Below are 57,373 nucleotides of genomic sequence, written 5' to 3'. Positions count from 1 at the left end.
GCAAAATCAATCGTCAATAAGCATTTTAAGAAAATTCGAAGTGCCGTAAAGCAAAACAGATTTTTAAACATTAAAGCTTTGTACCGCAATCTTTTTACGTTAAAGGAACCTTTCTCGTGGCCTGAAGGATGGGAAGAAATTTGTGATGAAACACTAAAAAACTTGAAGGCTAATATTATTTCGTATGAGGATGCGACTCCATATTTGTATTTACAAGATCAATTGGAAGGGCGAAAATCGAATACGCTTATTCGTCATTTGTTTATTGATGAGGCACAGGATTATTCACCATTTCAATTTGAATTTTTAAAACAGCTATTCCCGCATTGTAAGATGACGATTTTAGGAGATGTGAATCAAGCAATATATGCACATACGATAGATGCACCGTCTTTATTAAATATGGAACCTGAAGGAACGGAGAAAATAGTCTTAAGACGGAGCTATAGGTCAACAAAGCAAATCGTCGACTTTACGAAAGGTTTAATCGCAGGCGGAGACATGATTGAACCATTTAATCGTGATGGGGAAAAACCCGTTTTAATTGAAGTGGATGACAACGACGCACTTCATGAAAAAATTGAAGAATGTGTAGGTCGTTTAAAAGAAGAAGGCCATGAGACAATTGCCATCATCTGTAAAACGATGAAGGAAAGCCAGGCAGCGTACAATGTGTTGAAAACATCATTACCCGCCGTTCGCTTAATGGATTTAAACGCAAATTCTTATGAAAAAGGAATCGTCATCCTGCCAGCCTACTTAGCAAAAGGGATTGAATTTGACGCGGTCATCATCTATAACGCATCAAATGAACAATATGGACGAGAGTACGAGCGGAAGCTTTTTTACACAGCTTGTACAAGGGCCATGCATGAACTGCATCTTTTCTCTAAGGGGAAGAGAACATTTTTTATGGACGAAGTGAGTGAGGATACGTATAAGAGGGGCTAGATCTACTATCTGGTAGAACATAATACTTGTGAGAAAAGGGAAGTTTGAAGGCTGCTAGAATTTCAAATTAGAGTCAACCCTCTTGGATAATAAAAAGCTGAGATCGAACATGGTTTCAGCTTTTTGTTTTGATGTAAAAGGTATTCTAAATATCTTTATAGAATAGGATATAAAGTTTATGGGGTCGAGGGGATATGGGTGAAGAAAATAATTATGATATTGTCCGTTCTAATCGTATTGGTTATTGGTTTTTTATGGAAATTTCATTATATTAGCCGTGATGGGGAGTTTTCAAAAATGAGCCATGGTAACGTAGCAATAGAATCTTTTGATGACGGAAAGGCAGTTTATATTGGTTATAATTTTAGGTGGGAAGGAACGGGGAACCCCACAATTGAAAGGGTGGAATTAATTAAGAAAGATGGGAATATTGTAACGAAAGTTGATGATGACTTTCGAATAGAACCATTCATAGCAACAGGAAAGGCAACGACAATTGGTAGTATGTCTGAAGAATCGGTATTAGAGGACGAGTTAGATAAAGATTTAATTCCTATCAAGGGATTTAAAGTCGACAAAGATTTTCAATTAGTATTACGTGTTAAGTTCAATGGTGCTAATATTGATAATGATATTGAGGGACTGAGGATTACTTACAAAAAATATGGAGTAACGCAATTTCAAAACATCCCATTCGAACATATTTTGATTCATGATGACGAGAATGACTAATGGAGATAATAGCATATAGAAGCTGGAAAAGTATAATAGGCGGTTCACTTTTGGTAGATAACACAGAATTTGTTAAATAAAAAAGATAGCTATTTTTCGAACAAAAAAAATCAGCACAAAAAGGAGCTTGGTATGTGCTGAACCCTAAAAGTTAGACCAAAATATTTATGCAGCTAGTTGACTGGTATGAAGACGGTATTCCACCGGGCTCATGCCAGTCAATTTTGCTTTTATCCGTTCATTGTTATAGTAAAAAATATAATCAGATACTGCTTGTTTAAGCTCTTCAAATGACTTATAAACTCTACCGTAATACATTTCCTGTTTCATTATCCCGAAGAAATTTTCCATTGGTGAATTATCCAGACAGTCTCCCTTTCGGGACATGCTTTGAAATATACCGTTATCTTTTAGTTTCCTTACATATCTTTTCATTTGATAACCCCAGCCTTGATCAGAGTGTATAGTCGTTCGATAGGGGCAATCTTTTGTTATTTCAATTGCTTCGTCTAAAGCATCCATAATTGCTTGAGCGTTTGGCCGTTCTGAGAACCGAAAGGATAGAATTTCACTATTAAACATATCTAAAAATGGATCTAAATAAGCCTTCTTAATGATTATCTTCCCATCAGAATCGGTCGTATAGTATTTGAATTCAGATGTATCAGTCGTTAATTTTTGATGTGGAATACTTGTATGGAATCTACGGTTTACAAGGTTTTTCGAAATCTTGCCTATAGTTCCTTTATAAGTGCTGTATTTACGAGATTTACGTGTGAATGATGTACAAGTAATACCAAGTTTATTGGTAATCCGTAGGATTTTTTTGTGATTTACGATATAACCTCTCTTACGCAATTCCATATCAATTCGACGATATCCGTAATTTCCATTATGTTTGTCTACAATATCTTGGATGATCTTTTCAATCTCTTCATCTGGATTGGATTCATTAAATCGTTTTTGCCAATACATATAGGTTGCTTTTGGAAAACCTGTGGCTTCAAGGATAACAGCTAATTTGAATTGTTTTCTGAGTTCGTGAATGACCCTGGATTCTGTTTTAGCAGTCGGCTCGGAATATTTACCCCTGAAGCACGGAGCTTTTTTAAATAGGCATTCTCCGCACGTAGTAACTCTATTTCTTTTAAAAGTTGTTGTTCTTTCGTCAATTTCTTCTCATTTTTATTCCTCTTTGATTCGTTGGACAATGATGGACGCCCCTTTGATTTAGAGAGTCCTTCAATACCTTCATTTTGCCATTTCCTCAACCAATTAAGAATCATAGGTGGTTCAGTAATGCCAAATTTTCTAGCAACTTCTTCAAGGGAATCTCCTGTTTTTACCTTATAGTTTAAGACATCTAATTTAAATTGAACAGGATAATTCGTAATTGCTTTTTTAGAAGCCAAACCCTGTTTGCCAAATTGTTGGAACGCACTGACCCATTTTCTTATATTGGTTTTACTTTGAATTCCAAATCTAATAGCCAAGGAAGCATATCCACCTTCACCTGCTAAATAAGCGTCAACTACATTTTGCTTAAATCCTTCATCATATTTGACCACAAAAAACACCCCAAGAGTTAGAATTGTTTGTCTAACTTTTGGGGTGCACATCAGTATAAAAGCTCCTTTTGCTATAGTTTGTAATAATCTCTTGAACAATTAAAGCAGACGTTTGCTTACTATTGCACACTTAGCAATTTGATTAATGCTACGATTTTTTCATCGTCACCTGGGTCAACGTACACTAGCTTTGTATTTGTAATAATATCTATGTAGAAATTTTCACCAGCAGGGTAATGACCATCCCAACGTAAAGGAACGTTGTATACATTGATCGTGCCATCCCCATTGCCACTGTAAGTTACTGATCCATCTACTAAGCGAGAACCTGCTAACTGGATAACATCTTCTGGATAGCTAGCACTGGTGTCGTCATCAGGATTGAGTGGTGTGCCAGCTGGAATATGTCGAGCATACAATCCATCTATTTGTTGGTTCGCTCCAAGTTGCAACCAAACTCGAGCATATTCAATTTGTTCACTAGAATAATGAGATAGTGTATCATTGTCTTCTTTAAAGCCTGTATTTAAGTCACTTTTATCAGAAACAACTGAATTGGCTGCCGTATCTTTTGATATCCCATCGGAACTATTTGAAGCTTGTTCGTTATCATTATTTTCACCGCTATTATCGGATTTTGCTGTACCGTCGGTGGAAGAATTATCTGTACTTTGAGATGTGTTATCAAGCTTTGACTGATTTTGGGTTGATGTATCATTAACAGATGAATTGCTACAAGCAGACATCCCGACTAATAAAACAGCTAATAAAGATGCCACGATAAAAACTTTACTCTTCTTCACATTTACAACTCCAATCTCTTTTTAAAACGCACACTTAAATCATTCTAACATAACCAAGAATAACCATTTATATCAATAAAAATTAGCATACCAAATCAATTGCGATTCGGTATGCTAAAATGGTTGTTATTTTAATTTTCTACAGTAGGTATTCAAGCTTTTTTGTTCACGTTACATTTAAACCCAATTTTCAATAATCCTTAACTTTCAGCACCCTCATGGCATTCAAAACGGCTAACAGGGTAACGCCTACATCTGAGAAAACAGCTTCCCACATTGTGGCGATTCCGAAGGCACCGAGTATAAGAAAAATGGCTTTGACCCCTAGGGCGAAAAGGATGTTTTGCCAAACGATCCGGCGTGTCCTTTTGGCGATTTTGATAGCAGTAGGAATTTTTGAAGGTTCATCGGTCATGATGACGATATCTGCCGCTTCAATCGCGGCATCAGATCCTAAACCGCCCATTGCCATTCCCACATCTGCCCGCGCAAGAACAGGGGTATCATTGATTCCATCACCGACAAAGATGATTTTTTCATTGGCAGCTTTTCGGTTATCCAGTTTTTCAATTTCTTCCACTTTATGATGCGGTAAAAGTTCGGCATGCACTTCGTCGATACCTAGTTTTTTTCCAACCGCATCTCCAACTGTTTTTGCATCTCCAGTGAGCATGATGGTTTTTTTGATTCCGAGTTCCTTTAGAGAGCGAATCGCTTGAGCAGAATCTTCTTTTATTTGGTCGGAAATGACGATGTATCCTGCATATTGGTTATCAACTGCTACGTGAACAAGGGTACCAAGTACATCTGGTTTTTCAAACGTTATTTCTTCTTTTTTCATTAATTTTGCGTTTCCAGCTATGACTTTATTGCCGTTTACTGTAACTTGAATCCCGTAACCAGAAATCTCATTGTAATTTACAATAGCTTCTTCATTAATTTCTTTTCCGTATGCCTTTTTAATGGAAAGGGCAATCGGGTGATTGGAATGTACTTCAGCAAAGGCAGCATATTCCAATAATTCATCTGCAGTCATATTTTTCGGATGAATGCTTGTAACTTCAAACACACCTTTTGTTAACGTCCCAGTTTTATCAAAAACAATATATTTTACATCATTTAATGCTTCTAAATAGTTGCTTCCTTTGACAAGAATCCCTGATTTTGAAGCGGCCCCAATTCCGCCGAAAAAGCCGAGCGGGATGGAAATCACAAGGGCACAAGGGCAAGATATGACTAAAAAGACGAGCGCACGATAAATCCAATCTGAAAAAGTAGCGTCGGTAATGATTAGAGGCGGCAAAACAGCTAACAATACCGCAACAATAACGACAACAGGTGTATAGTAACGAGCGAATTTTGTAATAAAATTTTCTGTTGGTGCTTTGCGGCTGCTTGCATTCTGGACTAAATCAAGAATTTTTGAAACGGTTGATTCGCCAAATTCTTTTTTCACTTCCACTGTAAGAACGCCGTTTTTATTAATAAACCCACTTAATACATCACTACCAGCCTCGACTTCACGAGGTACGGATTCACCTGTCAAAGCGGACGTGTCGACCATGGAGATTCCTTCAATAATTTTGCCATCTAAAGGCACCTTTTCGCCGGGCTTTACAATGATGAAATCTCCAATTTTTACTTCTTCAGGGGAAACCGTGATAATATTTCCGTCTTTTTTAAGATTGGCTGAATCAGGACGAATATCCATAAGCGCGCCGATTGATTTACGCGAGCGGTTCACAGCAATCGTTTGGAATAGCTCTCCCACTTGGTAAAACAGCATAACGGCTACGCCTTCCGGATATTGTTTGATTGCAAACGCACCAATCGTCGCGATCGCCATTAAGAAATTTTCATCAAATACTTGCCCGCGGACAATATTTCTTGCTGCACGTAGCACAATATCTCCGCCGATAATTAAATAAGCAATGATAAAAATCGCAAGTTCCGGAACTCCAGAAAAAGGTATAAAAATCCCGATGGCTGCTAATAGGGCACCTATAATTAAGCGAAATACCATAACTTTTGTATTTTTGCTGCCATGGTCGTGATCATGATCATGGTCGTTTCCTTTTTCTAAAGGTGTAATAGAAGGTTCGAGTATTTTTACTTTCTTTTTTACTGCAGAAATAATATCTGTTTCTTCATCTTGAATCGCTTCTAACGTAAGAGTTTTACTAACAAAATTAACGGAGCAATCCGTTATTCCGTCCATTCCTTTTACACTATTCTCAATCTTCATAGCACAATTTGCACAATCTAATCCTTCAAGGAGGATTTCTTGTTTTATTTTTCTCCTCTGCCTCTCCATATGCCTCTCTCCTAAAATTTCTCTATATTTATCCTTCCTTTACATGCTCAAGTGCTTGATCAAAAATCTGAATCACGTGATCATCCGCAAGCGAATAATAAACAACTTTTCCTTCTTTACGATTCTTTACTAACTTAGCTTGCTTCAATACGCGTAATTGATGAGAAATAGAGGATTGTGTCATATTCAGTAAATACGCGATATCACATACGCACATTTCCGTTTGAAATAATGAATGGAGAATTCTTATTCTTGTACGATCACCCAACACTTTAAAAAGCTCCGCTACCTCAATCAAACTGTTATCCTTCGGAATCGTAGCTTGCACCATTTGAACAACGTCCTCATGAATGACTGTTTGACTGCAAGTTTCGGGAATTGTTAATTCTTTTTGCATAAAAACACCTCTTTTAATAGATGAACATATGAGCAATTATTCATATGTTTATTATATGTTTCTGTCGTTTGAATTGTCAATTAATAAAGAAAATGGGGCGGATTGTTAAAGAAATAGGATGTTTTCCTGATTTGTGTGGTATGGTATTGAATCGCTATAAAAATGTATTGTTACCCAGGTTTCTGTCTTGATTGAGAGTCGAATAAAGACAGAACTCCAGCCATTATGCAGATTTAAGTCTTGATTGGAGGCGAATAAGGACAGAACTCAAGTATTATGAAGATTTGAGTCTCGATTGGAAGTGAATCGGGACAGAACTCAAGCACTATGCGGATTTGAGTCTCGATTAGAAGCAAATCGGGACAGAACTACAGAGTTATGAAGATTTGAGTCTCAATTGGAAGCGAATCGGGACAGAACTCAAGTATTATGAAGATTTGAGTCTCAATTGGAAGCGAATCGGGACAGAACTCAAGCGTTATGAAAATTTGAGTCTCAATTGGAAGTGAATAAGGACAAAACTCAAGCATTATAAAAATTTCCGTCTCAATAGTCCCTTGCCAATAAAAAAGGATTAAGCACCTGTGCTTAATCCTACGTAATCTTTAACGGCTCTTCAATCGGGTTAATCACTTTGTCCTCTGTTACGTGGACTTGGTGTGTTTTACCGTCATGAATGAATTTAAAGAGTCCATTATTAAAGTCTGTTCCGATTTCTTTGTAAAAGATTCCTTCATGGCTAATATTCTTTTGGCAGGTGAAGCAAAGGCGATATCCGTCATCTTCCTTTATTAGATAGGCACGGACACCGGTCTCGTAGGCGATATCTTCTCCGCCTTTAACGGTCCGATCTAACGCTACGATATGAATATCAATAAAAGATGATATTTCTCTCAAAAGTGCGTTAACGAAGGATCCTTTCGTAATCTCTTCCCAACGGTTTTGGGCAGTTTGTCCGATTACGACTTGTGTAATGTTATATTTATGTGCAATTCCCGCGATGATTTTAGCGACTGGGCGTTTTTCATTGTCTATCATTAAAAAGTCTTCAGCTTCACATTCTTCAGCTAGTTCTTTCCAACGTTCAATATAGCTTGATTTCTCCGCATCAAATTTATCATACGGAAGCGGGTCCACGGTCAAAATATATAATGGACAATTCAACATGCTTGCCATTTTATGACCACGTCTAATCAGGCGCTCGCCATTTGGACCGTAATATACACAAACGAGAATACTCTCATCCATACGACCCTTCACTTTCTTCATGAAAAAATTCACCTCTTAAAATGGTTCATTCGAATACATAAAGACATCAAATTATGCAAAAAATCTTTAAAACTAAATCATTATATATAAAAATGGTGCAAAATACAATAGAGGATAAAAGGATTACGAAAAGTTATGAAAAATAGCCACTTTTAATAAGAAAATCTTATGCACTGGAACTTCATTTGTGTAGAAAGACTGTCATTATTGTATAATATTAAGGAAAAATAAAAAGTACCGGGCTTAATCTTTATCTCTTTGTATTGGCATTACGTCAAACTTAAATCCATTCAACACAATGTTGGTTTCCCCAATTGAGTCCTCTTTTATTAATGTGTTATGGTCTCTTATTATCCCGTTTGTTGACATAGGAGTCAACCCCTATAAGATATAGCCATATGGAAACCGATATTTATTGTGACCCGATGACTAAGGGAGGTTTTATATTGATATCGATACAACTGGCAATCATGATACCCTTTATAGCGGCCCTCATGATTCCATTTCTGCATAAAAAATTACCCCGTATCCATGTTGGTTGGTTCGTACTCATTATCCCAACCGTTCTATTTATAGCTCTTACACGTTTTATTCCTTCTATAGCTGAAGGGAAGACATACTTAAATACCGTTCAATGGATTCCTTCCTACGGCATTAACTTCACGACATACGTTGACGGAATTAGTATTATTTTTGGACTCTTGATCACAGGTATCGGAAGTCTAGTCATCCTTTATTCCATTTATTATTTATCCGCAAAAGAATCTCTGCACCATTTTTATAGTTATTTACTTTTATTTATGGGTTCTATGCTCGGGGTTGTATTTTCTGACAATTTAATGGTTTTATATGTATTTTGGGAATTAACTAGCATCTCGTCTTTTTTATTGATTGCCTTCTGGTACCACAGAAAAAAATCGCGCTACGGTGCACAAAAAGCATTGCTCATTACTTTTGGCGGCGGAATTGCGATGCTGACGAGCTTTATTATGATTTATCTTATGACTGATACGATGAGTGTGCGTGAGATACTTTCCGTTATTGATCCAAATCATACGCTTTTTATTCCTGCATTGGTCCTGCTGCTTATTGGTGCTTTCACGAAATCTGCTCAATTTCCTTTCCATATATGGCTTCCAGATGCGATGGAAGCGCCGACTCCTGTCAGTGCATACCTCCATTCTGCCACAATGGTAAAAGCGGGTATTTATCTAGTTGCTCGCTTTACGCCCGTTTTTGGCAGCAACGAAATATGGTTTTGGCTCGTTAGCTGCATAGGGCTAATCACATTGTTTTGGGGATCGTTCAATGCCATCCGTCAAATCGATTTAAAAGCTTTGCTCGCTTATTCCACGATCAGTCAGTTAGGACTAATTATGAGTCTGTTTGGAATTGGGTCAATCGCACACCAATTAGGGGCAGGCGAGAATGCCATTCTTTACACGCAAGCCTCATTTGCAGCTCTTTTCCACCTTGTAAATCACTCGACGTTTAAAGGAGCTCTTTTCATGGTCGTAGGAATTGTTGACCATGGGGTCGGTACAAGGGATATTCGTCGATTAGGCGGCTTAATGTCTTTCATGCCTATTTCGTTTACGATTGCACTGATTGGAAGCTTTTCGATGGCGGGCTTACCTCCGTTCAATGGCTTTTTAAGTAAGGAAATGTTTTTTGAAGCGGTAGTCAATGTAAGTCAGTCCAATCTTTTTACTTTACACACTTTCGGATTGTTATTTCCCATTATTGCGTGGATCGCAAGTGTTTTAACATTCGTTTATTGTATGATTATCGTTTTTAAAACATTCTTAGGGCCTCATCAGCCGGAAAAATTGGAGCATGAAGCCCATGAAGCGAAAATCGGGATGTTGATTCCACCAATCATCTTAGCCGTTTTAATCATCGGCATTTTTATATTTCCGAATCTATTAGGTGATTATTTATTGCGTCCTGGTTTAGCTAGCATTTTCCCTTCTTTAGGAGGAATGTACAAACCGATTTCAATATGGCATGGATTTACTCCGGCATTATGGATGACAATTGGGGTAATCGTTGTGGGTATTCTTATATTTAGAATCCAAAGCCGCAGAAAGAGTCTTTATTTTCCGCCAGGCAAATGGACATTTGATCAATTATATAATTCTACCTTGGAACAAATTGAACTGCGTGGCTTTAAAATAACTGAGTTGTATATGACAGGTTCACTGCGTGATTATTTGGTTTATATTTTTCTATTCTTTGGAATAGCTGTTGGAGGAGTCTTTTTATTAACAGATGCTTTTCATCTCGATTTATCTAGTAATGCACCTATAAGTCTTTATGAATTGCTGATTGTATTTACGATGATGGTTGCAGGAATTGCGATTATTTTTGCAAAGTCTCGAATTACGTCCATCCTTTTAAATGGGGTTCTCGGCTATTCAATTGCTTTGCTCTTTGTTTTATTCCGGGCACCGGATTTAGCTCTTACTCAGCTCGTTGTAGAAACGGTGACGACAGCCTTATTCCTGCTTTGCTTTTATTTCTTGCCAAAGAGAGAGAAAGAAAATTCAATGCAAAAAACAAAACGTGTCAATATAGTGGTTTCTATTTTAGTCGGCGTTATCTTTGTATCAGTTGCTCTTTCCGCTCAAAGTGGTAAGCTATTTGAATCTATTTCGGCGTATTTTGAAAATGCGTACGAGCTCGCTGGTGCCAATAATATCGTGAATGCAATACTTGGCGATTTCCGTGCATTTGATACGATGCTCGAAGTCATTGTTCTCTTTATTGGGGGAATCGGGGTATACACATTGATCAAGCTCAGGGCAAAAAAGGAGGACGAAAACGTTGAAAATCAATGATGTAATTTTACAAACGGTGACGAAAATCGTTGTATTCATTATTTTAACGATGGCCATTTACTTATTTATATCTGGCCATAATAGTCCGGGTGGCGGTTTTATCGGAGGGCTTATTCTTGCCTCCGCGTTCGTCTTGCTTTGCCTTGCTTTTGATATTGAAACGATTACGAATAGAATCCCTTTGGATTTTAAAAAGGTTGCTGCATTAGGAGGATTTATCGTTGTAGCGACGGGACTAGGTTCGTTATTTTTTCGTGCCTCATTCTTAAGTCAGACACATTCCTACGTGAACTTGCCAGTGGTTGGAAAAACAGCGCTTGCGACCGTCACGTTATTTGAGGCAGGAGTGGCATTGGCCGTAGTAGGAGTGGTCGTAACGATTATTTTGAGTATTAGTGAGGATGTGTAAGAAGTATGGAAACAGTAATCATCATATTGGCGGGAGTGTTGGTGACGGTTGCCACCTATTTAATTTTATCAAAAGGGATTTTACGCGTTATTTTGGGGACTGCGATATTATCCCACGCTGCCCATTTGTTATTGATGACGATGGGTGGATTGAAAAGAGGCGGCGTGCCTGTAATTGGAGAAGGGAATGGAACCTACACTGATGCACTCCCGCAAGCCTTAATTTTAACATCAATAGTAATCAGTTTTGCCGTAACTGCATTCCTTCTCGTACTTGCGTATCGAACATATCAAGAAACACAGGTGGCAAGAGGGCTGAAAGATGAATAATATCCTTGTTATGCCGATGGTAATCCCGCTTATAACGGGTATTATTCTCATTTTTCTTAGACCATTCATTCGCCTACAAAGATGGATCAGTTTTACGGCAATGATGGTTGTCGCAGGTTTAAGTATTTATATGTTAGAGATGATTCAAACAAATGGGATCATACGGCTTGACTTTGGAAATTGGAAGCCGCCGTTCGGCATCCTTTTTGTAGGTGATTCATTTGCGATGCTTCTTGTTATGACGTCAAGCATCGTAGCGGGGATTTGTTTGATTTACGCTTTTTATACGATTGGGCAGGACCGGGAAAAAATGTTTTTTTATCCTTTCGTGTTATTTATGGTCGCTGGTGTCAATGGCTCCTTTTTAACAGGCGATCTTTTTAACTTATATGTTTGTTTTGAAGTGATGCTATTAGCTTCATATGTGTTGATTACACTTGGAGGAACAAAGCCTCAATTTAAGGAATCGATAAAATACGTCGTCATTAATGTAATTTCTTCCTGGTTGTTTTTAGTTGCGATAGGTTATTTATATGGAGCGGTTGGGACGTTAAATATGGCTCATCTTTCTGCTCGAATTGCTGAGGCAGGACAAACTCCTTTATTAACCGTCATCAGCATCTTGTTTTTGCTCGTGTTTGGTTTAAAAGCTGGGCTCCTGCTTTACGTGTGGCTTCCAGGTTCATATAGTGCGCCACCAACAGCAGTGGCGGCATTATTTGGAGCATTGCTGACGAAAGTAGGGATTTATGCACTTTTTCGCATATTCACATTACTTTTCTATCATGAACCTTCAATCACCCATACATTAATTGGGGTGATGGCAGGAATTACATTGATTGGTGGGAGCCTTGGGGCAGTCGCCTACAAAGATATCCGCCAAATTGTTTCTTATAATGTCGTCATCGCGGTAGGATTCATCATGGTGGGGCTTGCAGTGGCCACACCTGCTGCAATAGAAGGCTCGATTTATTATTTAATCCACGACATGATTGTAAAAGCACTCTTATTTTTACTAGCGGGTACAATGGTCGCTCTTACAGGAACCGCAAAGATTGATAGGATGAGCGGTCTTATTCGAAATTATCCCCTATTAGGCTGGATGTTCTTTATTGTAATGTTAGCGCTAGCTGGTATTCCGCCACTAAGCGGCTTTATCGGTAAAATTTTAGTGGGACAAGGGGCAGTAGAGGGCGGAAATTATGTCCTGCTCGCACTTGCTTTAATATCGAGTGTTTTCGTTTTATATTCCTTATTGCGAATTTTTAAGAACTGTTTTTGGGGAGAAACGATTATTAGTGAAGAAGAACAATTGCCGCTGAAAAAAAGTTTGCTCATTTCGTGCGTCATTCTTACAGCTGTTTCAATCGGATTGGGTCTAGGAGCAGAAGTATTATCCGAGTATGTGAAGGACGCGGCAAATACGTTAATGAATCCAGGCATTTATGTAGAAGCTGTTTTAGGTGAATAAGAGAAAGTAGAGGTGATGGCGAGTGCCAGCTCAGTTCGTCTTGAATTTATTTATAGCTTTTCTCTGGATGGTATTGAATGACGAAGATGTTATGCGATTTTCCACCTTTTTTGAAGGGTTTCTCGTTGGCATTTTTATTATTTTTCTTATGCAGCGATTTTTCGGAAAGCAATTTTACCTCCATCGTTTTTATTATGTACTAAAGCTGATCCTCATTTTTGTATACGAACTGTTAATGTCTGCTTATGTAGTGCTGAAACATATTTTAAGCAAGGACATTGATATAAAACCTGGCATTTTCACGTATGAAACTTCTTTGAAGAGCGACTGGGAAGTAACGACGCTTGCGATGCTTCTGACTCTCACGCCGGGATCGGTCGTCATGGAAGTTTCGCCGGAAGGAAATGTATTCTACATCCATGCACTCGATATCGAACGATATAAGGGCGATCTCATTCGCTCCTTAGGAAGATTTGAAAAAGCGATTATGGAGGTAACACGATGATTGTAATCATGCTGAAGATTTCAGTTACACTATTTGCTTTGGCGATCCTTATATCACTGTATCGCATCATTCGTGGTCCATCCATTCCTGACCGTGTGATCGCGATGGATATGATTGGAGTCAATCTTATATCAGCCATCGCAGCGATTTCCATTTTGTTAAAAACGAAAGCCTACTTAGAAGTCATCCTCATTTTGGGCATATTGGCGTTTATCAGTACGATTGCCCTCTCAAAATTTATAGAGAGAGGTGTCATCATTGAGCGTAAACGAGATCGGTGAATTTATCGGCGCATTTCTCATCTTAATCGGCAGCATCTTTAGTGTAATCAGTGCGATCGGCATTATTCGCTTTCCAGACGTGTATACGCGAGCGCATGCCGCGACAAAAAGCTCGACTCTCGCCGTATTAATGGCCCTGCTAGGAGCTTTTATCTATATTTGGTTTAGCGATGCATATATAAGTGTTCGGGTTATCTCGGGAATCCTATTCGTTTTTATTACAGCTCCCGTGTCTGGACATCTTATTATCCGAGCTGCTTATCGTTCAAAAGTGAAGCTCTCGGATTCAACGATTGAAGATGAGTTAAAACCGGTGTTGGAGAAAGAAGATTAGACAATCTTTGGTAAGGAAGTTGACTTTAATAATATCCGCCGCCACATAAAGCAGCAACAATAATGAAGAAGATAAACAAGACGACGACTAAAGCAAAGCCTGCTCCATATTCATATCGACGACCGCTCATCGATTTAGTACCTCCCTTTCTCGGCTTACTAAATATTATGCAGCGAAAAGTTAGTGAAATGAACATGAGCTCTATGTTAATAGTCTTTTTAAGTCGTCATCTGTACAAACAGGCAACAGAACAGAAACATTTTCATCGCTTTTCAGATGCTTGAAGTAGCATTTTCGAGAGCTTCCTTATTGTGATTTTTTCCGTTTCATTATTAGGCTCCAAACTAATTGGATTAAAACAATTACCACTACTCCAATAAGAGTATCTCTCATTCTGTCTATAGCATAATGCTTTGATTTGTGTTCAAATACAAAGACAAATAATATTGTAATGGCTGTATGATGAATGGCAATCCTATCAAATTTTAACCACTTTGTAATAAAACAGCCTAATAATATTATCAGTCCTAAGTTAAAACCGGTAATTTTTACATGGCTAGTAATAAGTACAGTAACGAAAATACCAATTACGGTTCCAACGATTCGTTTTATTGATATGCGGACCGATTTATTAAATGTTGATTGGATACAAAGTATTACCGATAATGGAGCAAGGTATGGATGATGAGAACCAAAGAGTTGTGCTATTTCCCACGATATAGTTGATCCTAATGCTATTTTCCATATTAGTAAAGATCTATTTTTATTCGAATGACTAGTATTTATTGTTTTCATATCCACCTCAGAACAAATTTACTTTAACCATAATTTGTGTCGAATGTAGTATTTTACTCATAAAAAAGATTACAGATTCAATGAAAAATAATTCACATTTCGAAAAAAGTGCAATAACCTCATTAATTTTAAACGCATGGATCGTCACAATCCATGCGTTTTTGTTTTATATTATTTTTTCGCAGTCTCGTAATGATTTTTTATAAGAGAGAGAAAATAAATGAACTTAGAAAACAACATTAAAGAGCGCCGGGCTAAAGCGCTCTTAGTGAGGTGAGTAGTATATGTTTCGGATGGATAGTTTTGGTAATCGCGTAGCTCTAATAGTTGTGTGACACAAATGCTGTACCAACAATGATTAACAATATGAACAACACAACGATTAAAGCGAAATTGAATCCCATACCGTGTCCCATACCATAGCCACCGTAACCGCAGCCTCTCATAATATCACATCCTTTTTTATTGAATGCCATTCGAAAGGTTAGGTTAGTTTAATTTATGTGAGTTGTAATGAAATGAGTGATTTATAAGCGGACAAGGCGAAAAATGGTTGTTTATTAGATGAATCTATCTGGAGTGAAGAATTAGAAAACAAATATTGCTAATGTCACATTCTGAAAAAAAATATATTAACCTTATTTAATAGTATTAATTCTAAGCGCATTGATTGCTATAATCCATGCGTTTTTTGTATCTCATATTTTCGGAATAAATTTTTATATTGAAAAAAATAAATTATTGTATCATTTACAATAGTATGCGTCATACACTATAATGAAAACAGGAGATGATCAAATGACAGAAATTAACGAACATATTGAAAAATTAATGTTGGAATTGCGGCGCGGGACGATTACGATTGGTGTTCTCAGTCAGTTATCAGAGCCTCAATATGGTTATTCCCTCGTGAAGATGCTCGGAGATAATGGCATCCAAGTCGAGCCAGGAACCCTTTATCCGCTTCTAAGGAGATTAGAAAAGCAGGGTTTATTGGAGAGTGAGTGGGATACGGATGAGGCCAGGCCAAGGAAATATTATTTGTTAAGTGAAACTGGAAAAGAGGTGTTTAAGCTTTTGTGTGTTGAATGGGATGGCATGGTAAAAAGTTTAAATCACTTAATTAATCAAAAAGGAGATGATTAGAATGGAGTTGATGGAAAGATATATTTATGATGTTACCCGGAGATTACCACAATCACAGAGGGCAGATGTCGAGAAGGAACTACGCGGATTGATTGCTGATATGCTTGATGAACGTATTGGTGACAGTGAGGTAACGGAATCGCATATTGAAGAAGTTTTATTGGAATTGGGAGACCCTAGGAAATTGGCGCGACAATACGGAGGCAAAAATAAGTATGTCATCGGACCTGTATTTTTTGACGCATATATTACGGTGTTGAAAATATCTTTAATCTCCATTCTTTTAACCATGAGTGTTGTGTTTGTCATTAAAGTGTATATGGATCCGGTTCATGTAATCGATCATTTTGTCAGTTTTATCGTGTCAATAATAGTTACCGGCATCCCACAAGGAGTTGGCTGGGTTACACTAGTGTTTGGTTTGTTGGAGTATTTTGGAGGGATCAATGAACAAAAATTAAGTGTTAAAAAAGCATGGAAATTAGCTGACCTTCCACCTCTTCCGGATACAAAAAGACAGATCAAACGTTTTGAACCGATTGCTGGTATCGTGTTTTTAGTTTTGCTATTCATGATGTTTTCAAGTAAATATTTTGGAATCTTTGTTTTTAAAAATGGTGAGTTATCTACAGTGATTCCATTTTTAAACAAAGAAACGATTTTAACAACTATGCCGGCGATCATTCTCATATTGGGATTGGGGATTTTAAAAGAAGCGTTAAAGCTCATATATGAGCGTTGGACGAAAAAATTCGCGTTATATACGATTGTCATTAATGCCATTTCGTTGGCGGTATTAATATTGATTATGACCATGTCGTCATTCTGGAACCCGAATTTCATGCTGGAGCTATCCCAAGTACATGATATTCAAATTGGCAGTAAAGCATATGAAACCATCGAAACCATTTGGAATATGTCTACACGGTGGATGTTGATTCTTTTTACCATAGGATTGGTTTGGGATATCATTAGTGTGGTCTATAAGATGCGAAAAGTATCATAAGTATTAAATAATATTAGAAAACAGGAGAGTAGAGAGACCTTTTTGATAATGGATTTGCGGACTGCAAATGCTTATCAAAAAGGTCTCTTCTTATATTTGCGATAACGCAGAAAAATTCCAAGTAGTGGAAGTGAAGAAGAAATTTGGAAGAGTATTATGTTGGAAATTTCCGACAAATTAGATAAAATGTAAAAAGATGGATATGGTCCAGCCGGTTTAAAAGAAAATGATATCTGTATTTCCATCTAAATCGAATCATTACCATTACATTGAGTGGAAATAACCAAACAATGGGCTACTTGAAAGGAGGTGAAAAAGAGATGAAAAGAAATTTCATTGTTCTTTTGGCGTCGACATTTATTATGTTGATTAATACGCCTTCTATCCAAGCAAGCGAGAAAAATAATCAACACTTTAATAGAGAATATCAAGAAAAAGTGAAGAATCAGCCCAGTGATCCTGGTGAATCAGTCGATTCCCAGCTGCAAGAAAGGATAATTGAACATCAGCAAATAGAAGAAAAACCTGTTGAAGCAAAGGCTGAAAAACAACTCGTGGAAAAACAAGCTCCGGGTGGGTCGCGTTCTAAAAGCTCATCACTCCTTGACCTTCAATTAGCGGGATCGCCTAAGCCTCTAACAGGCGATGTAAAATTATCGCTTTTAGGCTACAGCAAAGAAAAGGACGAGGGAGCATCCCGCCTGCTGGATATTGAAATTGACGATTCTCCTTTGCTGGGCACTATTAAAGTTAGTGTATTGGAAAACGAAAAGAAAACAACAGACACTGGCGATCAAACTAAGAGGAACTTGGTTGCAGTAGAACTGGACAATCAGCTTTTAGGAAAAGCAAACATAGATGTGCTAGAAAGTCAGGGTGAGAATACAGATACATATCACTCTTTAAAAAGCGTCTTGGCGACGGTTAATGTGGACAACCCTCTTATTGGAAACGTGAAGGCAGCAGTCGCGACGCATGATGCCTACGAAACGGAGGATCTCAGTTATCGTAAGGGCGGGCTCGTATCTATTGAAGTAAAAGAAACTTTAGTTGGAAATGTCAATGTGGATGTCTTGAAAAGTGATGGAAAAAAGACGGATATTATTGATGTAGTGACAAAAGATACGCCTATTCTTGATAATACCGATATTCACGTGGGGATAGACAAGCCGTCTTCTACTGATAAAGATCCGAAGATTCCTGAACAGTCTACTAAAAAGCCACAAGAACCGATTGTCACGGAAAGACTGGAAGAAGCGCCAGAGAACGTAGTCGTACCAAAAATTCAAGTAGAAACGCCGAGGCACCAGGTTGATACTGAGCAACCGGTGGAATCCGAAGACTCGGATGAATTTCCATCGTTGGAATTCATCAATATAAAAGAGGCTGAACAGGATGGAAGGCCGCCTGTTCAGGATGAAGTGATGGAAGAACAAATTTTATCAGATAAACCAGTCCATGATTCCTTGGCGGATGCCATTCAGAAATTGCTAGAAGCGGGAAACAAGCAAGTATTAAACAATCCTGCAATGACAAGCGCTCATACTACCGCTATAAATCAGGCAGAAGATGAGTCAAAGCCAATAGATAACCTTTATGTATCAATAGGTGTCATGCCGGGGCCATCATTATCTGGTTCGGGCGCCTCAAGTTCATCCGGGAATTTCTGGAACAACACGGGTATGGAAGATCTGTTTGCTGGAAAATTGGACGCAATCAGCTATATGGCAAATGAAATGACTAATAAAGCTTTGTTTAAGGTAAAAACACTTCGGACTAAGTGGAACAAAGAACCACCGATCAACCCTCCAAAGCAATCCTTCTTCTTATCATAAAAAAATAAGGAGAAGGAGAAAAAAATGCAGAAAAACAGAACAGGAGCAGTACCCTTTGAATTGCCGTCAACTGATGTGAGCAACGAGGTTTTATCCAACCTAGAAACGATACCTGACAACAACAAGCATAAGCAAGGGAAAAAGGAACAAGGCATCAAGAAACAGAGTCAGTCTTTCTGCCTTAACAATGAGGTAAATAGAGAAGTTTCAAAGTGTGTAGCAGGAGAGAACATCGATGTCAATGCAAAATGTTTTAAGGATAAAATCAAGAAAATCCTCGAAATGAAGATCATCAAAGTAAGAGAGGAAATGATCACTATCGGTGTGGCTAAAGGGCTAAACAGTCCTGAAACGGTAAATCTAAGCCAAGAGCTTGATTCATTATTGAATCAATATTATCAATTAAAGTAAGCAGAGACGGGTTTGTCATGGGGATTTTTGCTACCTAATGTAAAATATGAGGAAGATATAGCTTGCCGAAAATTTCGTTCCAAAGATTTACCGAAATATGGATCATTCTGTTTATAAGAACAGAGCCTATGGAAAAGATAGCGAGAGAGATGCCTGGAAAAGTAAAAAGTGTTTCCAGGTTTTTTTGTTATGTGACAAAATTGATAACTAACCATTAACTATTATAAAAACTAGTCTGGTTGGATTTCCGCCACTTGCAAGACGGATATAATGAAAAAAAGCAGGAAAACCTGCTTTTATGATTGTATAAACGGACGATCTTTTAAATTTGCGGTATGCTCGTTTATAAGATAAGAGAACACTTCATAACGGACCCATCTTAGCGGGAATTTAAAAGCGAGCTCTTGATTCCAGTTATAAATGAAAATATGTTTTTTGTTGTACTCTATCTTTTTGATGTCGTGAAGGAAAATGCTATTTTGTTTGGATCCATCTTGCTTGATAAGCTGATCGCCGATAATGGAGACTTTTCTCTTTTTATTTTTGGTAATTTCGTATAGACATAATGCACCACCCACAACCGTAAAGAAAATCGAAATGAGAATGGAGCGATTGAATCCCGATAATATTTCTCTAAACCAATGGGCAATCAGAAGGGCTAAAAAGAACCAAGCCCCTTTACTAAGTTTAGGTGAGCTCTCGAAATACACACTATTTTCGTGTATGAGCTGTTCTTCTTCTCTTTTTTCAAAGAAGTCCTGCCTATGCTTTTCTATACTGGCAGAATCAAATTCGACAAAATCAGTATACGATCCGTCCCATAAATTAACCGCATCATCGCCAGCTTCAAGCGCATATCCGCCAACCCAGCCGACATACACCGTTTGATGCTCTTTGAATTTCATTAAATAATATCGAATAGGCTGTCCATATGAATTTTCAGTTTCTACTTTTTCCACCACTTGAATGTCTTCTGGATAACGTATGACATCTTCATCATCAGGTGAATTGACAACGGTATAAAAAAGCCTTGTTTTTGCTAAAAGAGGTTGTTTACCTTCCGTAATAGGATAAAGATGCTCTAAATTTTTATCAACGAGTTCCCAATACGTCATTTCTGCACTTTCAATATGCTTTGCAGATTCAAGCAACACACTTTCCGGATAAGGCAGATTTTTCGAGATGCACACGAGCAGCGCTTCCGTTTTGATCAATGGATCATTGAAACGTAATGCCTCGTTGAGCTCCCCGGCTGTCTCTTTTGAAAAATAGTATTCCATTAAACTAATAAAAAGTCTCATTTTATTCCGAACGATAAAATAACTATCTTTCCACGCGGTATATACATATTTCGTAGAATAATCCGGATCAAATTTTAAGTATTCCTGTTTCACAGAGTGATAGTCTGTAACCATACATGAGAGAATAATCTCTTTTCTATAGCCTTGTTCCATGCCGGAATTGTTAAGGGAAAGAATCAAATCGTACATCATGTACTTATAATGATCTGAATGGATTTTGTCTAAAGTTGCATCAAGAATTCCTTTTATAAGCATCGGGTAGGAAGACAGTTCACCAATCGGTATATTGTAATCCTCCGTGTTCATTAACTGGACAATCTTATCTTCAAGAAAATAAAACACTTCTTCATCTTCTGTTAAAATCAAAAATTCTACGGCGCGTTCTTTCGCATGAAAATCGAACCCATCAAAATGCTTTATAAGACCTTCGACGACTTCGGGCATTGGAAAATCACATGCAAAATCAATGAGATAGAAGGAAGGATTGTCCCAGCGGTCGACACGCTCTGGAAATGAAGAAGCGGCTGTTTTAATGACCTCTATCAGAACGTCAATTTGGACTTCCAAGCCATCCTGTTGCTTATATTCGTATAGTTTCCCAAGGGCTTCGTAACGGGTTTCTGGATTTGAACTTTTTACCTGTTTTAATATTTTTCGTAATGCTAATTCTATCAAGCTGTCCACCCTGTCCTTCTTGTATTGACATATGTTCAACTTATATTATTTCAATTTATTTTGGTAGTCAATCTCATATTTTGACAGATTTAAAAATTCGTAAAAAGGCTTTTTAAGTAAAATAGAGAATAAGTATTTATGCAAATTAATTATCGAGGAGCGAATGAAATTGAGCACTACAACTAAATTATCTTCGCAAGATACTGATCTTATAAACCAATACAATGAGGCTCCAAAGAAATTGGCAGATGCCTTATCAGGTTTGAGTGACAATGAACTCGATAAAAAAAGAGCTGAAGGTAAGTGGTCGATTCGGGAAATTGCCCACCATATTATCGAATGTGATCTAAATTATTTTCAAATAAATCGATACGCATTAGCAGATACAGGAGCAAAGTTTATCTTTAATGAATTCGACCCCAATACGTGGAATCAGAACATGGAGCATAGTAAGAGATCCATTCAGCTCGAATTACAGTTGTTTACGATTATGAGAGAGTATATTGCCTATCTTTGTAGCAGTTTACCTAATGGCTTTGATAGAGTGCTCATCCATCAGGATGGAAAAGCCACCGTCCGGGATGCTCTCCAACATGATATCCAGCATGCTAATCATCATATTGAACAAATACTAGAGACGAAGAAGATACATAATTTATAGAGGTGGTGAAAAATGTTAACGTTCTATATTACAAGACACGGGGAAACAGAATGGAATGTACAAAATAGAATGCAAGGTTGGGGAGACTCTGCCTTAACGGAGAATGGCGTTCGAAATGCAAAGTTACTGGGAGAAAGGCTTAAAGAAGTCGATTTTCATGCCATATATTCCAGTTCAAGTAAACGAACGCAAGCGACGTCAGAGCTGATACGAGGAAACCTCAACATTCCGATTATCCTTGATGAAAAATTAAGAGAAATCCATATGGGTGATTGGGAAGGAAAAACGAGAGTCTTTCTAGAGGAAAATGATTCGACCAATTTTCATGCATTTTGGAATACTCCTCACTTGTATGTGCCAACGAAAGGGGAGAAGTTTTTAGATTTACAAGAAAGAGTTTTAAAAGCGATCAACGAAATAAAGCAAACGTACGATAATGGAAATGTTCTTATTGTTACCCATACCGCCGTTATAAAAGTATTATTAGCCTATTTTAAACAGCTTCCTATGGAGAATTTGTGGGATCCGCCGTACATTCTTGATACGAGTCTTACTTTGATAGAATTTGAAGATGATGGAGTCAGGATTGTTTTAGAAGGCGATGTATCACATTGGGGAGAGCTAAATGATTAGGAGAGCGGTTGGAGCCATTGTGACTTACGGTCAACAATTTTTGATAATACATAAAGTGAAAATCAACACAGGCGGAAGGAAAGTGGATATTAAGGGAGAATGGGATTTTGTAAAAGGTGGAGTGGAGGATAACGAGGATCTAAAACAGGCAATATTAAGGGAGCTAGAAGAAGAAACGGGCTCTACTAATTATAAATTCATTAAACAGTTCGATGAAAAAATCTGCTTTGAGTTTCCTTCTAATCTGCGAAATAAAATTGGATTTGACCGCCAAGAGACAACGTTGTTTCATTTTGAGTATGTGAGTGATCCACGTTGTCTAAAGCCTTTGGACAATGAAATCGAGGAAATAATGTTTGTGGAAAAAGAAGAAGTTTTGAAAAAACTAACCCATATGGATACGAAAGAATTTTTCGGAAAATATTTCTCCACCTTTTGATATGATGGATGGACATAAAACTTAAGGAGAATGTATGAAAAAATTAATTACAGGCTTATTCAGCTTTATCATCTTAGATTTGTATTTTAATATCACAACGCACTTTATAAACTTTAATATCTTTATTCAATTATTTAGTATTCTTCTTTTCTTTCCACTTGCATCATGGATCGCCAAGATAAATGGCCTCCAAGGTCTTCGAGGAATTGGGATGATCCGGGAAAAGTGGTCTAAGTATTTTACAGCTAGTTTTCTAATCGGGTTTGGCTGCTGGGCTCTCATGTACTTTACATACGATATGGCAGGGAAATTCGGCATAACTGGAGTTAAAACAGGTTTAGAGGCATGGTGGGTTATTGGTCAAATCATTGTTGGTTTTTTTCTAGGTTCATTGATTAATGACCTAGTTACGAGAGGCTTTCTCATCAATCTATTAAAAGGAAAGCTCCCTCCTTTAGCAATCGCATCGATAAGTATTTTGGTTTATGCATTGGACGATTTTTGGAACGGAGATCTCACCTTCTTAAATTTTGTTTTTTCGGTAGTGTTAGGTTTTTCCCTTACATATGCTTTTTTTAAAACGGGATCCATTTGGGCATCTACGGGCATTCATTTTGGTTTAAATATGGCATACGGCATGCTTTTTGGTCTTTCCGGTCAATATGGAGATGGAATTTTTCTCATGACGAAAGGGAGCATTCAACCTTTTCTGAATACAACCATTTTATTATCAGCTACCGCCTTATTGTTTGTCATTGTATTTTTGTATTACCGAAATAAAACTAGGGTGATACTTACATGATTAAAGCAATCATATTTGATTTGGATGGGACGCTGCTCGACCGGGATTCGTCCGTCAAAAAGTTTATCCAGGATCAATATGAACGGTTAAATGAATACGTTGGAAATGTTCCACATGAAACATATGTGACTAGGTTCATAGAGTTGGATTGCAGAGGGTATGTTTGGAAAGATAAGGTTTATCAACAAATGGTGGAAGAGTTCGACATCCAAAAAATTTCTTGGGAAGATTTGCTGCAGGATTATGTAGAAGAATTTAAACATTATTGTGTAGCTTTTCCTAAATTAATTAACACGTTGGACGAGTTGAAAAAACAAGTTCATCTCGGAATGATTACGAACGGATTTGGGCAATTCCAGATGGATAATATTAAGGCTTTAGGAATCGAACATTATTTTGATTCCATCCTTATATCCGAATGGGAAGGAATGAAAAAGCCTGACCCTGAAATTTTCAGGAAAGCAGCGAAAAGACTAAATGTGTCACCAGAGGAGTGTATATACGTTGGCGACCATCCTGAAAATGATGTGAAAGGTGCCCAACTCTCAGGGATGATTGGGGTTTGGAAAAGAGATAGCGGGTGGCAGAATGTAGAAGCCGATTATATTATTGATGACTTGCAGGAGCTGATAAAAATTTTAAAGAAAAAGGAGAATGAACATGACATTCAAGTTTAAAGCAATCGATCATATTCAACTAGCAGCACCAAAAGGTGGCGAAGAAGAGGCAAGACGCTTTTTCAATGGTATTTTAGGATTGGAAGAAGTTGAAAAGCCTGAAACACTAAAAAAGAATGGCGGAGTTTGGTTTGCATATGGCAATGTGCAAATACATGTAGGAATAGAAGAACCTTTTTCTCCAGCGAAAAAGGCGCATCCAGCATTCGAAGTGGAGAACATCGAGGAATTGAAAAAACATCTGTTAGAAAATAATGTTGATATTATCGAAGACAATAGGCTCCCAGGAGCAAATAGATTTTACGTTTCAGATCCATTTGGAAATCGGATTGAAGTGTTGGAGTGGACGTAATCGTTTATGGAAATTTCGTTAATAAGACATGGGAAATCTCAGTGGACCGAAGATAAACCAATCACTTGTCAAGAGTTCAAAAATTGGGTTGCAAAATATGATCGCCATGGGGTATGTGAGAAAACTTCATATCCTTTAGAAACTCTCGAAAAAATAGCAGCAGCAAAAATAGTCATTACGAGCGATTTGACACGTTCCATTGAGTCTGCAAAGCTATTAAATCCCGATATACATGCGAATTCCGACCCCTTGTTTCGCGAAACGGAATTACCCATTCCATTAACAAAATTATTCGGTTTAAAGTTAAACGCAAACATGTGGGCAGTGCTTTTGCGCTGCCTTTGGTTTATCGGTTATTCACGAGGATGCGAGTCTTTAAGAGAAGCAAAAAAGAGAGCGGAAAAAGCATCAATACTGTTAATTCATTATGCAAAAGAACACCAACAAGTTGTTTTGGTAGGACATGGATTTTTCAATATGCTGATCGTAAAGGAACTAAAAAAGCTAGGTTGGGTTAGTGCAAGAAAAACAAGTTCTAAGCACTGGGAATATACGACCTTTACGAAAAATAAATGAGGTAAACAAAACATGCTTACAATTAAACACGATATATATATTAATGCACCTATCAATGTTTGTTTTGACCTTGCGAGAAACGTAGAAGTACATACAGAAACAACAAGTAAAACAAAGGAAAAAGCAATTGGTGGCGTTACGGTTGGGTTGATGGAAAATGGCGATACAGTAACTTGGGAAGCCATCCATTTTGGAGTAAAACAAAAATTAACAGCGAAGATAATTGAAATGGAAAAACCATATAAGTTTACAGATGTGATGGTGAAGGGAGCATTCCACTCTTTCACGCATAGACACGAATTTATAGAAAGTGGCACAGGAACTATTATGAAAGATACTTTTTCTTATAAATCTCCTTTTGGCATTCTTGGAAAAATAGCAGATACATTATTTTTAGAAAAATATATGAGAAAGTTTATTATACATCGTGCTAAAGAGTTGAAAAGGATAGCTGAAAAAAGGTAGTAGAGTGACTTAACTGATTAAAAAAGAAGGTGTTGGAAATGAAGGTAACCGACTATTCAAAGATTGCCGATAAGTATGATCAAAATCCATTTAGAATAAAAGAAGTTCAATTCGATCATGACATTAAAGAGTACATAGAAAAAACAGCAAAACCATCTTTTCACATACTGGATTTAGCCTGTGGTACCGGTAATTATCTAAAAAAACAGGTAAAAGCTTTTAAGGATGAGCGCATCTATTGGCATGGATTAGATGCCTCAGAAGAGATGTTGAAAAAAGCAAAGGGAAAAGTAAATGAAGTCTCTTTTACTCACGGATTTGCTGAAGAAATGCCGTACAAATCGGGTACTTTTGACTTCATTTCAAATAACTACGCTTTTCATCATTTTACTAAAAAGGACCAAGCGCTAGATGAAATTCATCGCATCCTCGTAAAGAACGGAATCTATAAATTACATAACATTGCTATCCAAGATATGCCTCAATGGTGGGTTTATCATTATTTTCCTTCTGCCTATGAAGAAGATAGGAAAAGATATTGGGATAAAAACCTTATTTTCAAGGAGCTTTTAAAAAGAGAGTTTGAAGTCAATTTGAAAATCGCTTATCGAATGGAAGAAGTTAAAGTAGCAGATTACTTAGTTTACGCAGAAAATAGGGATATTTCAGTGCTAACATTAATCAGTGATGAAGAATACCGAGTAGGTCTAGAAAAAATGAAAGCGGATGTAAAGAATAATCCTAATATAAAAATCGTAAATGAATTTGCGGAGATGTTTTGCATCGCTAAAAAGGTATGAATAGGGGTTTATTAATTGAGCGTAACTTTAAATCTAATAGTAATTAAATCTACAAATCTTGAGGAATCAGTCGCTTTTTACGAAGAGCTCGGTCTTCAATTTCAAAAAGAACAGCATGGTAATGGTCCGGAGCATTACGCATGTGAACTCGACCATCTTGTGTTTGAAATTTATCCAGCAGCACAACAAGTTAACGAAATACGTATTGGGTTTAATATAGAAAACATGGAAAGTGTGGTCGCTTCTCTTAAATTAAGAAGTACGAAAATTATAACTGAACCGAGTGTAAGTCCTTGGGGGAAGCGAGCTGTTGTAAAAGATCCGGATGGAAATAGTGTTGAGTTGCTGGAGACGGATAAATAAATTGCTAATTATTAATGAGAATATGATTTAAATAGGAGATTAATAAGTCATGGAAACTGAAATTCTAAACGCATACGATGAATTCGGAAACTTAATAGGGAAAAAATCTCGGAGAGAAGTACATACAAAAGGGTACTGGCATGAAACGTTTCAATGCTGGATTGTTGGGAAAGAGAACGAGACGAATTATATTTACTTCCAAATTCGTAGTGATGAAAAGGCTGATTTTCCAGGGCTTTTAGATATTTCGGCGGCCGGCCATATTCTTGCACATGAAACGGTTGAAGATGGGATTAGGGAGGTTCAGGAAGAATTAGGGATTGATGTATCGATGAACGAGTTAATCCCATTAGGTGTCATTAAGAATACAATTATAACGGACAATTTCATCGATCATGAGTTTGGGAACAATTTTTTATATAAATCGGAACAACCATTAACATTTAAATTACAGGTTGAAGAGGTCTCAGGAATGGTAAAAGCCAATGTTAAAGATTTTTATCAGTTTTGCTTCGGCGAAATAGAGGAACTATTGGTGCTTACAGAAACTGAATCTATTCGTCGATACATAAGCAAGGATGATTTCGTGCCACATGAAGATTCTTATTTTAAAACTGTCGCGGAACGGATTGCTGTACATATTTGAAGTATAGTGCACTCGGTTCAAATAGCGGGTAGCCTTACAGAATTCCCCTAATCCAAATCATGCAGCATCGGCTACAGTAAAGTCTCTTCTATTCTCTCAATCAACTCAGCAAAAACAGCCTCCGTTTTTTTACTGGATTAATAGTGTATAAAATAAGGGAACTAAGAGTATAGAAGAAAGAAATTAAGAAAGGGGCAGACGTGTTGCATAATGAGTTTTTGGAAACAGACCAACGTCCTTTTCCTTTGCCCAGCAAACCGTGGGTATTAACCCAAACGTGGAATCATCTGCTTTTTTGTCATTGGAGAGTGCCGGTAGAGTTATTAAGGGCTCATGTTCCAAATCATTTGGAATTGGATCTCTTTAATGGAGAAGCCTGGATAGGTATTATCCCATTTGAAGTGAATCATATGAGATTGCATGGAATCCCTGAAATTCCGTATCTTAATTCGTACCTAGAACTGAACGTACGTACTTATGTTAAATATAAAGGAACACCTGGAATCTACTTTTTTACGCTTGATGCAGATAAATGGATGGCTGTAATCGGAGCAAAAATCGGTGCCTTTCTTCCTTATCGGCATGCCTTAATGAGAATGAAAATAAAAGAAAATAAAGTTGATTTTCAGAGTGAAAGGAAGCATCCGGGGAGCTTGAAAGAAAGTCTTGATATTCATTATCAATCTGATTCTGATCTTTTTTTGCCAGAAGTTGAGAGTCTTGAATACTGGCTGTTTGAACGATACTGCTTCTTTATTACAAAGGGAAAACATCTATACCGAGGAGACATTCACCATGATCGGTGGCGGGTGAGTAAGGCGAAAGCGACGATTCATGTTAATTCAATGGTTCCTTTTTTACCACAAAAATACTTTGATAGGCAGCCCCTTCTTCATTTTTCTGCTTCTAAACAAGTTTTTGCTTGGCCGATTAAGAAAATCCATTATTAATTATCTAATGATTTCTAGATAGGTATCGTAGTTACCTCGAACCTTTAATAGAAAATAAAAAGGGAAATGGAATGTCTTTAAAGAATGTATTCATATAAAAAAGAAACGAGGGCGTCTATGAAGTTTGTATTAATCGTTGGCCCACAGGCTGTTGGAAAAATGACGGTTGGGCAAGAATTGGAGAAAATCACAGACCTGAAGCTTTTTCACAATCATATGACAATCGAAATGGTAGCCCCATTTTTCAGTTATGGAACGGATGCAGGGAAGAGATTGGTGAGGCTTTTTCGTGAGGAGATTTTTAAGGAAGTAGCGAATAGTGATTTGCCAGGATTAATTTTTACATTTGTTTGGGCGTTTGATTTAAAGGAAGATTGGGATTACGTTAACGAGATTTGTCATCTTTTTGAGTCAAAGGGCGGAACTGCGTATATCGTTGAGCTTGAAGCCGATGTTGAAGAAAGATTGGAGCGGAACAAAAGCCCACATCGACTAGAGCAAAAGCCTACGAAAAGAGACATTGAATGGTCGGAACGTGATTTGCTCAAAACAATGGAAGCGTATCGATTGAACTCACTAGAAGGAGAAATCAATCGGGAACATTATATGAGAATAAACAATACGAATATAAGTGCTGAGGAAGTTGCAAAAATGATAAAAGAGCGATTCTCTTTATAAGAGGTGATCAAACTGGATTACGTAATGGAATTGAGGAAATTAGTTGGTCACAGACCACTTATTCTTACTGGTTCTGTTGTACTGATAATGAACGAGAAAAAAGAGTTGCTGTTGCAGCACCGAACGGATGGGGGCTGGGGCTTGCCAGGCGGATTAATGGAGTTAGGAGAAAGCTTGGAAGACACAGCAAGGCGTGAAGTGAAGGAAGAGACGGGGCTTATAATAGGAGAACTAAAACTGCTAGGTGTGTTTTCAGGACCTGAATATTACTTTAAGCTGCAAAATAAGGACGAGCTATATTGTGTTTCCGCTGTTTATATGACGAAAGATGTTCAAGGAAATATTGAAATTAATAAAGAAGAATCTGTCGATCTACAATATTTTAGCTTGGATCAATTGCCTGATGGACTTCTCGATGAGTATCGTAGTTACATAGAAGAATTAATGAAATAGAAGGAAAATCGGTTCTTCGTAAAGAAGTAGGTAGCAATACAAAAAAGAGGAGTGTTGGCCATGAAAAGTCCCGTTTTAAATGAACTCGGCGGTGTCTTTATCCCAGTAAGTGATATTGAAAAAGCCCGCGACTGGTATTGCGAACTTTTAGGTGTTCCAAATGATGGGGAAATTCCGTTTGGCCATCTGTATGTTCTACCAATGGAGGGGCCGGATGTCGTATTAGATAGCAAAATATATTCGCCAGATCGGATCATCAAGTCTCCAATCATCCAATTTGCTACAAATAATATCGAAGAAGCATTTAGCTATGTAAAAAGTAAAAACGCAGAAATTTTAACCGAGATCGAAAATGGACATTATTTTAATTTTAAAGACCCAGATGGAAACCACCTTATGATGTGTCGTTGCTAGTAATAGGATGATCGGGTTCCATACAAGGGGGCGTTCAAAATAGTATTTCGAAAGTTATTAGCGTCTCTTCTAGCCTCAATCATTGTATTTTTTATCGTCCCTGTATTTTTTACTTATAATTCATCTGAATACTTTCTAGTAGGTCTTGCCGTAAGTGGATTTACAGTTCCAGTAATGGTTACCGTAGGAGTACTTTCCTCGTCAGTAATTGATTCAATAAGTAAACAGAATCATTGGGGCTGGTCATATATAAAGCATTTAGCATGTGGGATAATTTGTGCGGGGATATTTTCAATTTGGGTTTCTTTTTATATTTTTATCACCGCCGCGAAAATTGCTTTTACATACGTATCAATCTTTTTTGTCATTGATAAAGTTTTGAAATATCTCGATGAAAATAAACAAAGCACTGCCATATAAAAGGGAGCTACATCTACAAAATAGGGATAAACCACTTTCGCCGCGAATAAGTATAGTAAATCTTAGTAAACGTGCAAAGGGTGTTTGGACTTGGGAAAATTTAAAGAGCAGACTATACTACTTAGAATTAGCTGGATGTTCCTTCTTATTACTGGAATTGGGATTCTGGGCTTTGGGATATTGGTTTCCGCGTTTCCACGAATTGCTGGATCTTATGATTTGGGAATCGTGCGTGCGCTTGGCATTGCAACGACTGGGATGGGTTTTTTCGGTATCCTGATCACTCTCATGCCTTTTAGAAGAAAAGAAAGATGGGCATGGCTGACTCTCTGGTATTACCCGATCTTCTGGACATTGCATTTAGTGTGTGGACTGCCGCCAGGGAATGATCATATTCATCAAATTGTCTTTATTCTCATATCTCTTCTGGGATTAATGCTTCCAATCAGACATTTTTTCCCGTGAAAAACATCCAATAAAAAAAACAAAAAGCATTCATTTAATAAAGGAGCTATTTCTACCAATTAGTAGATCCAGCTCCTTTTATCTAGGCTCTGTTATCCTTGATTGTTGATTTTTGGCCAAAAGAAAAACCGCCCTATCAATTATAAGGCGGTAAATTCTGAACTAACGTTTTCCGTTATCAATGACTCGTGGTACGGTCTTCCCCCAGTCTGTAACGGCAAAGTGCACTTTATCCCTCATACGCTTGCATCAAAGTTTTTATGTCAATTTTACTCCTCGTTTGGAGCAATGCATTCATAACTCTTTCCGATTTTTCTGGATCTGGGTCGCTTACCATCTCGGTTAGAGTGGAAGGAATAATTTGCCACGACACGCCATACTTATCTTTTAGCCAACCGCAGTTTTGAGCCTTTTCATCTCCGCCTTCGGAAAGTTTTTCCCAAAAATAGTCCAATTCATCTTGATCTTCACAGTTCACGATAAATGATATTGCCTCTGTGAATTTGAATTGCGGACCACCATTTAATGCTACGAATTCTTGTCCTTCCAGTTGAAAATCCACGGTCATTACTGTTCCTTCTGGTATCCCGTGATCATTTTTGCCATGGTGAGTGATTCTTCCTATCTTCGAATTTTTAAAAATAGAAGTGTACAACTCTGCCGCCTGTTCGGCTTGTGTATCGAACCACAAGTTTGGCGTGATTTTTTGGATTTTGTTATTCATAATTTTTTCCACCTTAATATTCAAGCGTTTTAGTAGGTTTATACACAATACAGTTTGGCATAAAAAATGAGCCATGGATTCTTTTAAATTGCCTTTATCTAAAGCAATTAATTCGCAATCATTTTCTTCAAAAACTCCACAATACCCTGCCTCGATTCAGCATCGATATGTTTCCCATTCATCCCTTCCACAAATTTTAGTGTGTTATTCAAATGCTTCTTGCGCTGATCGTCTGTTTTCGCATTTTCAGCGGATTTTATATGAGCAAGGAGTGCATTTTGTTGACCGTGATCAATGGTTGCTTTATCTACTAATTGATAAAGATTAGCAAAAGTTGGTTCGATGTCCGGGCCTTTCAAAACATTGTATATTTTAGATAGCAATTGATTTCTATAATCCTGACTAAGCTCCCATATCATTGCCCCGCCTAGCCCGCGATCTCGGATGTACTCTGCTTTTAAACCAATCGATTCTTCGTCATCGTGACTGATGAAATGGAGAGTTTCTTTGTTAAATAAGTAAGGCACTTTCGATCCTTCATTCCAAAAACGCTCATATCCATTGTTCAACAAGTCTTGACTCATAATGTTATTGTAAGTGATGGCGCCACTACCACCGCTCACTGGCTGACGGAGGCCATTATTTTCAGTTGATGTTACGTTGTACTGATAGCCATAAAATGGAATACCCATTACAAGCTTGTCCGCAGGAACGCCAGCATCTAAATAAGCTTGAATGCCTCTATCGACACTATACGTTTTACCATTGTCATCGAAGAGCGGTGCCGTGAAATCAGCCACTGATTCCCAAGGTCCATGAATATCATAGGTCATGATTTGAACGTAATCTAGATATTGATGAGTGAAGCCGAGTGACGCATTACTAGCAAAGGACGCAGTGGCACCACCTGCAATCGTAAGTAAGTAATGCTTCCCGTCTTTTTCACCTTGCTCGTCCAATTTTTCACGCACTTTTTCCAGTAAAAGAGGGAAATTCTCCTTATCGGCTGGGTTTGGATAAGTTCCCGTTCCACCGCCGGTAACCGGATACTCCCAATCGAGGTCAACCCCATCAAAACCATATTTCAAGATAAAATCTACCGCACTTTCAGCAAAAATAGTCCTTGATTCTTCATTGGCAGCTGCTTCCGAAAAGTTTGCAGAGCCCTCCCAGCCACCAACTGAAATCAATGTTTGTAAATGCGGATATTTTTCTTTTAATAAAGCAATTTCTTCAAAATTTATTGGATCAATTTCAGGATCACCCATAACGACCTTTAAATCATTACTAATGACCGCGAAGGCATAATTAAGATGCGTTAGTCGACTGGCGTCCAAATCCCTCATGATGTTAAAAGATCCGTACGTCGACCAGCTAGCAAAGTAACCAACGACACGATTGGCAGGTGGTTTGTCTGCAGGTTCCCAAGCTTCTGAGGTTGTTGTGACATTAGTGTTAGATGAGGAATCAATATCAGGAGTCTGGGCAGCTACTAGGTGAAAAGCTCCAAATACATTTCCGAATAAAAGTAAAAGTAGAGCTAAAACAGAAACCCTTTTTTTCACACTCTTTCCTCCTCGATATATTGGATTTAAAACGACTAAAACAATACCCTCCTTTCATTCTATTGAACTATTCTTTTAGGTTCATTATAAAACAATTAAAATAGTATTCTATATGATTATTGATAATTCTAATAATTCGTTCTTTTATCATAGGTAAAAATCACCATGTCTATAGGCTCTCTTGGAATATTCGACATCGGTAGTGCCAAATAGTTATAATTCTACTTCAATAATTATCTCATTTAAATGGAAGGTATTTTATATGGCAACGCAGTAATAATGAAAATAGGATATTCAGGCGAAAAATAACAATTATACAAAGTATCTTTTTAGCGGCTAGATTGGAACACAAAAATCAATCAAGTTTTCTTAAAGGAGAGGGGAATAAAATGCGTAAACTAATTGTTCAAGAATTGGTATCACTTGATGGCTTTTTTGCAGGGTCTAACGGAGAAATTGATTGGCATCATGTGGATGATGAATACGACGAGTACGCTAAAGGCTTTCTCAATTCAGTAGATTTACTATTATTTGGACGGGTTACGTATCATCTTATGGAAAACTTTTGGCCAACTGCGACTAACGATATTGCCTACAAAATGAACACGTTGCCCAAGATTGTTTTTTCAACGAAATTAGAAAAAGTTCAATGGCAAAATACAAGGCTGATAAAAGAAAATATTGTTGAAGAAGTTAAGCAACTCAAGCAGTTGCCGGGTAAAGACATGGCGATATTGGGAAGTGCTGATTTGGCTTCATATTTGATGAATGCAGGATTAGTTGACGAATTTCAAATTACGATTGTTCCCGTTGTTTTAGGAAATGGTAAGCCTTTGTTCAAGGATATCCATGATAGAGTAGGCATGAAATTGTTAAGATCAAAGATGTTTAAATCTGGGAATGTTCTACTCTATTACGAACCACTTTGAGTGTGAAAAAAAAATTAATAAACGCTTCTTTATTTAAACAAGACAAGTAATAGAAATAGATGCATAATGAAAAAGAACGGAACTGCGATAGAGGTGTACATATTGAAGAAAAAAGAAAAAAGTGCTTTTTATATGCAGCAATTTGAATCTATTTTTCAATGCCCTGTTTGTGCTAGCGCCATGAAAATAGTGGAAAATAAAAGTGTGGTTTGTGATCAAAATCATACATTTGATATTGCAAAACAAGGCTATGTCAATTTCCTGACTAGACCTGTACGTTCGGAATACGATAAAGATTTATTTGAAGCTCGAAAAATAGTGATAGACAGTGGATTGTATAAGCCCCTTCACTCAAAGATTAGGGAAATAATGGGTGAGGAAAAAGCTCTGAAAGTACTCGATACAGGTTGTGGGGAAGGTTCGCATTTATCGCATATTCTTGGGACTTCAAGCGAAGCTGTTGGCGTCGGCATTGATATTGCGAAGGAAGGAATTTTATCTGCATCAAAATATTACAACGATATAATTTGGTGTGTAGGAGATCTCGCAAACAGTCCTTTTAGAGAGGAATCCTTTGATGTTGTCCTAAATATTTTGTCGCCGGCCAATTACATAGAATTCAATCGGCTGTTGAAGCAGGATGGGCTTTTAATAAAAGTGGTTCCGAAGAGCGGCTACTTAAAAGAAATTAGAGAAATGTTTTATCAAGAAACGTATTCCAATGAACAAACAGTTGAAAGATTTATAGAGAGGTTCCAACAAGTAGAAACATTTGAACTATCCTACAAAATTCCTTTAAATCAAGCTCTCATCCAGCCTTTACTGCGAATGACACCTTTAACATGGAATAAAATCGAAGCAGACAAGGAAATTCACCTTCCAGAAATCAGCATCGATTTGGAAATTTTAGTAGGAAGAAAAAATTAAACATAAGAGGTTTTATCATGAATATAAATTCAATCATATTTGCAGTCATTGCCGGTATTCTTACTTTCATTATAGAGGGCGAGCCGAGCGGCTTACTCGTAACCAACATCCTAATAGGGTCAATTGCAGGAAAGTTATTAGATTAATTCGAACTGGGGAATTGTGGCTTTGAAAAAAGATGAATCGTTTATAAAAAAGTTGCACTGTTTTACCCCTTGGACATGAATTGTCCAAGGGTCTTTTTTTAAGGTAAAAAAATTCCATTAACAGGCCAGATTCTTAAATTAGATTTTGCGGATCATAATTAGAAAGCCAGTAAATGGGTAAACCTAATTAGGGAGGTTTATTCTCAAAATTATTGAACTAATTTTGCTGCGTAGATTTTTCCAATGAGTTCAATTTTTGGTCCTTCTGACCCTGTTCATTAACGGTAAGATTCTGGAGTATATTCGATTGAAGTTGATTCAAAGTTTGTTCTAATTCTCCAAGTGTTACCGGCTTAGCATGTTTCATTAACTCATACCCCAGTTCCCCAGTAACCTCAATCGAAGCAGTTTTAACATCGGTGATAGAAGAAATTCCGTTTTCTCGTAATCTTCCTTCCAACTGTTCAATGGTCATGCGTAATTTTTTTAGATTGTTGGATATAATGATTCCATTCTGGATAACCAGTGTTTCCTTCCCTATAAATAACTTTTCAAAAATATTAAATTTAGTGGTTAAAAACTGAGTTAGTAAAAGAAGTGCAATAAGAGTACATAAAACAAATATTGTTTTTAATAAGCCATTTTCTGAAATAGCATGACCTGTTGCTGATGCAATCGCCAAAACTGTTATAGTTTCTAATCCTGTCATTTCAGCTACTGTTTTTTTACCTGCAATCCGAAATAAACAAAAACCAACAAATAAAATTGCTAACGATTCAAAAATATAATTCATTTCAGCCCTCAATTTTTAATTAATAAACGCTATTTTTAAATTTCCCTTTGTTTTCTTAAAAATACATACAAAAGTGATTAACGAAGCAGATTTAAGGTGATTGTATTAGGAGAATAAGAAATTGCTGAGTTAGTCAAGGAATTGGAGAAGATGGAATTTAGAAAAATTGAGGATAATTGGAATTTACCTGGGCAGTAAGTCTATTTGTAGCTTTTTTTGTTAAGCTGATGGAAGTAGAGTAACTATTTATTACGGTTAAAAGTAAATAAATTAGAATCGGCATAAATAAGGAAAAAGCGATTTGCTTTTTTCAATCGCTCCAAAACAAAAGTCCTGTTATCAAGTAATTAACACCATACTTAATGCCGCATTTTACAGCAAAACTAACACAAAAAAAGGAGTTTGGATAACCAAGCTCCTTTTTTGATGTTTTGTATTGGTCTACCTTCAACAATCTCGCTCGTTTCTTGAATAAGTAATAATCAACTTCTTTTTAAGTAGTTTAATATAAAAGTGATAGGGTAATTTATTGTTTGACAGCAAACAATGAAATTAATAGAGGTGAATATCTCTGCTTAGTATAGTTGTTGGCTTAGTGCTACTAATGGCTTTAGCTTATTTTGGTTGGTCCATAATTTGGGTGGCCCCATTAGTAGCTGGAGTTGTAGCCCTAATGACGGGATTAGATGTATTTGAAATGTATACAGGAACTTATATGGATGGTTTAGTTGGGTTTGTTAAGAGTTGGTTTCCTATTTTCTTATTAGGAGCCGTTTTTGGAAAGTTAATGGAAGAAACAGGTGCTGCTAGATCGGTTGCTCAAAAGGTAACTAAGCTAATTGGTAAACAGAGAGCCATTCTTGGTGTTTTAATAGCTGCAGCCCTTCTAACATATGGTGGAGTTAGTTTATTTGTAGTTGTATTTGCAATTTATCCAATAGCGAGTGAACTATTCCGTGAAGCAAATATTTCAAGGAAATTACTAGTTCCTACTTTTGCGCTTGGAGCATTTACTTTTACCATGACTGCTGTGCCCGGAACACCACAAATCCAAAACCTCATCCCAATGGAATATTTTTATACTACTCCAACCGCAGGTCCTGTTATCGGAATTGTAACGACATTAATTATGGCAGTTGGTGGATATCTTTGGTTAACTTACACTGAAAAAAAACTTTCCGCTAAAGGAGACGTATATATAGAACCAGAAGATGTATCAGAAACGGATGCAAACAAAAAAGATGAAAAGGTTCCAAACTGGATATTATCTTTAATTCCACTTCTAGTTGTTGTTGTGTTACTCAACATCGTAAAAATGGAAGCTCTATATGCTTTATTACTTGGAGTAATAAGCATTATGCTTCTTAATTACAGGGATTGGAAAAAGTTTGTCTTCTCTATTAACGAGGGTGCAAAAGGTTCTGTAATGGCTATTCTTAATACAAGTGCTGCTGTTGGTTTTGGGGCTGTTATTGCAACCGTTCCTGCATTTAAAGACATCACTTCTTGGTTATTTAATCTTTCTAGTAATCCATTAGTTGCTGAATCACTTGCTGTACAAATTATGGCTATCATCACTGGATCAGCTTCAGGTGGAATGGGTATTGCCCTTACTACTCTTGGCGATACATTTTATAACCTATCCCAAACTACGGGAATTAGTCCAGAGGCTTTCCACCGAATGGCTTCTGTAGCATCAGGTGCATCGATATTTCCTAATAATGGTGCGCTGTTAACTCTTTTAACAGTTACAGGATTAACTCATAGAGAGACCTATAAAAATGTATTTATAGTAGCCTTTTTAATCCCTACTATTGCCATGATAGTTGGAATTATATTGGGTGCAATCGGTTTAGTTTAAAAACAGAAAATCGATAGTCCCTAATAAATTTACATTTATAATGGAGGTATGTTGTTTTGGTTAATAATAAAGTGGTTATGATTACAGGATCAGCTCGAGGTATTGGATTTGAAATTGGTAAACACTTTGCCGCAAATGGTGCTAAAGTGGTCCTTTCTGATATTAATGAAGAAGGGGTAAAGGAAGTGGCAGAATCACTTAAAAAACTTGGCTATGAATCAATTGGTATTAAAGCAGATGTTACGAGTGAAGAAGATCTTCAAAATTTAGTCAATGAAACGAAAGAAAAATATGGCCGAATCGATATTTTAATAAATAATGCTGGGTTACAACATGTAGCTCCAATTGAAGAGTTTCCAACTGTTAAATTTGAATTAATGATTAAAATCATGTTGACCGCTCCATTCATTCTTACAAAAGCAGTGTTCCCTATTATGAAAGAGCAAGGTTGGGGCCGAATTATCAACATTGCTTCTATTAATGGCTTAATCGGGTTTGCTGGTAAAGCAGCTTACAACAGTGCTAAACACGGTGTAATTGGTTTAACAAAAGTAGCGGCACTAGAAGGAGCTAACCATGGAATTACAGTGAATGCCCTTGCACCTGGTTATGTAGATACTCCACTTGTTCGCGGGCAAGTTGCCGATTTAGCAAAAACTCGTAATATTCCTGAAGATCGCGCTCTAGAAGAAGTGATCCTTGCTGAAGTCCCGCAAAAGAAATTACTAGACGTAAGCGAAGTTGCTGATTATGCTCTATTCTTAGCAAGCGACAAAGCAAAAAGTGTAACAGGACAAGCTGTAGTAATCGATGGCGGTTATACTGCTCATTAAATAATTTTAACAAATTTTTTCTAGAACTCTGTTCAATAATTTAAACAGAGTTCTTTTGTTATTATTTTAACCCTATAACAAGTTGTTTTTTCTCTTGGATAAATTCTTCTTCAACTATCTGGCCCGTTTGATGCGTACCATCTCTATATTTCAATTTTGCTATATTTCCACAATTTTCCTCCATATTTTATTCATTTCACTCCATATTGTCTCTTTCATAACAAACTACATATAAGGACCAGTTAATAGAAAAAAAGCGATGAAAGAAAATAGAGGAAATGTTTTTAGCAATGTAGAAGAAGTCCATAACCATCGTGTTTGATAAGCTTAAGAAAACAAAAAAGGAGAAGACGATATGAAAAAAACGCAAATTCATACTCAACTTCCAAAGGTCGTGTCGCGTGACCAATGGCTTGTTGCTCGTAAGGAACTGCTGGTCAAAGAGAAGGAATTCACTAGAGCACGGGATGCGCTGAACGCCGAGCGCCGTCGACTCCCAATGGTAGAGATTGAAAAGAACTATGTCTTCGAGGGGCCACATGGCAGGGCTAGTCTGCTTGATCTGTTTGAAGGACGTTCTCAGCTTATCGTTCAGCACTTCATGTTTGATCCTGATTGGGAAGCGGGTTGTCCGGCTTGCTCTCTCGCTGCGGACAACATCGGCCATCTCGCTCACCTGCATGCACGTAACACGTCACTGGCTCTGATATCCCGTGCTCCACTTCCCAAACTCCAACGCTACAAGGAACGCATGGGTTGGAATATTCCTTGGTACTCGTCCTTCGATAGCGACTTCAACTATGACTTTCATGCTACACTGGACGAATCCGTCGCTCCGATCGAATATAACTACTTGACCAAGGACGAGCTTGTTAAGAAGGGCGTACCCCTTGATTCCGTACAGTCAATGGAAGTGCCTGGGTTTAGTACTTTTCTTCGCGATGGTGAAAGGATTTTTCACACGTATACGACTTACGCCCGTGGAACTGACCTACTAATTGGCACCTTCAACTACCTCGATTTAACAGCTCTTGGGAGGCAGGAGGACTGGGAACAACCACCTGGACGCAGTGACGGCAACGGCAAGACATGGCTTCGTCGTCATGATGAATATGAAAACTCATTTGAATCAGATTCTTGTTGTCATTCAAAAAAAGCGATTTGTAATCAATGTAGTTCATCTATATAAATATTAGTTAACAGATGTTTAAGAAACGGGCTCACGAACGGAATAAGAAGTGTGCCCGTTTCGATTGGATGCAATTTCAATTTCGCTCAGAGATGAGCTTTCGCACGATTTTATCATTGATGATTTACTTGAGTTAATAGATGTTTTCCCTAGCCTAGATTCCTCTCAAATCCAAGATAACGTGTCCCTTGAAAAGTAAGAACGCCCACATCACCTTCTGCTAGCTGTCCATATTCTGTCCCGGATACTATGAATTCCGAGCGATCGCCACTTTCAAACTCAAAAGTGACATAATACGTTGTACTTGTATGATGTGAGTGAATTTCATTCGTATCCATTTGGGAATGTCTACTAACATTTGTCCTCTTTGTCTTTACAACGGCGGGGACAGATAAGCGTGGCGATTGCTCATTTTTTTGCCATTGGTTAATTCCTTTGGCAGCCCCAACGATAATAGAAATAATAACAATTACAAAGATAATACCGATAAAAATTGGCACAAGATCAAACATAGAATTTTCAAAGCCCGAAAAGAAAACTTCCTCTACATCCATGTCCATCACCTCAATTCATTTATTTTATTACGTTCAATTTTCCCAGAAGGTTTCAACAGTTTTTTCACCATACATCAAGGTTGCAGGTAAATTCCAAAACCCTAAAGAAAATAATATCTATAAAATATTTTTTATAATTGTTTCCACTGTGTCGTTTTAATTTATTCCTAATCGTTGTATAAGTAGAAGCTCGAAATGATAATAGAAAATTTCACATATGAAAGGAGATTCAAATGTACACAGTCATTTCAAAGGATGGAACAAAAATCGCATATGACAAGGTCGGTCAAGGGCCAGCTCTAGTAATGGTTGCAGGTGCTTTCAGCTATCGAAAATTTCCAGGGCAGGTTCAGCTAGCCAATCTGCTGTCGGAGCATTTTACTGTTTACAATTACGACCGGCGTGGACGAGGTGATAGCGGAGACGCACAGCCTTACGATATAGCACGCGAAATTGAGGATCTTGAGGCAATACTCGATGAGGCGGGTGGTTCTGCCTTTGTTTGGGGATTATCATCAGGAGCCGTTCTTGCACTACGGGCAGCTGCTAGCGGATTAAACATTAAGAAATTAGCCCTTCATGAGCCTCCATTCGTAGTAGATGCTACCGATCCAAAACCGCCCGAAAATTTCGTATCCCGTGTTACTGAACTAATTGCTGCTGATCGTCGGGAGGAGGCTGTTAAGTATTTTATGACGAAGGGCATGGGAGCGCCAACATTCGTTGTCACTATGATGAAAGTCATTCCTGGGGTGTGGTCTAACCTATTGGCCGTGGCACATACACTCCCTTACGATGCAACACTATTGGAAGCATATATAGGTGGTAACTCACTTTCCTCAGAAGAGTGGAGAACGGTCACAATGCCTACGATTGTTTTAGAAGGGACTGAAAGTCCGGCTTCGCTGCGTCATGCTTCTCGAGCGCTTGCCAATGTACTTCCTAACGCGAACTTGATAAGTAAAAAGGGTCTTGGCCATACAAAGAAACTCAATACAAAGATGATTGCTTCGGAACTGAATGAGTTTTTTATGGAAAAAATTCCAACCCTTTCAATAAAAGATTAAGGTAAAAGAACTTTCTTTTAAAACAATTTGTGGAGTTTTTTCATTATGTCGATTTTGTTCTTTAATGATCGTCATTATAGTAGAAAAACAAATATTAAAATCCTAAGGAGAGATTAAGATGATATATCTATGTAAAGGTTATTTTAATGCAGAAAAAATGGATGCCCGTCCACAACATGAAATTGATGCTGTTATGGCAGAATGTGAGCCCCACTTAAAGGAATTCTACAACAGTGGGAAAGTAATAATAGATGCTGGTCTTGCAAAGGAGACGAAATCTTTGCGTCGTGAAAATGGAAAGGTAAGGGTGACGGATGGACCTTTTACTGAAACAAAAGAATTGATCGGAAGTGTATTCCTAATAGAAGCAAATGACATGGAAGAAGCTATTCAGATAGCCTTGCTTCATCCAACAACGCAAGTAAGTAGGGGAGAGGAGTTTGGCTGGCGCATCGAAATTCGTCCCGTAAACTATTTTACGAAGAATGAATGACGTTTGGTTTTTTCAAAAGAATATAAGATTGAAAATGGCTTTGTTAAAGGTTTATGTTTTAATAATAGTAAAATGGACTTCCAATGATATGGAAGTCCATAGTTATTTATTAGCTTATTAAAGTACCGCACCCGTTAGATTAAGTGCATTTTTTCACAAACTTTAGAAATAATTTCATTTATTACAGGAATGCTGCCCCTATAGTTAAAGAAAAAAGTCCTGTAAAAACAGATTTTAGTCAAACTTTATTATAAATGTCCAATCTTTATTTTACATACTGGAACTTTGTTTATGACAAGATGGACATCCATCTATTTTCTACCATGCAACTAATTTCGGCAATCGTAAAAGCCCAGATCTATACTTGTTCCTGAAATCCACTTCTACAATCCTTTTTTATCCTTTTTAGTTTCATTTGATTGACCTGTTAGTATACCTCTTGTAAAATTTTGTTAAGTGTTTACTTTAGATAATGCACTTACTTAAAAGTAAGGGGAGGATTTATCAATGATTCATCAGCGTGAATGTCCAGTTGAGACACTCATTCATGTTTTAGGTGGCAAATGGAAGCCAATGATTTTATGGCATTTGATTGAATCCAATAAGCGATTCAACAATCTGGAAAAGCTTATACCTGATGTTTCACAAAAAATGCTTTCACAACATCTCCGAGATTTGGAACGAGAAGGCATAGTCGATAGAACGATCTACCCTACCATCCCTCCAAAAGTAGAATATTCCCTTAGTGAATACGGCAAAACATTGATCCCTGTAGCAGAAGTCATGTGTGCTTGGGGAGAAAATCATAATAAGCGGAAATATAAAGAATCAGTGTCTTAAAGCTGGTTCAATGAACCTATACACTAATTCAATCAACTCAAAACAAATGCTGCCACGGGATACCGGGCAGCTTTTGTTTACCTACAGTCGGCACTCCTGTTATGCAATTAATTTTCGGGTTTGAGTTAATAAAACTCTTGATAGTGTAGGATTGTCGCCAATCTGTCTTTAGAAATTTCCTGTTCTCTCGAACTCCGCGTGAACAATTAAGTCATCTCATTCTGTCATGCTTACTATTAAGTAAGTACCTTACTTTAAAGTGGGTTCTTAACATAATCTTAAAACGGTTATAAGCTTGAGTTAACCAAATATTAAGAGCCATTTAAGAGGAGGAAAGAACAATGAAAATTATTGTTTTTGGAGCGACGGGGAATATAGGAAAAAGAGTGTTGGCGCAAGGGATAAAAATGGGGCATGAAATGACCGCATTTGTGCGAAATTCTGAGAAGCTTTATCATCAACTAGGAGAGCATTCCGCACAGCATGTGAAGGTAATCGTGGACGATATTATGGACCCGGTCAGCGTCGGTGAGGCGCTAGCGCATCAAGACGCCGCTATTATTGCAGCCGGTCATGCGGGCCAGGGAGAAGAGTTTGTTCGTATTGTCGATAACATTATAACCCAATGTGAATTCCAACCTAGTTTCTCTGGGCGGGTATGGATAATGGGAGGAGCCGGACTGCTTGATATACCATATACCGATATTATCGGCAACAATTTATCCGGCTTCCCGCCTGAGTATAAAAATCACAACCGGAATTTTGAACGGTTACAGCAGACTCAGCTCGATTGGTCCATTATGTGTCCAGGAACAATGATTGATTCGATAGAGCATCCAGATCCGGTTCATCTGCATGTAACAATGGAAACCTTGCCCGTTCCGATTCCGGAGATGATCAAGGAATATTCCGAGGCAGATATAGCCCGTCACTTGTTCTGCCGACTTCAAGAGCTGGATGTTGCTTATGACGATGTCGCGAAATGTATGCTGGACCATATAGAGCTCGAAGGATCCTTTAAAAGAAAAAGGGTCGGTCTTGCCTATCAAAGCGATGTTCCGGTGCACTGAGGAGAAGGGAGATAATCGGTTTGTTTGGATTACTGCTCGTTTTGCATATATTGGCTTCGATCGCCATAATTGGTCCAGCTTTCGTGATGCCCATCATTCGAAGATCCGCTAGAACCGTCGATCAGCTGCGCTTTGCTTTAGGTATAACGACCAGGCTTGCCATAATACCTAAAATCGGCGGAGCCTTACTTATTATAACCGGGGTTTGGCTTATGATCATAACCAAGATGGGGTTATCTCAAATGTGGCTGAATGTATCCTTCCTTTTATCGCTGCTCATGGTCGTCATGATCGACGGATTGATCGAGCCGCGTATGAAAAAGATCATAAAGATCGTATCTGAATGTCAAGACCAGGGTAATGAAATACCCGCCGATTTCGGACCGTTGATGAAAAAGATCGTACCAATCGAGACGGCGGCACAGCTTCTGATGATTGCCATATTGGTGCTTATGGTCGTTAAGCCATTCTAAAGAATCCGACGGGAGCGACTTGACTACATTTTAACCACTAACGCATCAGAATCCGGGAATCTATGATAATGAAGGGAGAATCATGGAAATTCACAGTTTCCTAATAAAATCCCGTTTTAGGCGAGTTATTATCAATGTTGCTTTTAAAAAAATTTGGTTAAAATATATCAGCAAGAAAACGTGGGCAAACTAGTTTTTTATTGAACTAACTGCCCCGTTCGCATTATTAGGGATAACTTCGATTAGAAATAAAATTAAGTATTATTACATTATAAATTTTTAAAAGATGGTTTTGTTAAAGTTTGTATAATAGTAAAATTTATTTTCAATTATATGGAAGTAATTAATTATTTTAATCGGAAACTTAAATTAACGCACTCGATACTTTAAGTGAATTACTTCACAAACAATAAGCAAATTAATGATCATAAAAAGCGATACCAACTTAAAGTATCGCCCATCTTCATGGTATTCACTTATTATTCTTATGTTTTTTCAAATAATTACGATAACTTTTCCTTGAGCGTGCCCTTGTTCAAAATATGTGAAAGCTTCTACAACTTCATTCATCTTAAAAGTTTTATCAATGATTGGTTTTACCTTTCCGACTTCAAGGAGTTCTTTCACATAAATTAAATCATTTTGGTTTTGCCTTTGAAGTAAGGTAGACATTTTTTTCCTTCCAGAGAGTGAGAACCAAGACCCTAAGGTCATTGTTTGAAACATTTGTGCACCCGATCCTCCGACATGAATGAAAGTTCCATTAGCATTTAGGGACCGCTTATAAGCTGTAATCGGATGGTGTCCGTTAACACCAAGAATCAAATCATACTTCTGTCCTTTTTCGGTAAAATCGTCTTTCGTATAATCAACGACATGATCTGCGCCAATGGATCGAAGGATTTCTAAATTTCTTGTACTGCAAACACCCGTTACTTCTGCCCCGAAAGATTTGGCAAGCTGTACTGCAAAACTTCCAACACCACCAGAGGCACCATTAATCAATACCTTCTGTCCCGCCTGAATCTTACCTTTATCCCTTAGACCTTGTAAGGCCGTTACTGCCGCCATAGGTACCGCAGCAGCTTCCTCAAATGTGAGATTTTCTGGTTTTAAAGCTAATGCATTCTCAGGAACAGATACATACTCAGCAAAGCCACCCCAACCAGAAGCGGAAAGGTCTCCAAATACTTCTTGACCCGGCTTAAACTGTGTAACATCTTTACCAACTGCTTCGACTCGACCCGCAATGTCACCTCCGGGTATGGTGTATTTTGGTTGTAGAAGACCGAAGGCAAAACGTGCTAAGAAGGGCTCACCTTTCAGAAGTACTAGATTACCATAGTTCAAGGATGCTGCATGAATCTTAACCAGTACCTTATTATCATCAGGGATAGGTTTATCAACTTCTGTCAAATTAAGAACATCGGGTGAACCATATTTTTTGTAAACGATGGCTTTCATTAACTTTCCTCCCCAAACGTTTTCTTTTTTGTAGACAGGTTAGCCAGTGCAGATTCATTGAATCCTTTAAAGATGAGCCATACTGCTAAAATCATTTCATTAGCTGCTACTGGCAGCGCCAGTATAGCGCCCCAAACCGAAACTTGTTGAATTACTCCGTACATTTCTAACAATGCTGCCAAAAAAATAAGAGTTGCCCCTAACATACCCAAGATAGGTATAAATCTCGGAACGAGCTTTGATTTATAAAATATATAACTGTACATCATCGTATTAATGCCCAGCATGAAATTGGGACCAAGCATAAATGTCCAATCATGTACTGATTTTAACAAAATACCTGAAGCTTGAAACGAGGCGATATCCGGAGCACCCGCTGCTACATATTCCCGACTTAGAGTTAATAGGGACAGCACGCTAATTACACCAACCGTAATGATAATCGCTTCAAGAAACCTGAAACAAACATGCCAAAGAGCAATCGTTTCATTGTACTTTCTTAAAAATGGAAACATTATAGTTGCTGTACCAACCGCTGAAACGACGAGAATTAACTCCATCAACGCTCCTGTTATCACTTGGTTGGCGTTTTCCGAACCTTTAATCAGGTAATCAGAACCATTTAGGATAGGATTGTATAAGTATAGACCAATTACCGCCGTAACTGATGCAAGTATAAATAGTGATCCCACAATTTTTGCTGCTTTTTTATTTGAATTCATTTTTTATCCCCTTCTCTTACTAAATTCAAAAACGGTAAAGCAAAAAACCATCATAGTTCTTACTTCTTGGTGTTGTCCCCATAGAAGAATACCTCCTCCAACGGTAAGTCAAAAGCAAGAGCAATGCGAAAAGCAAGTTCTAGTGATGGGGAATAGTTTCCCTTTTCGAGAGCTACGATGGTTTGTCTTGTTACGCCTACCTTGTCAGCCAGTTGCTGCTGGGTCATTTCATTATGGTCGAATCGTAATCTTCTGATATGATTGCCGACAAGTTTTTTGCCCATTTTTAGACTCCTTTCCGATAATGATAAAGTTTCGTAATGGATCCAGTCACATCGGAAATGAACCCTGAAAAAATCAGGATAATGAACATTACCTGTGACGGCTGATAAATAACCAGCGATCCCATTGCAAGTAGAAAGCCGATGATAAAAACAAAAAAAGAAATTCGGTTCGCTTTCAATTCAATTAACTTATCAAGTTCATCCGCAAATGTTGGTTCCTTTTCCCCAGTCGTCATTCTAAATATGATGTTAAAAAAAATGCTGATAAGGATATGTGCGATTATTGAAAACAAAGTCAGGATGAGGACGAACGAGCCCCAATAGCGAAAGGTTTCCAGCGACTCCAACCCACCCTCTGGACGCTGCGGGAACATGTACAAGCAATAAGTTCCGAAAATGAGTATGGCACTGATCAACGATACGATGCTTTTCTTTTCTTGATAGGTCATGGTTTACCCCCTTTGTATTATTTATCTTACGTTTTGTAAAATGAGTTATACATAATGTAATATAAACTTTACATAAAGTAAAGTACAGATTACAAAAAAGTTTGAAACATCTCCTAATGGCACTGTATAGTTAAGATTCTGGAAAATATGAGATGGCTTTGTTAGTTTATTGTTTTAGCGATAGTAAAATGGACTTCCAATTATATGGAAGTCCATGGGTGATTTAAATTAGCATCTTAAAAGCTGAGAAAAAAAGCTATTGAAACAGCCTTGTTAATAAAATTAATACGTAGATATCTATCTGTTTATATCATTACTGGTTCTTTCAAAACATAAATTAACTGTGCGTTCATTTGAACGAGTTCGATGCATTGTATTAGCTGGAATGGTAAATACTTCACCTGGTTTTAGAGATACTGTTTCATTGTTTTCTAAGTCTATAAATAGTTCACCTTCTAATACATAAAATAATTCATCGCAATCCTCGTGTTTGTGCCAGTGGAATTCCCCATTTATAACCGCTATTCTAAGAGCGTGGTCATTAACTTCGCTTACGATAAAATTGGTATAGTCCGTTTGGTCTTGGATTAAATTATGTAAGTTAATAACTTCTAATTGACCTTTTTTCATGATATTTCCCCCAAAAATACTGTTTTTGTAAAACAATCTGGCTTATTTTTAGCCTCTACGAGACCATATCACTACTGGAATAAGTAATAGAGATAAAATCCCTCCAGTAAATGATAATGCTAGATAACTTGAACCGGACACAATCATTCCCGACATTGCTCCGCCAGTAGCTCCTGACAACGCAATTAAAACATCCACTGTACCTTGAGTTTTAGCCCGTGTGGCAGTTTCAGTTGAATCAACAATTAGTGCTGTCCCACTTATTAAACCAAAATTCCATCCTAATCCAAGTAAAGAAAGAGCAATTACCAGGAGAACTATAGATTCTCCTGGTGCAAATGCTCCTATTAAACCTGCCAGAAGTAACGTAGCTCCAGAAGCAATAGCCATTACAGTACGCCCCAATTTATCAACGAGGACACCTGTAACTAGTGAAGGGAGATACATGGCACCTATATGAAATCCAATGACAAGACCTACTGCTCCCAAGCTATGTCCATGGTGCATCATGTGAACTGGTGTCATTGTCATAATAGCTACCATTACAATTTGAGTAAGAACCATAATCGTTGCACCAACGATTATACCTCTTTTGTTTTCTGTATGTTCGGTTGTTGCCAAATGTCCTTTAACGCTAGGTTCTTGGTTGGTTGCTTCTATCATTCTAGCTATAACGAATGGATCTGGACGAAGCATTATGAAAAGGACAACACCTGCTAAGATATATGCTGCTGCTCCTAAAATGAAAGGACCAGTAAGTGATGGAACACCAATAGAAAGGGCAAAATCGCCCATCACGTCTACTAAATTAGGACCTGCAACTGCACCAAATGTAGTAAAAACTAATGTAATACTAATAGCAGTCGCTCGTTGTTTACTATTTGCTAAGTCCGTACCTGCATAACGAGCTTGTAAATTTGTTGCTGACCCTGCGCCATAGACAAGTAGGGAAGTAAATAAAAGAAAAACACTATTTATTATTGCTGAAAAAATGACCCCGATTGCTCCAAGTCCACCAATCATAAAACCAGTTGATAGACCTATACGACGACCGAACGCTTGCGAAAGTCTCCCTACTAATAAAGCCGCTCCTGCAGACCCTAAAGTAAGTAAAGCTGAAGGTAGTCCAGCATACGCATCAGTACCGAGCATTTGTTGTGCAAGAAGTGCCCCCACAGTAACGCCTGCTGCTAATCCTGCACCACCAAAAATTTGTGAAATACTTACAACGAATAATGTACGCTTGTATAGCTTCTTCTGTTTTTCTGGATAACGAATGTAGCTTTGTAAAGAAGCTGTTTGAGCGTCTAATTCTTCTACACTTTCTTTCTGTAACATAAGCTAACCTACCTTTCTAGCAACCTAACCCCATTTTTTATTAAACATCCAACTAGATTTGAATCATCATAACACGCACAAAAAAGCCATACAATATTATAATTGTATAGCGGTCATATTATGTAAGTTCATTTAACAAACGTTTAAGGATCAGTAATCCTTTACCGCAACTCAAAAAAGCCAAACACCATTCATTTATATCAATGGTCTTGGCTCATTTTATTCTCTTATTTGTTGTAAGTTAAGGAGATGTCAGCAAGCACTGGGAAATGATCACTTGGAAATTGGCCATTCTTTTGAAAGTTTACGATTTCAATTTCATTAGTTGTAAGGTTTCCTTTTCCGAGAATCCAGTCAATACGCTTGTCAGGTCCTTCACCAGTAGGATCAACAAAACCATTAAATGTTCCTAAGTCTTCATTAATTCTTGTCTTAGCTGTTTCCCATAAATCATCAAATCCTCCATCACTTGTTAAAATTTGGTGTGGAAGACTATTTGGCCCGGCATTGAAGTCACCTGTTAAAATAACCGGTAACTCTTGATCAAATTCTTTTGTTGCTTTAAGAATTAATTTTGCACTTTTTTTCCTGGCATTGGCAGATTGATGATCAAAGTGTGTATTGATGAAATAGAACTGTTTATTGCTTTTTTTATCAAGAAATTTTGCCCAAGTAACCATTCTTGGAATTTTGTTTCCCCATGATTTTGAACCAATTACCTCTGGTGTATCGGATAACCAAAAATGGCCATACTGTAGTACGTTATAATCTTTTTCTTTATACAAAATAGCAGAGTATTTTCCGCGATTTCCGCCAATCCAATTATAACGAGGAAAATTACTTTTTACATCTTGTAGTTGTGTATATAGCACCTCTTGCGTCCCAATGATATCAGGATTCTCCATGCTAATCAGTTTTCCAATGGTAGGAACTCTTTCTTTCCAAGAGTGTGGCGAGGAATCATTGTTATTTTTGTTTCTTAGATTAAAAGTCATCGCTTTTATATCTACCGATGTCCATTGGTTTTTGTGTTCTGCAGCAAACCCAGTTGAAGTTTCCAGGAACAAACCACTTAGGATAACTACTAAACCGGCTACTACGAACAAAAGAAGTTTCAAAACTTTCTTCAATCTAATTCCTCCTCATTAAATTATGTGAATGGAAGAAAGTGAACAAATGAATTTTCCCATCAATGGTGTAAACCAGGGAATCACTCATGTACTAAATGATAAAATCTTTCCTTTTATCCATCATCAGAACCCCCATATGATACGATTTATTATCCCATTTGTTCAGAAGTCTTATTCCATTAAATGGCCAGTTAATGGAATAAGATAATGGGAGTTTTTAAACAACTTTATGATGAATTTCTCTCATGATTGTGTTCGGAGTAGCGTTGCTGTCATTTAACCAAAAAAATAATCCACCATTGAGTTAGCGGCTCAGGTGGATTAAGTTCCTCTGGTGCCAGTCCCCCCTTGTATAGAAACATGCTAATGTATGTACTTAAGGTACTGACACACCTTCAGACATTTTTAATTTCATCAATTATTTCATACTATCCAAATCACTTTAGTATTATTTTTCGTGCAAAAGTGCATACCGCCAAAATTCCAGGGTATAAAAAAGTCTCTCATCACCCCTCCACTATGCAAGTGTGGAGAGGTGATTTATAAGTTGCAGGAACTGTATCATTTTTACCCGAAAACTAATTCTTGGGCAGTTGGATGCCGCGCCAGCCGCTTACATCGCATTGGCCATATTCATTATCACCCACAGCAACCATCGTGCCGTCCGCTTTAAGACCGACGGTATGGGCACAACCCGCCGCAATCGCCACAATATCGCGCCAATCACTTACATTACATTGGCCATACTCATTCCAACCCACAGCCTCAACAGTACCGTCTGCTTTAAGGCCGATGGTATGTTTACTACCCACTGCTATCGCCACAATACCACGCCAGCCGCTTACATCGCATTGGTCATTATTCAAGCCCACAGCCGTCACCGTTCCGTCCGAATTAAGCCCGATGGTATGAAGATAACCTGCCGCGACCGCCACAATATCGCACCAGCCACTTACATTGCATTGGCGATACCGATTATTACCCACGGCCATCACCGTTCCGTCCAATTTAAGCCCGATGGTATGCCAGTCACCCGCAGCGATCGCCACAATATCATGCCAGCCACTTACATTGCATTCAACTTCATTATTTCGGCCCACAGCAATCACCGTGCCATCCGATTTAAGCCCAATGGTATGACGCCAACCTGCCGCAACCGCTACAATATCGCGCCAGTCGTTTACATCGCATTGATCATGCTTATTCCAACCCACAGCCGCCACAGTACCGTCAGATTTAAGCCCGATTGTATGAGCATTACCAGTGTTCGTGGCCATATGAATACCAGCCGCAACCGCCACAATATCGCGCCAGCCGCTTACATCACATTGGCCATATTTATTATCACCGACAGCCGTCACCGTTCCGTCAGATTTAAGCCCAACGGTATGACGACGACCCGCAGCTATGGTATCTTTAGGCCACCGTTTCACCTTTAACACAGGTTCTTTCGGTGAAATGTAATCCATTTTTTACCTCCTTAAAAAACAAGACCTTTTTTATTATTTTGAAAACAGCATAGATAATTTAAATATAGATAGATTCTTGAGAATTACTAAATATAATAGCTTATTATTTTTTAAATCTTAATTTAGCAATATCTTCATCTGTTCTATTTCCGTGAATCTTTATCTTTGCCAATTGTAATTCAATCTGCTCAAATTCTTCTTTCGTTAAAATTACTTTTGCTGCACCCAGGTTTTCTTTAATTCGTTCGATTTTTCTAGAACCAGGTATCGGAACAATAAAATCTTTTTTATGCAACATCCAAGCAAGTGATATTTGTGCAGGTGTTGCTCCTTTTTCCTCGGCGAAAGAAGTAATTAAATCTAGTAAGGGCTGATTGGCATGAATATTCTCTTTATCAAAACGTGTAATAACTCTCCTCACGTCATCCCCAACATAATGAGTATCAACACTAACTTTACCTGATAGGAATCCACTCGCTAAGGGGGAAAATGGAACAAATCCAATCCTAAGCTCCTTACATAAAGGAATAACATCTCTTTCGAACATACGCTCCATTATTGAGTATTCACTTTGGATCGCTGTTAACGGGGTTACTGCGTGGGCACGTCTAATTTCATCAACCGTTGATTGTGACTGTCCCCATCCAAGAATTATTCCTTCCTTAATTAACTTACCCATTACATAAGCTATATCCTCAACTGGAATATCTTTGTTTATTCTATGTTGATAATAGAGATCAATGTAATCTGTTCCAAGTCTTTTTAAAGAAGCTTCTATATGATTTCGAATACTTTTCTCCAACTGTTCTTTAGAATGGGCTTCTTCATTTGATACTCTAAACTTGGTAGCAAGCACAACTTGGTTTCGAATAGGTTTTAATGCTTCTCCAACAAGTCTTTCGTTTTCTCCATTACCATAGCCTTCTGCTGTATCAAAGAATGTACAGCCCAAATCGAATGCTTGTCTCATAAGTTTAATTGCTTCATTCTTTTCAGGAGCAGGTCCATAACCATGACTGAAACCCATAGCTCCAAAACCTACAGCAGATACTTCTAAATCTCTTAATTTTCTCTTTTCCATACTTACCCTCCTGAATATTTCCTGGTTTTCCAATATCAGTATTATTGTGCTAGTATAAGCCTACCACCTTCGTGTAACACGAAGTCAAGAGGTTACAAGTATCTTTTATAAAAAACAGAGGAGGGGTTACATTGTATACTGTGAAAGAAGTGGCTAAGCTACTTGATCTGACTGAACATACCGTTCGTTTTTATACGGATAAAGGATTAGTTCCAACATTACAGCGTGATAAAAATAATAATCGTCTTTTTGATGAAAAGTCCATTAATTGGCTTACAGGTGTAAAATTTTTAAAAAAATGTGGTATGTCAGTGGAAGACATTAAGACATATGTAGATTTGTGTTTGAAAGGTGATAGTACCATTCAAGAACGCTATGAAATCATTTTAAAACAAAAAGAGATTGCTGAAACTCAGTTTGAGGAAGCAAAACGAACAGTAAAATATATGGAAGATAAGGCAACTCACTACCTTGACATTATCAATCAAGTGATCCCGGATGATACCAATCCCGCCAATTGGCAAAAAGATAAAATGTCGAATGCTCATTAATTGATAATTTTTAGTGAGACCGTAACTTTTTCTGTTATGAAGTATTTCTGTTTTTTAAGAGACAAGTCGATGTTCCTAATTGGAAGTTCGGCTATTTTTTTCTATGTGAAGAAGTATACCTATTCGACTAAAGAAGAACTTAATTTCTAACCAGTATCGACTTTTATTGTTTAATCATTTGATCATTGATTAGACGTTCTTTATCGTCCAAATTAAATCCACCGGGAGTCCAACTTGGAAGGATTCCATAACCCCCAATGATTTTTTCTTCTGCTTCGTATACTACTGCTTTTAAACGTTTTCCTTCAACATCTTTTTCTTTTAACTCATAGAAATATTGTGTAACTTCTTCTCCTAAATACTCACTCAAAAATGCATCATAATTACTAATCATTTCTTCAGGAGTATCTAATATAAAGGTTTCAACTTCGATTGACTTTTTAATTTCCCAACCTTTGTTGGATAAATATACTTTGTGTTCTTCATTAATAGTTTCTTGGCCACAAGCAGAAACAAATAATATCCCAACAAGTATTAAAAAAATTCTCATTTTCATAGCAACACCTCCTCGGTTTAATAGTGGTATTGATTCAATAAAGTTTAAAAGGGTTCATCATCTTGAAGTATCCTTCTTGGTTACTTCAATTAGGAAAATGCGACCCTTCGTTATTAAAGAATCTCCCCCGGTAGTTTAAGAGTATATAAAGTTAAGAAATTATTTATTCAATGAATCTCCAAATAAAATTTCATAAAGGTTTGCCGAATCCTTTTTTGTTAATTTCACATATCTACCGCTATCGGTGACAATTTCGAGATTTTCACCATTTGGACTAACCCATAGTAAATATGAAGCTATTTTGGCTTCACTACTATTTTTAAAAGGGAATTGAAATTGATAGTCAGCAAAACGTGCCATTTCTACCTTTGTATTTTCCAAATTAGCACCTTTCACTATCTCTATCGCTCTTTGCACTTGTTTGCTTTGTGTGATTTCTTTGTAGTCTTCAAAAATATTTTCTTCGCCAATTCGCTTTTGAATAGTTATTTTTTGTTTTTTCATTTCAGACATACAGCCTGAAGTAATTATCAAAAAGGCTATTAGGTAAATAATTAGTCTTTCTTCTCATCCTATTTCCCCCTCGTGTATTATTGCTTTCTTATGGCACTAACCTGTCACGTTAGTTCATTAACTTCAACAAAAAGGAGTGTAAATCCTACTTGGATTTACACTCCGATGTGAGGCTTATTGTTAACATCTTACATATTTGCGTTTGAAACCAATTCTTCCTTTATCAATTTCTTTTTGAATACTTTCGTAAGCTTTTAGGAAGCTACTTTTTTTATTGTCTCGTTTGACTTCTACTATACCTACAGCCTTTGCGGTCTCGAGAGCCTTTTCATGGAGCGGCAAATATGAGGTACCCACGGTGTATAAAAAATTATTCATAGCCGATTTCGTTCGTTCTGGCTGATCGTGAATCGTATTTTTCACCATTTCAAGCATATTGGAAAGCTTGGTTTCGGAAAATTCATGGTCTGGACGATTCCCTAAAAGCCAGCAGTAGCAACTCCAGCCCGCTGACATTCTCAGTTCTTCACCACTTTCGATCCATTTATCAGCAACTTCTTGTGCAATATCTGACTCTGATAAAGTTACAGCCACGACAAAATCCGACAGCATATAAAAATACGCTGCATCGATCCAGCGATCAAAATCCGATTCAGTCATGGCTTTTGGGTCTGCAATAATGCCTGCAAAGTACATTGCATCATAATTACCTGTAGCATAAAGCTCTTCAGCTAAATGTTGATTTATTTTTATTTTCTTTGCGATTGGTTTCATAGCGCCTGTAGCCACACCAAAAACCGGCTCCCCGGCACCATTAGAAATGTATATTTTTTTCGTTCGTTCCTTGCCAAGGGCCTCAAGCTCCTGCATAACTGTTTCGAAATCCATAGCTTTGCACGTCCTTCGTTAATATTAATACCTATTTCATTATAACCGACTAGTTAATATTTTTTAAAATTGATGTAAAAAGAGCATCAATCCAAGCCTTTCTCGGATTAATGCTTCAATTAGTTGAGTAATTTGATTTACTATTCAAATTCGAGTAAATCCGAGATAAATCTATTAATATCTCCTTTTAAAATCACACCGTGTCCCGTACATAAATATTCAACATCAAATTTGTTAATAACCTTTAAACCTTCGATAAATAAATTAAAATTATGTTGTTTTTTCATTTCTTCGTTTTGAGACCAATCAGACACAAACTGTATAAGCTTTTCTCTTTCAAGGGTACCTGTATCTATAACTTTATTATCGTTTAAAGGTTCTGCAAAGAAGCAAATATGGTCTCCACAAAATAACACTTTGGTTTCTCGATGATATAGTAAAACAGAACCTTCTGTATGGTGACCAAGGAGGACACATTCTAAATAACCAGCAGTTAAACCATGATCTGGGAGATTTTTCTTTAACTTGTGTCTAAGTTTCTTTGGGACCAAATCTAAATCTTTATTATGAATAAAGCAGTCTATTTCCCCTAGGTGTTGAATTCCTCCAATATGGTCCTTATGACCGTGTGTGGCAATAAATTGAGTTACATCACTATTAGAAATCCCTTTACTATTTAGAGCCGTGAACAGGAAGCGAGAATGTTCTTCTTTTCCCGAGTCAATAAGTAAAATATCATTGTCTTCGAGCAACAAGTAGCAGTTATTATATGAGTCCCAGGATTCATCCCACACTAAAAAAGCATACACATCTTTAGTTATTTCTTCGAGATACGTTTTCATTTTATTCCCCCAACTCTCTACAGTTATTAAGGAATATTCATTCAATCCTTTGTTAATAAACTTCGATACCTAATGTTCCTTTTCTATAATGAAGACAATAATTCCTCTAATATAACTAAAAGGTAGGAAATTATTTAGTTTTATCCTAATTGGAAATTTAATCTTTAGTTGAAATAATAAGACGAAGTGCTCCATGAAAAAATGGCATTTTCCTATAGTAACCAAATTTTTCATCCCATTTTCCTGAATGGAGATCATCCGCTAATCTTTTAACTAAGATTTGCTCCATTTCATTAGAAATAAATCCCCACGCAGATTGAGATTCACGTATTTCCTTTTTAAGGAAAGCTTCTGGTCTCCCATAAAAAGCTTCTTGAAACCCGTCTTGACAATTAAAAGGTATAGGAATTTTCCTTATGAATGAGTTTCCGCCAAGAATATCAGTTATATTTTTTATTTTTGGATATCGAGCCTTTTCTACCTCAACTACTTCAGGAAAATAATGAATGTTCCAGAAGATATCAAGTGCATCTGGATCATACGTCATAATAACAATTTGGTTTCTTGTTACCCTACGAAGCTCTTTTATTCCTTTTTCAAGATCTGTCCAATGATGAACGGTTAAAGTAGCCATCGAAGCATCAAAAGAGTCATTATCAAAAGGCAATGAATCTGATGATCCAATAATGGCGGGGTTTCTGTTATTTTGAAGACGCTGCAACCTCATTGAAAACGAAGGTTCTACTGCGATAACATATCGGTCAGCAGGCTCATAAGAACCGCTACCTGCACCAACATTGAGTACTGTGTTTGATGAACCAAGAGC

The 57,373-nt window shown here is 37.5% G+C and carries 68 protein-coding genes and 1 pseudogene (2 of these 69 only partly in view); 41 read left to right on the top strand and 28 right to left on the bottom strand.

Features of this window, described 5'->3' with window-relative positions; all coding sequences use genetic code 11:
* Together helD and KHA97_RS15875 are read left to right on the top strand one after the other, a co-directional pair.
* Nucleotides 1–951, top strand: partial view of an RNA polymerase recycling motor HelD gene (gene helD, locus KHA97_RS15880; protein ID WP_325167464.1) — the 3' portion only. 1,359 nt of this gene lie to the left of the window's left edge; the window shows 951 of its 2,310 coding nt (coding positions 1,360–2,310); its start codon lies off the left edge, out of view; it ends in the stop codon at nt 949–951.
* A 198-nt stretch (nt 952–1,149) separates the two neighbouring features.
* Nucleotides 1,150–1,683, top strand: coding sequence for a hypothetical protein (locus KHA97_RS15875; protein ID WP_213125668.1), 534 nt, complete (start codon nt 1,150–1,152; stop codon nt 1,681–1,683).
* Nucleotides 1,684–1,848: 165 nt separating this feature from the next.
* Here the strand turns inward: KHA97_RS15875 and KHA97_RS24105 are convergent, their stop codons facing one another.
* The 6 genes and pseudogenes from KHA97_RS24105 to KHA97_RS15850 form a co-directional block, all read right to left on the bottom strand.
* Nucleotides 1,849–2,856 carry an IS3 family transposase gene (locus KHA97_RS24105; protein ID WP_325167429.1) on the bottom strand — a complete coding sequence of 336 codons (1,008 nt, stop codon included), beginning with the start codon at nt 2,854–2,856 and terminating at the stop codon, nt 1,849–1,851.
* Nucleotides 2,857–2,957: 101 nt separating this feature from the next.
* Nucleotides 2,958–3,302 (bottom strand): annotated as a pseudogene (locus tag KHA97_RS24490) (helix-turn-helix domain-containing protein); the annotation flags it as partial.
* A 68-nt stretch (nt 3,303–3,370) separates the two neighbouring features.
* Nucleotides 3,371–4,054 (bottom strand): hypothetical protein, encoded by a 684-nt coding sequence (locus KHA97_RS15865; RefSeq protein WP_213125667.1) that lies wholly within the window; start codon nt 4,052–4,054, stop codon nt 3,371–3,373.
* Between the two features lie 190 nt (nt 4,055–4,244).
* On the bottom strand, nt 4,245–6,368 hold the full coding sequence (locus KHA97_RS15860; protein ID WP_213125666.1) for a heavy metal translocating P-type ATPase: 2,124 nt from the start codon (nt 6,366–6,368) through the stop codon (nt 4,245–4,247).
* A gap of 28 nt (nt 6,369–6,396) precedes the next feature.
* A complete protein-coding gene (locus KHA97_RS15855) occupies nt 6,397–6,765 on the bottom strand; it encodes an ArsR/SmtB family transcription factor (RefSeq protein WP_213125665.1) in 369 nt (122 codons plus the stop codon).
* 594 nt (nt 6,766–7,359) lie between these two features.
* A complete protein-coding gene (locus KHA97_RS15850; protein WP_213125664.1) occupies nt 7,360–8,034 on the bottom strand; it encodes a universal stress protein in 675 nt (224 codons plus the stop codon).
* A 446-nt stretch (nt 8,035–8,480) separates the two neighbouring features.
* Here KHA97_RS15850 and KHA97_RS15845 point away from each other — a divergent pair, with 446 nt between their 5' ends.
* From KHA97_RS15845 to KHA97_RS15815, 7 genes are read left to right on the top strand one after another with little or no spacing between them, the layout of a single operon-like run.
* Nucleotides 8,481–10,874 (top strand): Na+/H+ antiporter subunit A, encoded by a 2,394-nt coding sequence (locus KHA97_RS15845; protein WP_213125663.1) that lies wholly within the window; start codon nt 8,481–8,483, stop codon nt 10,872–10,874.
* On the top strand, nt 10,861–11,283 hold the full coding sequence (locus tag KHA97_RS15840; protein WP_213125662.1) for a Na(+)/H(+) antiporter subunit B: 423 nt from the start codon (nt 10,861–10,863) through the stop codon (nt 11,281–11,283). Before KHA97_RS15845 ends, KHA97_RS15840 begins: the two co-directional genes overlap by 14 nt.
* Nucleotides 11,284–11,288: 5 nt before the next feature.
* Nucleotides 11,289–11,612 carry a Na(+)/H(+) antiporter subunit C gene (locus tag KHA97_RS15835; protein ID WP_213125661.1) on the top strand — a complete coding sequence of 108 codons (324 nt, stop codon included), beginning with the start codon at nt 11,289–11,291 and terminating at the stop codon, nt 11,610–11,612.
* Complete coding sequence (locus tag KHA97_RS15830; protein WP_213125660.1) at nt 11,605–13,083, top strand: Na+/H+ antiporter subunit D; 1,479 nt, start codon at nt 11,605–11,607, stop codon at nt 13,081–13,083. Before KHA97_RS15835 ends, KHA97_RS15830 begins: the two co-directional genes overlap by 8 nt.
* A 22-nt stretch (nt 13,084–13,105) precedes the next feature.
* Nucleotides 13,106–13,588 (top strand): Na+/H+ antiporter subunit E, encoded by a 483-nt coding sequence (locus KHA97_RS15825; RefSeq protein WP_213125659.1) that lies wholly within the window; start codon nt 13,106–13,108, stop codon nt 13,586–13,588.
* On the top strand, nt 13,585–13,869 hold the full coding sequence (locus tag KHA97_RS15820; RefSeq protein ID WP_213125658.1) for a Na(+)/H(+) antiporter subunit F1: 285 nt from the start codon (nt 13,585–13,587) through the stop codon (nt 13,867–13,869). The genes KHA97_RS15825 and KHA97_RS15820 overlap by 4 nt, the downstream gene beginning before the upstream one ends.
* Nucleotides 13,847–14,203, top strand: a complete 357-nt coding sequence (locus KHA97_RS15815) for a Na+/H+ antiporter subunit G (RefSeq protein WP_213125657.1) — start codon at nt 13,847–13,849, stop codon at nt 14,201–14,203. Before KHA97_RS15820 ends, KHA97_RS15815 begins: the two co-directional genes overlap by 23 nt.
* A gap of 25 nt (nt 14,204–14,228) precedes the next feature.
* Here the strand turns inward: KHA97_RS15815 and KHA97_RS15810 are convergent, their stop codons facing one another.
* The 3 genes from KHA97_RS15810 to KHA97_RS15800 form a co-directional block, all read right to left on the bottom strand.
* Nucleotides 14,229–14,333 (bottom strand): YjcZ family sporulation protein, encoded by a 105-nt coding sequence (locus KHA97_RS15810; protein WP_213125656.1) that lies wholly within the window; start codon nt 14,331–14,333, stop codon nt 14,229–14,231.
* 176 nt (nt 14,334–14,509) lie between these two features.
* Nucleotides 14,510–14,998, bottom strand: a complete 489-nt coding sequence (locus tag KHA97_RS24660; protein ID WP_213125655.1) for an FUSC family protein — start codon at nt 14,996–14,998, stop codon at nt 14,510–14,512.
* Between the two features lie 320 nt (nt 14,999–15,318).
* The gene (locus KHA97_RS15800) at nt 15,319–15,444 is read right to left on the bottom strand and encodes a YjcZ family sporulation protein (RefSeq protein WP_233713506.1); all 126 of its coding nucleotides are present in this window, start codon (nt 15,442–15,444) and stop codon (nt 15,319–15,321) included.
* Between the two features lie 352 nt (nt 15,445–15,796).
* Between KHA97_RS15800 and KHA97_RS15795 the strand changes: the two genes are divergently transcribed.
* The 4 genes from KHA97_RS15795 (at nt 15,797) to KHA97_RS24090 (ending at nt 19,396) form a co-directional block, all read left to right on the top strand.
* Nucleotides 15,797–16,144 carry a PadR family transcriptional regulator gene (locus KHA97_RS15795; RefSeq protein WP_213125654.1) on the top strand — a complete coding sequence of 116 codons (348 nt, stop codon included), beginning with the start codon at nt 15,797–15,799 and terminating at the stop codon, nt 16,142–16,144.
* Nucleotide 16,145: 1 nt separating this feature from the next.
* On the top strand, nt 16,146–17,150 hold the full coding sequence (locus KHA97_RS15790) for an HAAS signaling domain-containing protein (protein WP_213125653.1): 1,005 nt from the start codon (nt 16,146–16,148) through the stop codon (nt 17,148–17,150).
* Between the two features lie 320 nt (nt 17,151–17,470).
* Nucleotides 17,471–18,985 (top strand): hypothetical protein, encoded by a 1,515-nt coding sequence (locus KHA97_RS15785; RefSeq protein ID WP_213125652.1) that lies wholly within the window; start codon nt 17,471–17,473, stop codon nt 18,983–18,985.
* Between the two features lie 24 nt (nt 18,986–19,009).
* Complete coding sequence (locus tag KHA97_RS24090) at nt 19,010–19,396, top strand: aspartyl-phosphate phosphatase Spo0E family protein (protein ID WP_233713505.1); 387 nt, start codon at nt 19,010–19,012, stop codon at nt 19,394–19,396.
* Nucleotides 19,397–19,692: 296 nt separating this feature from the next.
* On the opposite strand, the gene KHA97_RS15775 is transcribed toward KHA97_RS24090, so the two are convergent.
* A complete protein-coding gene (locus KHA97_RS15775) occupies nt 19,693–21,372 on the bottom strand; it encodes a hypothetical protein (protein ID WP_213125651.1) in 1,680 nt (559 codons plus the stop codon).
* A gap of 169 nt (nt 21,373–21,541) precedes the next feature.
* On the opposite strand from KHA97_RS15775, the gene KHA97_RS15770 reads away from it, so the two are divergent.
* The 16 genes from KHA97_RS15770 to KHA97_RS15695 all read left to right on the top strand — a co-directional run bounded on the left by KHA97_RS15770 (nt 21,542) and on the right by KHA97_RS15695 (nt 31,166).
* On the top strand, nt 21,542–22,033 hold the full coding sequence (locus tag KHA97_RS15770) for a DinB family protein (RefSeq protein WP_233713504.1): 492 nt from the start codon (nt 21,542–21,544) through the stop codon (nt 22,031–22,033).
* 12 nt (nt 22,034–22,045) lie between these two features.
* Nucleotides 22,046–22,666: a histidine phosphatase family protein gene (locus tag KHA97_RS15765; protein ID WP_213125649.1), complete on the top strand. Its 621-nt coding sequence runs from the start codon at nt 22,046–22,048 to the stop codon at nt 22,664–22,666.
* Nucleotides 22,659–23,105, top strand: a complete 447-nt coding sequence (locus KHA97_RS15760; RefSeq protein WP_213125648.1) for an NUDIX hydrolase — start codon at nt 22,659–22,661, stop codon at nt 23,103–23,105. The genes KHA97_RS15765 and KHA97_RS15760 overlap by 8 nt, the downstream gene beginning before the upstream one ends.
* Nucleotides 23,106–23,139: 34 nt before the next feature.
* Nucleotides 23,140–23,907 carry a CPBP family intramembrane glutamic endopeptidase gene (locus KHA97_RS15755; protein ID WP_213125647.1) on the top strand — a complete coding sequence of 256 codons (768 nt, stop codon included), beginning with the start codon at nt 23,140–23,142 and terminating at the stop codon, nt 23,905–23,907.
* Entirely contained in the window at nt 23,904–24,584 is a 681-nt protein-coding gene (locus tag KHA97_RS15750) for an HAD family hydrolase (RefSeq protein ID WP_213125646.1), read from the top strand. Before KHA97_RS15755 ends, KHA97_RS15750 begins: the two co-directional genes overlap by 4 nt.
* Nucleotides 24,568–24,936, top strand: a complete 369-nt coding sequence (locus tag KHA97_RS15745; RefSeq protein WP_213125645.1) for a VOC family protein — start codon at nt 24,568–24,570, stop codon at nt 24,934–24,936. The genes KHA97_RS15750 and KHA97_RS15745 overlap by 17 nt, the downstream gene beginning before the upstream one ends.
* Before the next feature lie 6 nt (nt 24,937–24,942).
* A complete protein-coding gene (locus KHA97_RS15740) occupies nt 24,943–25,512 on the top strand; it encodes a histidine phosphatase family protein (RefSeq protein WP_213125644.1) in 570 nt (189 codons plus the stop codon).
* A 12-nt stretch (nt 25,513–25,524) separates the two neighbouring features.
* Complete coding sequence (locus tag KHA97_RS15735) at nt 25,525–25,977, top strand: SRPBCC family protein (protein WP_213125643.1); 453 nt, start codon at nt 25,525–25,527, stop codon at nt 25,975–25,977.
* Nucleotides 25,978–26,015: 38 nt separating this feature from the next.
* Complete coding sequence (locus KHA97_RS15730; RefSeq protein WP_213125642.1) at nt 26,016–26,777, top strand: class I SAM-dependent methyltransferase; 762 nt, start codon at nt 26,016–26,018, stop codon at nt 26,775–26,777.
* 15 nt (nt 26,778–26,792) lie between these two features.
* The gene (locus KHA97_RS15725) at nt 26,793–27,140 is read left to right on the top strand and encodes a VOC family protein (RefSeq protein ID WP_213125641.1); all 348 of its coding nucleotides are present in this window, start codon (nt 26,793–26,795) and stop codon (nt 27,138–27,140) included.
* A 49-nt stretch (nt 27,141–27,189) separates the two neighbouring features.
* Nucleotides 27,190–27,786, top strand: a complete 597-nt coding sequence (locus KHA97_RS15720; RefSeq protein WP_213125640.1) for an NUDIX hydrolase — start codon at nt 27,190–27,192, stop codon at nt 27,784–27,786.
* A 203-nt stretch (nt 27,787–27,989) separates the two neighbouring features.
* A complete protein-coding gene (locus KHA97_RS15715) occupies nt 27,990–28,736 on the top strand; it encodes a YqjF family protein (protein WP_213125639.1) in 747 nt (248 codons plus the stop codon).
* Between the two features lie 117 nt (nt 28,737–28,853).
* The gene (locus KHA97_RS15710) at nt 28,854–29,414 is read left to right on the top strand and encodes a DEAD/DEAH box helicase family protein (RefSeq protein WP_213125638.1); all 561 of its coding nucleotides are present in this window, start codon (nt 28,854–28,856) and stop codon (nt 29,412–29,414) included.
* 12 nt (nt 29,415–29,426) lie between these two features.
* Nucleotides 29,427–29,867 carry an NUDIX hydrolase gene (locus tag KHA97_RS15705; RefSeq protein ID WP_213125816.1) on the top strand — a complete coding sequence of 147 codons (441 nt, stop codon included), beginning with the start codon at nt 29,427–29,429 and terminating at the stop codon, nt 29,865–29,867.
* 60 nt (nt 29,868–29,927) lie between these two features.
* Nucleotides 29,928–30,281 (top strand): VOC family protein, encoded by a 354-nt coding sequence (locus tag KHA97_RS15700; protein WP_213125637.1) that lies wholly within the window; start codon nt 29,928–29,930, stop codon nt 30,279–30,281.
* A gap of 510 nt (nt 30,282–30,791) precedes the next feature.
* Complete coding sequence (locus tag KHA97_RS15695) at nt 30,792–31,166, top strand: hypothetical protein (RefSeq protein ID WP_213125636.1); 375 nt, start codon at nt 30,792–30,794, stop codon at nt 31,164–31,166.
* A gap of 229 nt (nt 31,167–31,395) precedes the next feature.
* Here the strand turns inward: KHA97_RS15695 and KHA97_RS15690 are convergent, their stop codons facing one another.
* Entirely contained in the window at nt 31,396–31,890 is a 495-nt protein-coding gene (locus KHA97_RS15690) for a VOC family protein (protein WP_213125635.1), read from the bottom strand.
* 107 nt (nt 31,891–31,997) lie between these two features.
* Entirely contained in the window at nt 31,998–33,455 is a 1,458-nt protein-coding gene (locus KHA97_RS15685) for a glycoside hydrolase family 18 protein (RefSeq protein ID WP_213125634.1), read from the bottom strand.
* 389 nt (nt 33,456–33,844) lie between these two features.
* Between KHA97_RS15685 and KHA97_RS15680 the strand changes: the two genes are divergently transcribed.
* The 3 genes from KHA97_RS15680 (at nt 33,845) to KHA97_RS24305 (ending at nt 35,457) form a co-directional block, all read left to right on the top strand.
* Nucleotides 33,845–34,384, top strand: coding sequence for a dihydrofolate reductase family protein (locus tag KHA97_RS15680; protein WP_213125633.1), 540 nt, complete (start codon nt 33,845–33,847; stop codon nt 34,382–34,384).
* Between the two features lie 102 nt (nt 34,385–34,486).
* Nucleotides 34,487–35,311 (top strand): putative RNA methyltransferase, encoded by an 825-nt coding sequence (locus KHA97_RS15675; RefSeq protein ID WP_407658029.1) that lies wholly within the window; start codon nt 34,487–34,489, stop codon nt 35,309–35,311.
* Nucleotides 35,312–35,328: 17 nt separating this feature from the next.
* A complete protein-coding gene (locus KHA97_RS24305; protein WP_267912436.1) occupies nt 35,329–35,457 on the top strand; it encodes a hypothetical protein in 129 nt (42 codons plus the stop codon).
* 217 nt (nt 35,458–35,674) lie between these two features.
* Here KHA97_RS24305 and KHA97_RS15670 read toward each other — a convergent pair whose 3' ends face one another.
* On the bottom strand, nt 35,675–36,250 hold the full coding sequence (locus tag KHA97_RS15670) for a DUF421 domain-containing protein (protein ID WP_213125632.1): 576 nt from the start codon (nt 36,248–36,250) through the stop codon (nt 35,675–35,677).
* A gap of 571 nt (nt 36,251–36,821) precedes the next feature.
* On the opposite strand from KHA97_RS15670, the gene KHA97_RS15665 reads away from it, so the two are divergent.
* The 3 genes from KHA97_RS15665 (at nt 36,822) to KHA97_RS15655 (ending at nt 40,133) form a co-directional block, all read left to right on the top strand.
* A complete protein-coding gene (locus KHA97_RS15665) occupies nt 36,822–38,111 on the top strand; it encodes a GntP family permease (RefSeq protein WP_213125814.1) in 1,290 nt (429 codons plus the stop codon).
* Between the two features lie 56 nt (nt 38,112–38,167).
* Nucleotides 38,168–38,944, top strand: coding sequence for a 3-hydroxybutyrate dehydrogenase (locus tag KHA97_RS15660; protein ID WP_213125631.1), 777 nt, complete (start codon nt 38,168–38,170; stop codon nt 38,942–38,944).
* 355 nt (nt 38,945–39,299) lie between these two features.
* Nucleotides 39,300–40,133 carry a DUF899 domain-containing protein gene (locus KHA97_RS15655; RefSeq protein WP_213125630.1) on the top strand — a complete coding sequence of 278 codons (834 nt, stop codon included), beginning with the start codon at nt 39,300–39,302 and terminating at the stop codon, nt 40,131–40,133.
* A 149-nt stretch (nt 40,134–40,282) separates the two neighbouring features.
* Here KHA97_RS15655 and KHA97_RS15650 read toward each other — a convergent pair whose 3' ends face one another.
* Entirely contained in the window at nt 40,283–40,687 is a 405-nt protein-coding gene (locus KHA97_RS15650) for a DUF2500 domain-containing protein (RefSeq protein ID WP_213125629.1), read from the bottom strand.
* Between the two features lie 233 nt (nt 40,688–40,920).
* On the opposite strand from KHA97_RS15650, the gene KHA97_RS15645 reads away from it, so the two are divergent.
* The 5 genes from KHA97_RS15645 (at nt 40,921) to KHA97_RS15625 (ending at nt 44,630) form a co-directional block, all read left to right on the top strand.
* Nucleotides 40,921–41,754, top strand: a complete 834-nt coding sequence (locus KHA97_RS15645) for an alpha/beta fold hydrolase (protein ID WP_213125628.1) — start codon at nt 40,921–40,923, stop codon at nt 41,752–41,754.
* A gap of 118 nt (nt 41,755–41,872) precedes the next feature.
* Nucleotides 41,873–42,247 carry a YciI family protein gene (locus tag KHA97_RS15640; RefSeq protein WP_213125627.1) on the top strand — a complete coding sequence of 125 codons (375 nt, stop codon included), beginning with the start codon at nt 41,873–41,875 and terminating at the stop codon, nt 42,245–42,247.
* A 507-nt stretch (nt 42,248–42,754) separates the two neighbouring features.
* Nucleotides 42,755–43,087, top strand: coding sequence for a winged helix-turn-helix transcriptional regulator (locus KHA97_RS15635; protein WP_213125626.1), 333 nt, complete (start codon nt 42,755–42,757; stop codon nt 43,085–43,087).
* Nucleotides 43,088–43,428: 341 nt separating this feature from the next.
* Nucleotides 43,429–44,157 carry an NAD(P)-dependent oxidoreductase gene (locus tag KHA97_RS15630; protein ID WP_213125625.1) on the top strand — a complete coding sequence of 243 codons (729 nt, stop codon included), beginning with the start codon at nt 43,429–43,431 and terminating at the stop codon, nt 44,155–44,157.
* 14 nt (nt 44,158–44,171) lie between these two features.
* Nucleotides 44,172–44,630 carry a DUF2269 family protein gene (locus tag KHA97_RS15625; RefSeq protein WP_213125813.1) on the top strand — a complete coding sequence of 153 codons (459 nt, stop codon included), beginning with the start codon at nt 44,172–44,174 and terminating at the stop codon, nt 44,628–44,630.
* 495 nt (nt 44,631–45,125) lie between these two features.
* Here the strand turns inward: KHA97_RS15625 and KHA97_RS15620 are convergent, their stop codons facing one another.
* The 9 genes from KHA97_RS15620 to KHA97_RS15580 all read right to left on the bottom strand — a co-directional run bounded on the left by KHA97_RS15620 (nt 45,126) and on the right by KHA97_RS15580 (nt 53,197).
* Nucleotides 45,126–46,094, bottom strand: coding sequence for an NAD(P)-dependent alcohol dehydrogenase (locus KHA97_RS15620; RefSeq protein WP_213125624.1), 969 nt, complete (start codon nt 46,092–46,094; stop codon nt 45,126–45,128).
* Nucleotides 46,094–46,816: a DUF4386 domain-containing protein gene (locus tag KHA97_RS15615; protein ID WP_213125623.1), complete on the bottom strand. Its 723-nt coding sequence runs from the start codon at nt 46,814–46,816 to the stop codon at nt 46,094–46,096. The genes KHA97_RS15620 and KHA97_RS15615 overlap by 1 nt, the downstream gene beginning before the upstream one ends.
* A gap of 59 nt (nt 46,817–46,875) precedes the next feature.
* Complete coding sequence (locus KHA97_RS15610; protein ID WP_213125622.1) at nt 46,876–47,100, bottom strand: helix-turn-helix transcriptional regulator; 225 nt, start codon at nt 47,098–47,100, stop codon at nt 46,876–46,878.
* Between the two features lie 2 nt (nt 47,101–47,102).
* A complete protein-coding gene (locus KHA97_RS15605) occupies nt 47,103–47,549 on the bottom strand; it encodes a hypothetical protein (protein ID WP_213125621.1) in 447 nt (148 codons plus the stop codon).
* 297 nt (nt 47,550–47,846) lie between these two features.
* Nucleotides 47,847–48,179 (bottom strand): cupin domain-containing protein, encoded by a 333-nt coding sequence (locus tag KHA97_RS15600; protein WP_213125620.1) that lies wholly within the window; start codon nt 48,177–48,179, stop codon nt 47,847–47,849.
* 48 nt (nt 48,180–48,227) lie between these two features.
* A complete protein-coding gene (locus tag KHA97_RS15595; protein WP_213125619.1) occupies nt 48,228–49,517 on the bottom strand; it encodes an MFS transporter in 1,290 nt (429 codons plus the stop codon).
* Between the two features lie 227 nt (nt 49,518–49,744).
* On the bottom strand, nt 49,745–50,647 hold the full coding sequence (locus KHA97_RS15590) for an endonuclease/exonuclease/phosphatase family protein (RefSeq protein WP_213125618.1): 903 nt from the start codon (nt 50,645–50,647) through the stop codon (nt 49,745–49,747).
* A gap of 578 nt (nt 50,648–51,225) precedes the next feature.
* On the bottom strand, nt 51,226–52,116 hold the full coding sequence (locus KHA97_RS15585; RefSeq protein WP_213125617.1) for an RCC1 domain-containing protein: 891 nt from the start codon (nt 52,114–52,116) through the stop codon (nt 51,226–51,228).
* Between the two features lie 103 nt (nt 52,117–52,219).
* Nucleotides 52,220–53,197 (bottom strand): aldo/keto reductase, encoded by a 978-nt coding sequence (locus tag KHA97_RS15580; protein WP_213125616.1) that lies wholly within the window; start codon nt 53,195–53,197, stop codon nt 52,220–52,222.
* Between the two features lie 131 nt (nt 53,198–53,328).
* On the opposite strand from KHA97_RS15580, the gene KHA97_RS15575 reads away from it, so the two are divergent.
* Nucleotides 53,329–53,748 (top strand): MerR family transcriptional regulator, encoded by a 420-nt coding sequence (locus KHA97_RS15575; protein ID WP_213125615.1) that lies wholly within the window; start codon nt 53,329–53,331, stop codon nt 53,746–53,748.
* Between the two features lie 163 nt (nt 53,749–53,911).
* On the opposite strand, the gene KHA97_RS15570 is transcribed toward KHA97_RS15575, so the two are convergent.
* The 5 genes from KHA97_RS15570 to KHA97_RS15550 form a co-directional block, all read right to left on the bottom strand.
* Nucleotides 53,912–54,304 (bottom strand): DUF4830 domain-containing protein, encoded by a 393-nt coding sequence (locus KHA97_RS15570; RefSeq protein ID WP_213125614.1) that lies wholly within the window; start codon nt 54,302–54,304, stop codon nt 53,912–53,914.
* Nucleotides 54,305–54,463: 159 nt separating this feature from the next.
* Nucleotides 54,464–54,808: a hypothetical protein gene (locus KHA97_RS15565; RefSeq protein WP_213125613.1), complete on the bottom strand. Its 345-nt coding sequence runs from the start codon at nt 54,806–54,808 to the stop codon at nt 54,464–54,466.
* A gap of 189 nt (nt 54,809–54,997) precedes the next feature.
* The gene (locus tag KHA97_RS15560) at nt 54,998–55,705 is read right to left on the bottom strand and encodes a DNA alkylation repair protein (RefSeq protein ID WP_213125612.1); all 708 of its coding nucleotides are present in this window, start codon (nt 55,703–55,705) and stop codon (nt 54,998–55,000) included.
* 140 nt (nt 55,706–55,845) lie between these two features.
* Nucleotides 55,846–56,547, bottom strand: a complete 702-nt coding sequence (locus KHA97_RS15555) for an MBL fold metallo-hydrolase (RefSeq protein WP_213125611.1) — start codon at nt 56,545–56,547, stop codon at nt 55,846–55,848.
* Between the two features lie 157 nt (nt 56,548–56,704).
* Nucleotides 56,705–57,373, bottom strand: partial view of a class I SAM-dependent methyltransferase gene (locus tag KHA97_RS15550; protein WP_213125610.1) — the 3' portion only. Its footprint extends 99 nt past the window's final position; the window shows 669 of its 768 coding nt (coding positions 100–768); its start codon lies beyond the right edge, outside the window; its stop codon occupies nt 56,705–56,707.

This window comes from Lederbergia citri, assembly GCF_018343625.1.
Lineage (GTDB): Bacteria > Bacillota > Bacilli > Bacillales > Bacillaceae_C > Lederbergia > Lederbergia citri.
This window is presented reverse-complemented; position numbering and strand designations above follow the sequence as displayed.

Bases quoted from the DNA above. Each gene is read 5' to 3' on its own strand.
- KHA97_RS15860 (WP_213125666.1), bottom strand. From the start codon at position 6,368: ATGGAGAGGCAGAGGAGAAAAATAAAACAAGAAATCCTCCTTGAAGGA.
- KHA97_RS15855 (WP_213125665.1), bottom strand. From the start codon at position 6,765: ATGCAAAAAGAATTAACAATTCCCGAAACTTGCAGTCAAACAGTCATT.
- KHA97_RS15850 (WP_213125664.1), bottom strand. From the start codon at position 8,034: ATGAAGAAAGTGAAGGGTCGTATGGATGAGAGTATTCTCGTTTGTGTA.
- KHA97_RS15835 (WP_213125661.1), top strand. From the start codon at position 11,289: ATGGAAACAGTAATCATCATATTGGCGGGAGTGTTGGTGACGGTTGCC.
- KHA97_RS15830 (WP_213125660.1), top strand. From the start codon at position 11,605: ATGAATAATATCCTTGTTATGCCGATGGTAATCCCGCTTATAACGGGT.
- KHA97_RS15820 (WP_213125658.1), top strand. From the start codon at position 13,585: ATGATTGTAATCATGCTGAAGATTTCAGTTACACTATTTGCTTTGGCG.
- KHA97_RS15810 (WP_213125656.1), bottom strand. From the start codon at position 14,333: ATGAGCGGTCGTCGATATGAATATGGAGCAGGCTTTGCTTTAGTCGTC.
- KHA97_RS24660 (WP_213125655.1), bottom strand. From the start codon at position 14,998: ATGAAAACAATAAATACTAGTCATTCGAATAAAAATAGATCTTTACTA.
- KHA97_RS15800 (WP_233713506.1), bottom strand. From the start codon at position 15,444: ATGAGAGGCTGCGGTTACGGTGGCTATGGTATGGGACACGGTATGGGA.
- KHA97_RS15795 (WP_213125654.1), top strand. From the start codon at position 15,797: ATGACAGAAATTAACGAACATATTGAAAAATTAATGTTGGAATTGCGG.
- KHA97_RS15790 (WP_213125653.1), top strand. From the start codon at position 16,146: ATGGAGTTGATGGAAAGATATATTTATGATGTTACCCGGAGATTACCA.
- KHA97_RS15785 (WP_213125652.1), top strand. From the start codon at position 17,471: ATGAAAAGAAATTTCATTGTTCTTTTGGCGTCGACATTTATTATGTTG.
- KHA97_RS24090 (WP_233713505.1), top strand. From the start codon at position 19,010: ATGCAGAAAAACAGAACAGGAGCAGTACCCTTTGAATTGCCGTCAACT.
- KHA97_RS15765 (WP_213125649.1), top strand. From the start codon at position 22,046: ATGTTAACGTTCTATATTACAAGACACGGGGAAACAGAATGGAATGTA.
- KHA97_RS15760 (WP_213125648.1), top strand. From the start codon at position 22,659: ATGATTAGGAGAGCGGTTGGAGCCATTGTGACTTACGGTCAACAATTT.
- KHA97_RS15755 (WP_213125647.1), top strand. From the start codon at position 23,140: ATGAAAAAATTAATTACAGGCTTATTCAGCTTTATCATCTTAGATTTG.
- KHA97_RS15750 (WP_213125646.1), top strand. From the start codon at position 23,904: ATGATTAAAGCAATCATATTTGATTTGGATGGGACGCTGCTCGACCGG.
- KHA97_RS15745 (WP_213125645.1), top strand. From the start codon at position 24,568: ATGACATTCAAGTTTAAAGCAATCGATCATATTCAACTAGCAGCACCA.
- KHA97_RS15740 (WP_213125644.1), top strand. From the start codon at position 24,943: ATGGAAATTTCGTTAATAAGACATGGGAAATCTCAGTGGACCGAAGAT.
- KHA97_RS15735 (WP_213125643.1), top strand. From the start codon at position 25,525: ATGCTTACAATTAAACACGATATATATATTAATGCACCTATCAATGTT.
- KHA97_RS15730 (WP_213125642.1), top strand. From the start codon at position 26,016: ATGAAGGTAACCGACTATTCAAAGATTGCCGATAAGTATGATCAAAAT.
- KHA97_RS15720 (WP_213125640.1), top strand. From the start codon at position 27,190: ATGGAAACTGAAATTCTAAACGCATACGATGAATTCGGAAACTTAATA.
- KHA97_RS15710 (WP_213125638.1), top strand. From the start codon at position 28,854: ATGAAGTTTGTATTAATCGTTGGCCCACAGGCTGTTGGAAAAATGACG.
- KHA97_RS15700 (WP_213125637.1), top strand. From the start codon at position 29,928: ATGAAAAGTCCCGTTTTAAATGAACTCGGCGGTGTCTTTATCCCAGTA.
- KHA97_RS15690 (WP_213125635.1), bottom strand. From the start codon at position 31,890: ATGAATAACAAAATCCAAAAAATCACGCCAAACTTGTGGTTCGATACA.
- KHA97_RS15680 (WP_213125633.1), top strand. From the start codon at position 33,845: ATGCGTAAACTAATTGTTCAAGAATTGGTATCACTTGATGGCTTTTTT.
- KHA97_RS24305 (WP_267912436.1), top strand. From the start codon at position 35,329: ATGAATATAAATTCAATCATATTTGCAGTCATTGCCGGTATTCTTACT.
- KHA97_RS15670 (WP_213125632.1), bottom strand. From the start codon at position 36,250: ATGAATTATATTTTTGAATCGTTAGCAATTTTATTTGTTGGTTTTTGT.
- KHA97_RS15655 (WP_213125630.1), top strand. From the start codon at position 39,300: ATGAAAAAAACGCAAATTCATACTCAACTTCCAAAGGTCGTGTCGCGT.
- KHA97_RS15650 (WP_213125629.1), bottom strand. From the start codon at position 40,687: ATGGATGTAGAGGAAGTTTTCTTTTCGGGCTTTGAAAATTCTATGTTT.
- KHA97_RS15645 (WP_213125628.1), top strand. From the start codon at position 40,921: ATGTACACAGTCATTTCAAAGGATGGAACAAAAATCGCATATGACAAG.
- KHA97_RS15640 (WP_213125627.1), top strand. From the start codon at position 41,873: ATGATATATCTATGTAAAGGTTATTTTAATGCAGAAAAAATGGATGCC.
- KHA97_RS15635 (WP_213125626.1), top strand. From the start codon at position 42,755: ATGATTCATCAGCGTGAATGTCCAGTTGAGACACTCATTCATGTTTTA.
- KHA97_RS15630 (WP_213125625.1), top strand. From the start codon at position 43,429: ATGAAAATTATTGTTTTTGGAGCGACGGGGAATATAGGAAAAAGAGTG.
- KHA97_RS15620 (WP_213125624.1), bottom strand. From the start codon at position 46,094: ATGAAAGCCATCGTTTACAAAAAATATGGTTCACCCGATGTTCTTAAT.
- KHA97_RS15615 (WP_213125623.1), bottom strand. From the start codon at position 46,816: ATGAATTCAAATAAAAAAGCAGCAAAAATTGTGGGATCACTATTTATA.
- KHA97_RS15610 (WP_213125622.1), bottom strand. From the start codon at position 47,100: ATGGGCAAAAAACTTGTCGGCAATCATATCAGAAGATTACGATTCGAC.
- KHA97_RS15605 (WP_213125621.1), bottom strand. From the start codon at position 47,549: ATGACCTATCAAGAAAAGAAAAGCATCGTATCGTTGATCAGTGCCATA.
- KHA97_RS15600 (WP_213125620.1), bottom strand. From the start codon at position 48,179: ATGAAAAAAGGTCAATTAGAAGTTATTAACTTACATAATTTAATCCAA.
- KHA97_RS15595 (WP_213125619.1), bottom strand. From the start codon at position 49,517: ATGTTACAGAAAGAAAGTGTAGAAGAATTAGACGCTCAAACAGCTTCT.
- KHA97_RS15585 (WP_213125617.1), bottom strand. From the start codon at position 52,116: ATGGATTACATTTCACCGAAAGAACCTGTGTTAAAGGTGAAACGGTGG.
- KHA97_RS15580 (WP_213125616.1), bottom strand. From the start codon at position 53,197: ATGGAAAAGAGAAAATTAAGAGATTTAGAAGTATCTGCTGTAGGTTTT.
- KHA97_RS15570 (WP_213125614.1), bottom strand. From the start codon at position 54,304: ATGAAAATGAGAATTTTTTTAATACTTGTTGGGATATTATTTGTTTCT.
- KHA97_RS15565 (WP_213125613.1), bottom strand. From the start codon at position 54,808: ATGAAAAAACAAAAAATAACTATTCAAAAGCGAATTGGCGAAGAAAAT.
- KHA97_RS15560 (WP_213125612.1), bottom strand. From the start codon at position 55,705: ATGGATTTCGAAACAGTTATGCAGGAGCTTGAGGCCCTTGGCAAGGAA.
- KHA97_RS15555 (WP_213125611.1), bottom strand. From the start codon at position 56,547: ATGAAAACGTATCTCGAAGAAATAACTAAAGATGTGTATGCTTTTTTA.